This is a genomic window from Psychromonas sp. Urea-02u-13 (genome assembly GCF_002835995.1).
In the GTDB taxonomy this organism is placed as follows: Bacteria; Pseudomonadota; Gammaproteobacteria; order Enterobacterales; family Psychromonadaceae; genus Psychromonas.
Genome location: NZ_PJBZ01000039.1, coordinates 115,343 through 173,013 on the forward strand (window position 1 = coordinate 115,343; position 57,671 = coordinate 173,013).

Genomic DNA, 57,671 nt, shown 5'->3' on the forward strand with positions numbered 1-57,671 from the left:
CTGAGAATAATATTGCTGTTAAGAACAGCGGTAAGATTAAATTACATAACGCTAAGTTTGTAATTAACTCAGACAACAAAGTTGTTGTTACTTCTCGTTCAACTGAATTAACAATTATCGATGAACTTGGTCGTACTAAAGAGAACCATAAATTACCTTACGGTTCTGTTCTTGAGAAACAAGATGGTGCATCAATCGCAATTGGCGAAGTTATCGCTAACTGGGATCCGCATACACATCCAATCATCACGGAAGTAGCTGGTAAGATTGAATTCCTAGATTTCGTTGTAGGTATTACAATTACTAAACAAACTGATGAACTAACTGGTTTATCAAGTATTGTTATCATCGACCCTGCACAGCGTCCAACTGCTGGTAAAGAGATGCGTCCAACAGCTAAACTTGTTGATACTGATGGTAATGACCTGTTTATTCCTGGTACAACTGTTGCTGCACAATACACGCTTCCTGCTAACGCTATCGTTAGTCTAGAAGATGGCGCGCAAGTACAAGTTGGTGATGCGGTTGCCCGTATTCCACAGGAAAGCTCGAAAACACGTGATATTACCGGTGGTCTACCTCGTGTTGCGGATCTATTTGAAGCGCGTCTTCCTAAAGATGCTGCAATTCTAGCTGAAGTATCAGGTACATTAGCATTCGGTAAAGAGACTAAAGGTAAGATTCGTTTAGTTATCACACAACCAGATGGTACTGCATACGAAGAGATGATTCCTAAATGGCGTCACCTGAACATCTTCGAAGGTGAGAAGATTGAGAAAGGTGAGGTTATCTCGGATGGTCCTGAGTCTCCGCATGATATCTTACGTTTACGTGGTATTAGCCCAGTTGCTAACTACATCACAAACGAAGTACAAGAAGTTTACCGCTTACAAGGCGTAAAAATTAACGATAAACACATTGAAGTTATCGTTAACCAAATGCTACGTAAAGGTATGATCACTGATGCTGGTGATTCTAACTTCTTAGTTGGCGAGCAAGCTGAAGTTGTACGCGTTATCATTGATAACCGTCGCTTAGAAGCTGAAGGTAAAGCACCTGCGAAGTTTGATTACCAACTTCTAGGTATTACTAAAGCATCGCTTGCAACTGAATCGTTTATCTCAGCAGCCTCTTTCCAAGAAACTACGCGTGTTCTTACGGAAGCTGCTGTTGCTGGTAAATGTGACAAACTACACGGTCTTAAAGAGAACGTTATCGTTGGTCGCTTGATTCCTGCCGGTACTGGTTTTGCACATCATAGAGCACGTGCAGCAGAAAAAGCGAAAGCGCTTGAGCCTAAGCCAGCTGAACCTGTTGTAGATATTGATGCTGCTGAGCAAAACTTAGCAGACTTATTAAACGCAGTTGATTTCGGTGAATAAGAATCGGCTATAAAATTACTTACTCTTTTGAAATCAATTTAGAGTAAGTTAATTTGTAACGATTCAGGATCGGCTTCAAAGTTACTTGATCTTTTGTTTTCAAAATAACCAGTCTTTAAGGTTTTTTGAAAACAATCTAGAGAAAGTTATTTTGTAACGATTCAGGATCGGCTTCAAAGTTACTTGATCTTTTGTTTTCAAAATAACCAGTCTTTAAGGTTTTTTGAAAACAATCTAGAAAAAGTTATTTTGTAACGATTCCTAGCTTTAATCAAAACACACGTTTAACTAAAAAGGTGCTTCGGCACCTTTTTTATTACCTATAAAAAAGTAAGCGCGGTCTATATTTTAGTAAAAAGTGACTACTTTCCCTTTGAATTATAAGCGTAATGTATCAAAATCTATCTGCTAAAGATATTATCTATTCACCTGTGAGGCCTTTCCTATGAGCAATAAAAAAACAATCTCAACACCTAATGCACCATCAGCAATTGGACCGTATTCTCAAGCTAATCAAATCGGTAATTTAGTCTTTACTTCAGGACAGATTCCGTTAAACCCGGAAACAATGGAAGTAGTTGAAGGCGGAATTACTGAGCAAACAGAGCAAGTAATGAAAAACCTTTTTGCTGTTTTACATAAAGCTAAAGCATCGGCAGCAACGATTGTAAAAACCACTTGTTACATTAAAGATATGAATGACTTTGCTGCTTTTAATGCGGTTTATGGAAAATATTTCCCTGACTTTGCACCTGCGCGTTCATGTGTTGAAGTCGCACGTTTGCCAAAAGATGTATTAGTTGAAGTCGAAGCGATTGCTGTGACTGCATTACAAGAAAACGAATAACCATGCTGAATGGGTCTTTAAAATTTGCAGTTGTTGTCTCTGGCGCACCTTATGGTACGCAAGGGGCAAGCAGTGCTTACCAGTTTTGTGCTTCAGCCGTGCAAGCGGGACATAAAATAGTGGGTGTGTTTTTTTATCAAGAAGGGGTGCTCAATGCAAGTCTGCTTGTTAGCCCTGCGAGTGATGAAATAAATCTGCCTAGTTTATGGGCGCAGCTTGCGACAGCGCATCAATTTCCATTGGAGGTTTGTGTTTCAGCCTCATTGCGTCGTGGCATTGTTAATCAGGTGGAAGCAGAACAGCTGGCTCTTGCACAATTTAATTTAAAATCCCCTTTCGTATTAAGTGGGTTAGGTCAACTTGCGGAGTTAAGCGCGGGTGCAGATCGGTTGGTACAGTTCAAATGACAGAAAAAAAAATAGGTATTATTAATACGTGTTTACCACACGGTAGTGCGCAAGGGCGAGAATCTTTGGATCTCACATTAGCCCTATCTGCATTTAATGAATCACTCTCATTGTTTTTTATCGGCGATGGTGTGTATCAATTGTTAGCAGGGCATACACCCGATGAGTCATTACAAAAGCATTTTCAACCACTATTTAAAATGCTGGATCTTTATGATGTAGAGAATATCTACGTCTGTGAACAATCATTATTGCAACGTGTTATTAAACAAGAGCAATTATTAATTGATGTTACCTTGTTAAACCGCGCACAATTAAAATCTAAGCTTGCTTTGCAAGACCAACTATTAAGCTTCTAATATGTCGATATTACATACGGTAAATACCTCGCCTTTTCAAACGCATGCACTGCAGCAGTGTTTATCTTTACTGAATAGTGAGGATTGCCTGTTATTAATTGAAGATGCAGTAGTTGCAGCTCAAGCGCAGCATCCCTTATTCAAAGAGTTAAGTGAGCTGGCAGAGCAAGGCAGATTAAAGGTGCTCACTTCAGACCTTCAAGCACGTGGCATTGAGAATCGAATCGGTAATCAATGTGCTTATGCTGATTTTGTCACTTTAGTCACTGAGCATACGAGTCAAATGGCTTGGTAATAATTGAGCTACGAGTATTTAGCTTCTAGCTACGAAAACACACTTTGCCTTTCGTAGCTCGTCACTCGAAGTTAAATACTTGAAGGCTATAAGCCATAAGGCAACATACTGTTCCAGCATTCCAGCATTCCAGCATTCCAGCTTTCTATATTTCATTTAGCTTTCTAGCAATTAGTTTGCTAATAAGTGAGCTACGAAAACACACTTTGCCTTTCGTAGCTCGACGCTAAATATCTTGGTAAGTGTCGAGCTGTCAGCCATTAGCCATTAGCTGTCAGCTTTCAGTCAGTTCAAAACAGAGTCTATCCCTAATTGTTGTATCCAACCTATGAAACGCGTGTATTCTTTTCCTGACGCTATTTAATGTTTTAGCCCTGTATTTATCGCTAAATAACATTGTCACTATATCTGATTAAAGTGAATTATCTTGTGCTGATAGCTGACACCTGCCCTTTGCCCTGTATTTATCGCTAAATAACATTGTCACTATATCTGATTAAAGTGAATTATCTTGTGCTGACAGCTGATAGCTGACACCTACCCTTTGCCCTGTATTTATCACTAAATAACAGTGTCACTATATCTGATTAAAGTAAATTATCTGGTGCTGATAGCTAATAGCTGACACCTGCCCTTTGCTGTTCTTTCTGTGATCACAAACACAATTGCTTAATTATTGACTCCTATTTCTAAGCAGCGTAAACTCTTGCGACCCCAAATTATGGGGATTGATTTTTCAAACACAAACTAGGAGCTATTTAAAAATGGCAACAATTTCACAATTGGTACGCAAACCGCGTAAGGACAAAGTTCAAAAAACTAACGTTCCTGCGCTAGAAGCGTGTCCACAAAAACGTGGCGTATGTACTCGTGTATATACTACTACACCAAAAAAACCAAACTCGGCAATGCGTAAAGTTGCTCGTGTTCGTCTTACTAACGGTTTCGAAGTTACTTCGTACATCGGTGGTGAAGGCCATAACTTGCAAGAACATAGTGTAATCTTGATCCGCGGCGGTCGTGTAAAAGATTTACCGGGTGTTCGTTACCATACAGTTCGTGGTGCACTTGATACTTCAGGTGTTGCGGATCGTCGTAAAGGTCGTTCTAAATACGGTACTAAAAGACCTAAGTCTTAAGTTATCCCGTAAGTAAGGCCAAACAAACACTATTTTAATTTAATATGTTTTGGGTAATATCCTGAAGCGCACGGAGATAATAAGATGCCAAGAAGACGCGTCATAGCTACTCGTAAAGTACTACCAGATCCTAAGTTCGGATCAGAAGTTCTTACAAAATTCGTTAACGTTGTAATGGTTGACGGTAAAAAATCTATTGCAGAAAAAATTGTATACGGAGCTCTAGAATCAGCTTCTCAGAAATCTGAGAAAGCAGCTTTGGACCTTTTTGAAGTAGCTCTAGAAAACATCCGCCCAAGCGTAGAGGTTAAATCTCGCCGCGTTGGTGGTTCAACATACCAAGTTCCTGTAGAAGTTCGCCCTTCTCGTCGTAATGCTCTTGCAATGCGTTGGTTAGTTGAAGCTTCTCGTAAGCGTGGTGAAAAATCAATGGCATTACGTCTAGCTGGTGAGCTAGTTGATGCAGCAGATAACAAAGGTTCAGCGGTTAAGAAACGTGAAGACGTTCACCGCATGGCTGATGCTAACAAAGCATTCGCTCATTACCGTTGGTAGAATCTTAGCGCAAGCTTTTGCTTGCGTTTTTTGCTTTAAAAAAATTACTTTTAGTATTTAAAGGACATCAGATTGGCACGTACAACAGCTATTGAGCAATACCGAAATATCGGAATCGTTGCTCATGTCGATGCGGGAAAAACAACAACGACTGAACGTATTTTGTTCTACACTGGTCTATCTCACAAAATTGGTGAGGTGCATGACGGTGCAGCAACAATGGACTGGATGGAACAGGAACAGGAGCGTGGTATCACTATCACGTCTGCTGCGACGACTACATTCTGGTCTGGTATGGAAGGTCAGTTTGCTAAACACCGCATCAACATCATTGATACACCGGGACATGTAGACTTCACGATTGAAGTTGAACGTTCGTTACGTGTACTTGATGGTGCTGTTGTTGTATTTTGTGGTTCATCGGGTGTAGAGCCTCAATCAGAAACTGTTTGGCGTCAAGCGAACAAATACGGCGTTCCGCGCATTGTATTTGTAAACAAGATGGACAGAACAGGCGCTGATTTTGAAGCAGTTGTTGAGCAAATTCGTGAACGCTTAGGCGCAAATTGTGTACCCATTCATTTGAATGTTGGTGCAGAAGATGAGTTTAGCGGTGTAATTGACCTCATTAAGATGAAGTTAATTAATTGGTCTGAAGCCGACCAAGGTATGACGTTTGAATATCACGATATTCCTGCTGATTACTTGGAACGTGCTGAAGAGTTACATGAAGAGCTCGTTGAAACAGCTGCAGAAGCTAACGATGAATTGATGGAAAAGTACCTTGAAGAAGGTGAGCTTTCTATCGAAGAGATCAAACAGGGTTTACGTCAACGTACGTTAAACAATGAAATTGTATTAGCGACATGTGGTAGTGCTTTTAAAAATAAAGGCGTACAAGCAGTCCTTGATGCAGTGATTGATTTCTTGCCATCTCCTACGGAAGTCGCTGCTATTAAAGGCATCGACGAACGTGAAAATGAGATCGAATGTCCAGCTGACGATAACGCACCTTTTGCAGCGCTTGCATTTAAAATTGCAACTGACCCATTCGTGGGAACGTTGACGTTTATGCGCGTTTATTCTGGTGTTGTTAATTCAGGTGATCATGTTTATAACTCAGTAAAACAGAAACGTGAACGTTTTGGCCGTATCGTACAGATGCATGCCAATGACCGTAATGAGATCAAAGAGGTGCGCGCCGGCGATATCGCTGCTGCAATCGGCCTTAAAGATGTTACTACGGGTGATACGTTATGCCATGCTGATCATAAAGTGATCCTTGAGCGTATGGAATTTCCTGAACCGGTCATTCAGATTGCGGTTGAACCTCGAACGAAGGTCGACCAAGACAAACTGAGTATCGCGCTTGAGAAATTAGCCGCAGAAGATCCTTCATTCCGTGTTGAAACGAATGAAGATACTGGACAAATACTACTCTCTGGCATGGGTGAGCTTCACCTAGATATTATCGTAGATCGTATGCGCCGTGAGTTTAGTGTTAACTGTAACGTGGGTACACCACAAGTTGCATACCGTGAGACCATCCGTAAAACGGTTGAGATCGAAGGTAAATTTATTCGTCAAGGCGAAGGACCGAGCCAATATGGCCACGTCATTCTCAAACTTGAACCGCTTGAAGCGGGTGCGGGTTTTGAATTTGTTAATGAGATAACAGATAAATGTATTCCAAAAGAATACTTTCCTGCTATTAACAAAGGCTGTGAAGAGCAAATGAACCAAGGTGTGTTAGCCGGTTATCCAATGCTTGATATTCGTGCAACGCTGATTGGTGGTTCATACCACGAAACAGATTCGCAAGAAATGTCATTTAAAGTTGCAGCGATGTTAGGTTTCAGAGATGGTGCATTAAAAGCTGATGCAACAATACTTGAGCCAATGATGAAAGTTGAAATTACCACTCCAGATAACTGGATGGGTGATGTTGTGGGCGACATTAATCGTCGTCGCGGTATGATTGAAGGTATGGACGATGGCCCTGGTGGCGTTAAAATCGTGCATGCTAAAGCACCGCTTGCAGAAATGTTTGGTTATGCCACTGCATTACGCTCTGCAACGCAAGGACGAGCATCCTATTCTATGGAATTCCTGGAATATGGTGATGCGCCTAAAAAAATAGCTAACGCAATTATTGAAGCGAAATAAAAAATAAACTAAACTATCGCCTCTCCATGTGATCGCACGTGGATAGGTATTAACTGAATAAGAAGGTACACACTGTGTCTAAAGAAAAATTTGAACGTAATAAACCGCATGTAAACGTTGGTACAATTGGCCACGTCGATCACGGTAAAACAACTCTAACAGCTGCTATCACTAACGTTCTTGCGAAAGCAAACGGCGGCGAAGCTAAAGATTTTGCATCTATCGATAACGCTCCTGAAGAGCGCGAACGTGGTATCACTATCTCTACATCTCACGTTGAATATGACACTGAATCACGTCATTACGCACACGTAGATTGCCCAGGACATGCCGATTACGTTAAAAACATGATCACTGGTGCTGCACAAATGGATGGTGGTATTCTTGTTGTTGCTGCAACAGACGGCCCTATGCCACAAACTCGTGAGCACATCCTGCTTTCACGTCAAGTTGGTGTTCCACATTTAGTTGTTTTCATGAACAAATGTGACATGGTTGATGATGAAGAGCTTCTTGAGCTAGTAGAAATGGAAGTTCGTGAACTTCTTTCTGAATATGACTTCCCAGGTGATGACTTACCTGTAATTCAAGGTTCTGCTCTTAAAGCACTTGAAGGCGAACCAGAATGGGAAGCTAAGATTCTTGAACTTGCAGAAGCTCTAGATACTTACATTCCTCTTCCAGAACGTGATATCGACAAACCATTCATCCTACCAATTGAAGATGTTTTCTCAATTTCAGGTCGTGGTACTGTTGTAACTGGTCGTGTTGAACGTGGTATCGTTAAAGTTGGTGAAGAAGTTGAAATCATCGGCCTTAAAGACACTACTAAGACTACATGTACTGGTGTTGAAATGTTCCGTAAACTTCTTGACGAAGGTCGTGCTGGCGAAAACGTTGGTGTTCTTTTACGTGGTACTAAACGTGAAGAAATCGAACGTGGTCAAGTTCTAGCTAAGCCTGGTTCAATCACTCCTCATACTAAGTTTGAAGGTGAAGTGTACATCCTAAGTAAAGATGAGGGTGGTCGTCACACTCCTTTCTTTAAAGGTTACCGTCCACAGTTCTACTTCCGTACTACGGATATTACTGGTGCTGTTGAATTACCTGAAGGCGTAGAAATGGTTATGCCTGGTGATAACCTTAAATTCGTTGTTGACCTAATCGGTCCAATCGCAATGGATGAAGGTCTACGTTTTGCTATCCGTGAAGGTGGCCGTACTGTAGGTGCTGGTGTTGTTTCTAAAATCATCGAGTAATAATTACTCTTTAGTTTAGAACAATATTAGAAAGAGCGCTTAGGCGCTCTTTTTTTTGGTCTATAGAAAAGTAAAAGCTTCGAGAACATTAGCTTCGAGCTTCGAAAACAGGTTATGGATTGATAGCTTTGTTTTCGTAGCTATTAACTCGTTGCTCGTAGCTGTTGCAGGTGGCGCTATGCCATAAACAGGGTAGGTGCTGGTGTTGTTCCTAAAATCATCGAGTAATAATTACTCTTTAATTTAGAACAATATTAGAAAGAGCGCTTAGGCGCTCTTTTTTGGGTCTATAGAAAAGTAAAAGCTTCGAGAGTATTAGCTTCGAGCTTCGACAACAAGCTTTTCGTCGCTATTAGCTCGCTACTCGTAGCTTTAGTAACTTCGAGCTTCGACAACAAGCTTTTCGTCGCTATTAGCTCGCTACTCGTAGCTTTAGTAACTTCGAGCTTCGACAACAAGCTTTTCGTCGCTATTAGCTCGCTACTCGTAGCTTTAGTCGTTTGATTTCAGCTTATAATAACTCGCATCTGTAGGCAGTTGTTTACGTTCTTTACCTAATAGGTAATTCTCTTTGAACACTTCAAAAAGCAACGCGAGTTGCGCCGCGTTTTTTGTTTCCCCAATATATTCCAATGCCAGTGCGGCTACTTCTGCTGTCGCAAGTTGATTATCTTTTACGGCTTTTCGCACTAAATAGCGTGAGATGTTTTCAGGCGAAAAAGAAAGAACCGGTAGGCTGTCCAAATAAGGACTTTTACGGAACATTTTTTTTGCTTGTGCCCAACTACCATCTAATAAGATAAACAGTGGTTTTTTTCCTGAGATAGGATTATTGTCTTTGTTAATTAGACGTTCAGGTTCGCTATACTCAGCAGGAAATATCACCATAGGTTGCCACTGAGGATCATTTAATAAGGCGAGCATGTCGCTGTTTGGCTCAGTACGAGACCAAATATAAGCAAAGGTATCTGGCACTAAGTCAGCAATTAATCGCCCTGTATTACTTGGCTTCAAAATTTCATCATCATACATCAGCAGTAAAAACGCACTGTTAGTTTGAGCCGTTTTTTTAAGCGGGCAAATACAAAGGTAAGGTAATAACATGCAATTTACACAGCGTGTTATACGGCCTCCTCGCGCTAAAAATGGGCGTGTTGATTGGCTTAAACGTAAATCGTAAAGTTTATGTAGAGCATGGATTCGCATCGTATTATCATTTTTTAAAATTTAGTTATACAGGGTAAAGTAATGAAAAACTTATTACAGCAATATTTTGGATTCAGTGAGTTTCGCAAGGGCCAAGAGCCTGTTATTTCGGCTTTGTTAAATGGGCAGAGTGCCGCCGCTATCTTCCCCACGGGTTCAGGGAAATCACTGTGTTACCAATTACCGGCTTTACAGTTGCCTCACCTTACTTTGGTGGTTTCCCCATTACTTGCCTTGATTCAAGATCAACTCGATTTTTTACGTAAAAAAGGCATAGCAGCTGCCAGCATTCAATCGATGCAAAGCGCGGCAGAGTCTTCTGCTGTTTATAAAGCCGTTGCGGATGGTGAGATTAAAATATTATTCATCTCCGTTGAGCGACTGAATAGCGAACGTTTCCGTCAATTCTTAAAACAAGTCCCTATCTCTTTGCTAGTGGTGGATGAAGCGCATTGTATTTCTGAATGGGGACATAATTTCCGCCCCGATTACCTCAAACTCGCTTTTTATCGCCAAGAATTCAATATTCAACAAGTCTTATTATTAACAGCAACTGCGACCACTCAAGTGATCGAGGATATGGCCAGTAAATTTTCCATCGATAAACAGAACATTACAGTGACAGGCTCTTATCGTAGTAATCTTAACCTTTCGGTGGTTGGCACGACTGAAGCGAATAAGATGGGCCATTTAGTGCCCTGGCTTGAGCCTAAAAAGCAGTCTGCAGGCATTGTTTACGTTACCTTGCAACAAACGACAGAGCGCGTTGCAAAAGCGCTTACAAGTGCGGGTATTTACGCACAGGCATATCATGCAGGTATGCCTAGTGAGCAACGTACGGATATTCAACAGCGTTTTATGTCTGGTGAATTACAACTGATTGTCGCCACCATTGCCTTTGGTATGGGTATTGATAAAAGTGATATTCGTTTTGTAGTGCATTACGATTTGCCTAAATCGATAGAGAACTACGCGCAGGAGATTGGTCGCGCAGGGCGAGATGGTCAATCAGCTGAATGTTTAGTATTGGCCAATAAAGACAACCTTAATGTCTTAGAAAACTTTGTTTACAGTGATACCCCAGAGCCAAGTGCGATTGATTATATTATCAATGAAGTGGTCAACAGTGGTGGGAACTGGGAAGTCTTGATGAATAGTTTGTCTAGCCTGTCGAACATTCGTTTACTGGCGTTAAAAACCTTGTTGGTATATTTAGAATTAGAAGACGTGTTAAAGCCTGCTTACAGTTATTACGCGGAGTATAAATACAAATTATTAGTACCTGAAACTGAGCTGTTAGGGCGCTTTAAAGAAGAGCGTTACCATTTTGTACAAGCAGTTCTACAAAGTTCAGATAAAGCACGGACATGGGCCTCGGTAAACTTTGATAAATTACAAAACTTCTATCCGAGTGATCGTAGCCGTGTGGTGAGTGCCCTTGATTACTTGGATCAACAAGGGTTAATGGAGCTTCAAACCAAGCAGATGACTAATGTGTATAAAACCTTTCAGGAACGCATTTCGCCAGATTTAGCGGGAAAATTAGCACAACGCTTTAGTGATAAAGAGCAGAGTGAGATTACTCGTATTCATTTTTTATTAGACTTTTTTGCTAGCAAAAGCTGCCTTAACTGGCAATTGGCTTATTATTTTTCTGATGCCAATTTACAACAACCCTGCGGTCACTGCAGTGTTTGTGCTGGCGCGATCACCACTTTCCCTGAGCGAGAAGGGTTAATGCCATTAGTTGATTATGATTTTGTGCAATTAACAGGGCAAATATCAGACAAGCTAGGTAAGCATAAAAGTGATGCTCTACTGGCGCGTTTTTTATGTGGCTTAACCACACCAATATTTACACGTTTAAAGGTACGTCAATTACCCGGTTTTGCGACGTTAGAAAAGTATCGTTTTGGCGAGGTATTACATTGGGTCCAAGAAAACGGGACAAGCGTCAGCTAAACAATAAGAGGCTGATTTTTGCTCGCATATTGAGTTGCTTTGTTAGTGATAATTCCGCTGTGTTAAATGATGAAAAAATATTAATTTAGCGCAATGTAATCGTGAGATTTAGTCCATACTCTTAGCGAAAATAATTGAATAGGCAAAAATGATGAAAAAACGTATTTATATCGCTTACACGGGCGGTACTATCGGCATGAAACCTTCGGCATCGGGCTTTGTGCCTGTTGAAGGTTATTTAACTGAAACTATCGCTAATATGCCCGATTTTTATCATGATGATATGCCTGAGTTTGTGATTAACGAATATTCACCTTTGATTGATTCAGCTAATGTTTCGCCTGAAGTTTGGCAAACTATCGCGCATGATATAGAGGAAAACTACGACGCTTTTGATGGTTTCATCGTATTGCATGGCACAGATACTATGTCTTACACCGCCTCTGCGTTGTCTTTTGTTTTTGAAAATTTAACTAAGCCGATTATTATTACCGGCTCGCAGATTCCACTTTCTCAATTACGCACAGACGCACGTATTAATCTGCTCAATTCGCTTTATATTGCCGCGCATCATCCTATTAACGAAGTCTGCCTATTCTTTAATAATCAGTTATTCAGAGGGAATCGCACCACTAAGCAATATGCCGATGGGTTTGATGCCTTTGTATCACCTAATGTTGCGCCACTGTTAGAAGCGGGTATTGAGATTAAAAAACTCAGTAAATTACCTAATGTAATGCCTAAAGAAGCGCTAAAAGTGCATTCAATTAAAGTGCAATCGATCGCTATATTACATTTGTTTCCAGGGTTGAATTGGCTGGTATTAGATAACCTATTAAAAAGCCCATTACAGGCATTGGTAATATTGACCTATGGCGTGGGTAACGCACAGCAAGACGAACAATTATTGGATACGTTAAAACGTGCCAGTGAACGAGGCATTGTCATTGTTAACTGTAGTCAATGTTTAAAAGGGGCGGTTAATATGCAGGGTTATGCAACAGGACATGCATTGAGTGAAGCGGGTGTGATTAGTGGTGCGGATATGACCACAGAAACCGTGATAGCAAAATTGTATTATTTGTTGAGCCAATCGTTACCGTATAAAGAATTGGTGACGTTATTTCAACGTGATTTAAGAGGAGAGTTAGGCTAACTAACTCCCCCCATAATGTTGCTACTGATCTATGGTAGCAACTCTAACCAGCCTGGGCTGTTAAACCATTTGTTATGCAACTCTTTGAGCGCGCCTGATTTACTTAATTTGCGTAGTTGCGCAGATAAATGAGCCTCTAAAAGCGGTTCATCTTTCTTTATCGCAAGACCTATCTCTTCGACTGCTAAAGGCTTTTGTAATGTTGTTAGCTCCTTTGCAGTCTCACGAATAACAGCAAGTTCACATATCGCTAAATCCGCAACCAACGCATCTGCTTCACCCGAACGTAATGCCATTAACGCATCTTCGTAATGTTTAATGGTGGTTAATTTCGCTTTTTCTAAACGATTCTCCGCCAAGGTTTTACTGGTTGAGTTTTCAAGCGCCATTAAATGCACTTTTTCATGATTAAAACCGGTTGATGCTTTTATCTCTTTTAATCGTTTTTTAGTGATTAACAGTGACTTTCCAGAAAGCGCATAAGGTCCAACAAAGGTGATCTCTTTGCTACGTTCTTCAGTAAAAGCAAAACCTGAAATGATGATATCTATTTTTCTATCTTCTAATGCTTCCATGAGTTCAGAAAAAGGCATTAATTCAATACGTACTTCTGCACCCACTGATTTTGCAAGGGCAGTGGTGAGATCAACATCATAACCAATAACAGTTTCAAGATTTGAAACAAAGTTAAAAGGTGGTTGCTCGCCTGACATACCTACCAGTAATACGCCGTCTTTTTTAATTCGCTCAAAGGTACTATTTGTTGCGCTAACAACTTGGCTACAAAATAGCGACAATACTAAGCTAATAAACAGGGGCATGAAGGTGATTTTTTGCTGAAGTTTTAACATGGAATTCCTTTTGATGTTACAAACAAAAACCGAGGGTAATCGCGACATTCTAAAATGTCTATCAGCAGAGTAGATAAGTGGTAAGGGGATCATGTAGATTAAATTTAGTTGCTGAACCAATAGTTATTGTTGCTTTTATTTTGATGTTGTTGATGACTTGTTGATTATTCTCAATGTTATTGTTAAATCTAAGTAAAAGGGCTGTTATGAAATTTAAAGGTGCTGTAATAACCTCAATGTTATTCTTCTGTTCTTTAGCGAGTGCCGAGTGGGTTGATTTTGAAGATCTCGTGGTCGGCAAAGAATTTAATTATAAACCTTACTCATCACAGGAATTTGAATTTAAAGCGAGTCGTTATTTTAAAGGAGGATCACTCTTTTATTACGATTTCAAAATCGCAGCTAATTTGGGCGACAGCAATAATAATGAGAATTTCTTATCCATCGACTTTGGCAGTAATAGTTGTTTGCCGGGTATTGCCATAAAACATAAAGAAAAACAGGACTTCGATTTACACGCCTTTGATATCGGAAAATTTATGATCATGATGGTGAGTTTAGTATTTCATTATTAGCGCTAAACAGCGAAGGCGAGGTGATTAAGGAGGAGCAGTTTGTTATTTCCGAAGCGTTAACACGTATTGAATTAGGTGAGAAATTTCAAAATATGCATGAATTATTAATTAATGCTGTTTATGTTGATGATATTGATAACAGTGTTGCCCGTTTCGCCCTCGATAATATAGATCTTAGTGTGAGCGGTAGTCACCGAAAAGCCCCGATGGAAAGCCAATCTAAAAGTGCCAAAACAGCCATGCTGAACTGATTGTAGCTTTCCTGTTGTCCTCTTAGTCATTCCCAAGTTATGCCCTCCGTCATTCCCGAGTTGTTTTATCGGGAATCTTAGTTTGGTTAAGCGACATTATTTGTAGCCACGCAGAAAGCTGTTCGTCTGCGCTCATCACTCTCAAGTTATGCCCCCCGTCATTCTCGAGTTGTTTTATCGGGAATCTCAGTTCGGCTAAGCGCCATAATTTGTAGCCACGCAGAAAGTTGTTCGTCTGCGCTCATCCAGTCAGTGGTTTAACTTAGGTTTTGTAGTTTTCGCCTTTTGAGCGAGTTACTTTCCTTTAAACGGCGAAAGGAAAGTAACCAAAGGAAATGCCGCCCCTGCCATTTTTTAATCTCGCACGGTCTAGCAGATTTACACGCACCAGCTCAAACAGCACATCCTTGTGCTGACTGAGCTTACGACTGACGTCCTGTCAGTCATTGCTAAATCTGCCATACCTTAGCAAGAAAAATGGAAGGGGATCCGCGCAGCCACGTTATGCGGTGTCACCTCGTCATTCCCAAGTTATGCCACTCGTCATTCCCGAGTTGTTTTATCGGGAATCTCAGATCGGCTAAGCGCCATAATTTGTAGCCACGCAGAAAGCTGTTCGTCTGCGTTCATCCAGTCAGTGGTTTAACTTAGGTTTTGTAGTTTTCGCCTTTTGAGCGAGTTACTTTCCTTTAAACGGCGAAAGGAAAGTAACCAAAGGAAATGCCGCCCCTGCCATTTTTTAATCTCGCACGGTCTAGCAGATTTAAGCGCACCAGCTCAAACAGCACGTCCTTGTGCTGACTGAGCTTACGACTGACGTCCTGTCAGTCATTACTAAATCTGCCATACCTTAGCAAGAAAAATGGAAGGGGATCCGCGCAGCCATGTTGTGCAGTGTCCCCTCGTGATTCCTAGTTATGCCACCCGTCATTCCCGAGTTGTTTTATCGGGAATCTTATTTTATTTAAATTATAAATTTGCAGTTCGGCTAGCTCATTCCATTTGTTGTGTTGTTTACTAGGAAAAGGCAAAATCTCTGATCCTTTAGTTACGGATCTAATAATGCGGGAATTTTCAATCTATTGTCGTCAAAATAGCTATATCTGCTAATTAAATTTTTAAGTTCAGTATCTTCTTCTAATTCTGTGCTGATATAAAGCATTTCTAAATAACCTCCTGGGAAGGTGGATTTTAAAATACTTGCGTAACGAGCTTCATTTATCGATAGGAGGTCATGTTCAACGTTATAATGGCTATTTCTAATGAAGTTTAATACTTCCGATACAATAGAGGTACTTTCAATTAATGCTTCATAACACCTCTCGTTAGCCTTTAAGCGTTCTAAATTGTCTAATGTGTGCAATATATCTGGGGAGTTGTGGAATGAATAAGTACATAAAGTTCCAATATCAGAATCTCTTTGGTCTGTGCGACTTATTGTTAGATTTTGCAACCTGCGCTCGCTAACACTTAGCAAATTAAAAAAAGTACTTTCAAACTGTTGCTGTTTAACAATATCCCCCTGTTTTTGCATTAACTGGCTTTGTAATTTCATGCTCTCTTGACTAGCTTCTTGAGCTGTTGCGGAACGTTTTAACTCTTCTTTCGTAGCTTGTAACTCTTCTCGAGTTAATCTTAGCTCTTCAAGTTGAAGGTAGATTGTATATAACAAAGCAAGTAAGGCTAAAAATGCATATACAGGGCCCAGTGTGCCACCTACAAAACTGCCAATCGCTCCCCAATCGCCTTGTTCATTACTAACAGCACCATTGAAGTGAGAAAGAAACAAGTAATAGACGTATAAAAAAGGGGCTGTTGCTACAACAATAAATCCCACAATAACTCGTTTAAAATCAGATTTTTTTTTACTAGTATTTTCTTGCACTCATTGCCCTTAATTCCTATTATTTATGATCATAAAATATTGTACTAGAGGACATACACTAATCTACTCTGCATCATATAGTAAATACCGCACAAATAAAGTACAGCAGAACTTATGCGTGTCCTTGTTGGCTGGTAGGTTAAAAACAGTGCATGGGTTTACTGTTTGAATCGATGCGTTTAGAAGTGATAGATTGGACAAGATTAGAAAACGTCATGGGCGGATTTCTTTTGGTTCTGTTTTCTTTATCCGTTCAAAGAATCTTGCTACTTCACACTGCGAAACTGCGTTTCGGTTGTTCATCCACTACTCGCTCAAAAGGCGAAAACTGCATAATCCAATTTAATTATCCGACTGGATGAGTGAAGACGAGCTATTAATTATACCGTTCTAACCACAATGAGATTCCCGATAAAACAATTCGGGAATGACGGTGTGTGTTTTGATTTTACTGACGGTTGACGACTCTATCTGTGATGAGATTCCCGATAAAACAACTCGGGAATGACGGTTTGTGTTTGATTTTACTGACAGTGACAGATTCTATCCGTGCTGAGATTCCCGATAAAACAATTCGGGAATGACGGTTTGTGTTTGATTTTACTGACAGTTGACGACTCTATCCGTGCTGAGATTCCCGATAAAACAACTCGGGAATGACGGTTTGTGTTTGATTTTACTGACAGTTGACGATTCTATCTGTGCTGAGGTTCCCGATAAAACAACTCGGGAATGACAGTTTTTTGTTTTGATTTTACTGACAGTTGACAGTTCTATCTGTACTGAGATTCCCGATAAAACAATTCGGGAATGACGGTTTGTGTTTGATTTTACTGACAGCTGATAGCTAACAACCGATAGCTAACAGCTGAGTGCTCTTTTATCCCCAGAAACAAAAAAACCAGCACAAGGCTGGTTTTTTTAACGCTTAAATATTCCGATCTAAAACGGGATATCGTCATCAAAGTCCATTGATGGCTCGTTATATTGAGCTGGCGCTTGAGGAGCTTGCTGTTGCTGCTGTGGAGCAGGCGCTTGTTGTGGCGCAGGAGCTTGCTGTGGTGCAGGAGCTTGCTGTGGTGCTGCTTGGTATGCTGGAGCCTGTGGCGCCATTTGTGGTGCTGCTTGCTGTTGCGGAGCATTACCCCAAGACTGTTGTGCTTGTTGCTGTGGTGCTTGTTGTTGCTGCTGACCGCCACCTTGGAACTGCTGGTTTTGTCCGCCTTGGAACTGTTGTCCACCTTGACCGCTGTTATTTGAATCCATCATTTGTAATTCAGAAACGATGATATCTGTCGCGTATTTATCTTGGCCAGTGGTTTTATCCTGCCATTTACGTGTTTTCAATTTACCTTCAGCGTAAACTTTTGCGCCTTTTTTAAGGTATTGGCCACACATTTCGCCGAACTTGCCATATACCGTTAGGTTATGCCATTCAGTTTGATTTTCGTATTCGCCTGTTTGCTTGTTCTTCCAGCTCTCAGTGGTTGCGATTGAAAAATTTGCTACCGCATTACCATTTGGCATGTAACGCATCTCAGGATCTTTACCTAGGTTACCCACTAATACAACTTTGTTTACACTACGGTTAAACATCTTTTCTCTCCGCTTGAACTAAAATTTGTTTGGCTGCTTGTAGGGCAAATATTTTATTATTTACCTTAATATAAACAGTCTGCTCTTCAATAATTATTACAACTTCTAACACGCCATGCAAATCAATCAACTGCTCAGTTAACTGCGTTGCATGACGTTCATTTTTAATGGTTGCGGTTAATGTATGTGTGCGAATTTTACTTGGGTTTTGCATACCCCATGAGATAAAAAACCAAACTAACATTAAGCTCGCTAAAAATAGAAATAGGCCACTATTACCGAGTAGTTTATAGGAAACACCCCCTAAGATACCACCAAAAAATGCGCCTAAAAATTGATACGTGCTATAGATCCCCATTGCACTGCCTTTTGCGCCAGCAGGAGAAAGCATGGAAATAAATGCGGGTAGTGACGCCTCTAAAAAGTTAAAGGCAGTAAAGTATAATAATACACAGAAAAACATCATGGTAAGTGATTGTTCAGTAAGCGCCATCGCCACTAAGCTGCTTGCCATCAGTAAAATCGCAAACAGATAAAACTGTTTGTTTTTTTCTTTTTTGGCTGCCACGATGATCATCGGGATAATTAATATAAATGATATTAATAGTGCAGGAAGATAAAGGTGCCAATGGTTTTGTGGTGCAAGGTGCATGGATTGCAACTGTAACGGCAACGAGATAAACATGGCTGTTAATGCCATATGTAAAATGAAGATGCCTAAGTTCAAACGTAATAACTGTGGATTTTTTGCTAACTGACCAAGTAGCGCGGGTATGGCAACGGTTTCACCTCGTGGGGCTTTGGTTACAATATGTGGCACCATAAAGTGCACAATCGCGATGCCTGTCAAGGCGCCAAGGGCGGTGATTAAAAACAAGCCCTTCAAGCCGATGATAGGCGCAAGAACGGGGCCTGCGACCATTGATACCGCAAAGGCTAGGCCAATACTAATACCAATCATGCCCATTGCTTTAGGGCGTTGTTCTTCGCGGGTAACATCGGCAGCTAATGCAAGTACGGCACTGGCTATTGCCCCTGCGCCTTGTAATGCACGGCCTAATGTTACGCCATAAACACTTTCTGAATAAGCTGCGACTAAACTACCTAGCGCAAAAATAAACAGGCCAATGTAGATAATCGGACGACGACCATATTTATCAGAGAGCATACCGGCTGGAATCTGTAATAGTGCTTGTGTTAAGCCGTATGCACCAATCGCAAGGCCCACCCACATTGGTGAGTAGCCGACCAAGTCTTGCCCATAAATGGCAAATACCGGCATGATCATAAACAGACCAAGCATGCGTAAAGCAAAGACTAATGACAGTGATATTGCGGTGCGTTTTTCCAGTGGATTAAGGGAATCAACGTGCATAAATGTTCCAGGTCTGCAAAATAATTTGGGCGAAGATAGTAACACATACCCATGTTACCTCAAGGAGCTTTGTCAGGCGCGAGCTCGTAGAGCAGGTCAAGGCACAATATGAGGTAATTGTTATTCACTTTTTGAGTGTTGTAACGCGGGACTGTCATGGTTGCAGAATAAGGAGCTCGCGCCCCGAAGGGCAAGACAACTTGCACCAATCTACGTCGTTATAAAATTTCGATGTAGGCTAACTATACTTCAATTTTATGCCTAGTATTTCGGCACAATTTGTATTACTGACTTTGCACCTTGAAGTATCATGGGTATATTTAACACTATTACAAAAAATTCATTATACTGCGCTTATTATTTTTGTTTTGGGATCAACCTATGCTTAGCTATCGCCACTCTTTTCACGCAGGTAATTTTGCCGATGTATTAAAACACACGGTTTCTGTTTCTATTTTGAATCACATGCTTAAAAAAGATAAACCTTTTTGTTATTTAGATACCCATGCTGGTTGTGGCGCATATTCGCTTAGCTCTGAACAGGCATTAAAAACGAAAGAGTTTAACAACGGCATTACACGTTTATGGGGTCGTAAAGACTTACCTTTACCTGTGGCTAACTATGTTGAGCAGGTTGTTGAGTTTAACGCTCAATCTCAATTGAAACATTACCCAGGTTCGCCAAGCATCGCGCGTCAAATGTTACGTGAAGATGACCGTATGTTCTTGTTTGAGTTACACCCAAATGAATTTACTAGCATGCGTGAAAACTTTGCGGGTGATAGACAGATTAAAATGTCTAAGAGTGATGGCTTACAAGGTTTGGTTGCTAATCTACCGCCGAAAGAACGTCGTGGTTATATTTTAATTGATCCATCTTATGAGATTAAAACTGAATATACTGAAGTGATTGATACTTTAATCGATTCTGTAAAACGTTTCGCAACGGGTACCTATGCACTTTGGTACCCAGTTGTTAACCGTATCGCCATTAAAAAAATGGAACGTGCGTTGATGGATTCAGGTATTAAAAATATTCAATTATATGAATTAGGTATCGAAGCGGATTCGGGTGAAAGAGGCATGACATCAAGCGGTATGATTGTTATTAATCCGCCTTGGACATTAAGAAAAGATATGCAGGCTTCACTGCCATTTCTTGCTAAAAGCTTAGCAAAAGATGATAAAGGTTTTTATCGCATTGAAACGTTAGCTGGCGAATAGGATAACCACTATCCTATTCAATCAGCATTAAGTGAGCCTATCTAGGCTCAACTTAATGTTTGTCTTTATTACGCTGATAGCTGTTTGCAATTAAACCAATAACAGATTGTAAGACTAAGGTCAGCATCGCCATAAAGAAAAATAGTTGTATTAGTGTTTGCTGAGAAATGTCATCAACAAACACTGAAATGCTGACCGTTAATAACAGCAAATATAATAGGCTGATTAAATAACGTTTCATTGAGAATGCGTAAGTTGCTTTTTTATTTGTCATTTTCGGTGTTCTTTTTTTTGGTGTTTTTAAAGTTATATTTTTTAAAGTGTAAAATACTCTTCAATTTCGAATAACGATCATATTTGCTACGGTCTTTTTTAGACGCCTCGCCTGATTTTTCAATATCAATAATACCGGATCGATTAAGCGTTATTTTATAGCGTTCGAACTCTTCAATGTATTGCCCTTGATCAAGTGCAACCACAATATTAATTTGATAACGACGTTCAATCGAAGTGCTTTGAATCTTCTCTCGATTTGAATCCGGCGTATTTTGTTCATAAACCTTACCGGTACCACGCTCTAAGTAACGTGCAAAAGGGCGTAAGCTAAATAAAATGGTCTCATCTAAACTATCATAACCGGCTTGAAAGCCCTGTGTGTTTACCTTGGTCTCGATACGGTAGTGTAAAACCTCTGCGCTTTGTTTGTTTTGCGTATGACGTTGCGCGAGTAACTCGATAGCTTGAGGGGGTAATTTGGTCGACTTAATATAATCAAGCCACACGCGTTGGGTAGCTATCTCATTTTTGCTTGTGGAGTCTTTTAAGGTACGAGACCACTTGGGTTTACCTTTGCGAATCCAGCGCCAAAGCATATTTTTAAAGTCGTCTTTAAAAACTTCACGCACGCCATAAATAACCGCCAAGATAAAAATCATTAAGGCACTTAATTTACTAAAGGCACCCTGTGTTTTGATGATTAAAATCAGTACCACGCTCATGATCAACGCCGTTGCCACACCGGTGACCACTTTACGGGTGATGTTACCAAGTGCGTGTGTATCGCTTTTAAAGATCACCCCATATTCAATAAGGCGACGTAACAAGCGCATTTTATTCGATATTCGGTTCGCGTCACTGAGCGTTGCGCCGGTATTGTAAGCTTTCTTTTTGCGGTAACTGCTTTCCTCTTCGCAGATAGCCAGTAAGGCTAAACGTGTTTCGGAAAACTCTGAGTGGCGTGGTTTTTTAGCTAACATGCGCAGAATAGACTGCTCGGTATACCATGACAGGTAATTGTCTACATTTTCAAAGATAGCCAATAGCTTTGCATCGCTAGGTATATGAGAGCGATGCTTTTTCAGGATTGTTAAACATTGATCCGTAACATCAGTGGCTGCATGATAAAAATCACGCATGCCTTCGCTATCATCAATATTCAGTGTTTCTTCGGTATCGGTATCCAGTGCCACAATATATTGGTAAGCAAAAAGATTAAGGTTACTTTTGTATTCTTCGGGGGAGCGTTTCATACGGCTTGCAAAGCGGGTATGTAATAAAGGAAGGTGTAACCCTTCGGTAAAATAAGCACGTCGGCCTTTAATCGCCGCGTTGAAATATTCAGTTTCAGGTAGCGTATTTTTATTAATACCCATCTCTTTAGGCAGAGAAAAATAAAGATCCAGGCGCTTGGATTCACCACGCTTAACTTGGTGGGTCAGTTTTATTGCTAATTTTTCCTGCTGTTTAACTTTAAATTTACGCAATTTATCCCCCTTTTCTTTAGTATATAATTAACCGGTTGATTTGACAGCATAAAAGCGAGTGTTTTTTTACCTATAGAATACTGGCGGGCGCAGGCAAATTTTGTTAACTTAGTTCCTCTTTTTTTCTTGATTATTAAAGGCTTTTTCATGCAACTTTCACTTCTTACGCAAACACTTTTTGACCATCTTTATAACGACATTAGCCAGTTTCGTGAAACCTTTGATTTACCGTGTAATGATGCGGATTCATTAGATGAAAAAGCGGATCAATTACATAGCTCTTTAATTATTGAAGAACTGACAGAACTTGCTGAAGCGGATTGTAAAATAGAACAAGCTGATGCGATTGTAGATAGTGTTTATGTATTAATGGGCCGTTTAGTGCACCTTGGGCATAACAAAGTTGCGGATAATATCGCGATTAGTTATTTACTGGATCTTTTTTTAAATGTCGCGAAGCAGCGAGACATTAACTTTTTACCGTGTTGGAATGAAGTACACGCGAGTAATATGAGTAAGGTTTGTCGTAACCAAGCTGAATACCAAGAGACACAAGCATTTTACGCTAAACAAGGTGTAGAGCTTGTGGATAGTATTAAAGGCGACTTTGTTATTGCTAAGTGTGCTAAAGATGTACAGATGGAAGGAAAAATCGTACGTCAGGGTAAAGTATTAAAATCAGTGTATTACCGTCCTGCAGATTTAGCGCCTCTAGTATAAGGCCCAACAAAGCAAGACGACCACGAAGCCACTGCGTTACACAGAGAACACGAAGAAAAAGACTTTCAACCTTCTTTTCTCTTCGTGCCTTCGTGGTGAATTGCTCTTAAATTTATGCTTACTCGGGTAATGTAATCGGGCAACTAATTAAAAAGCCAGCCCCGCCTAGTTGTGAATCAAAATAGCTTAAGTTACCGCGTAATAAAAAGTGCACTAAATTAAACACCACATTTAAGCCTAAGCCTTTTCGACCCGATGAACGTAGGGTGGTCATAAAGGGGTTAAAGATGCGTTTTTTAATATCCTCTTGCACGCCTTGTCCATTGTCTTCAATGTAAATAAGCAGTTGTTGTTGGTCTATTTTTAAGGTCACTCGAACACGGTTATCTTCAGCGCAATTACTGTGTAGATAACTATTGAGTAATAACTCTTGGAAAATCTGCACAAATACATCTGACTGAATAATCACTTCGCTAATATCGGTATCAATATTGGTGTAAATATTCAGGTTCTTAGTATTCACTTCATAGGTTGATACACACAGTAGAATATTATTAAGCCACTTCTGTAAGTTAATTTTTTCGTCGGGAATAGATTCCACATCAAGTGTTGATAAACGTTTAAATTCAGAGATTAAAGAAGCGGTATTGTCTAAGTTTCGCTGTAATAATGTACCTGCGTCTTTGGCATTATTAATTAAATTGGTGAGTAGACTATTTTGGTTAGCAGATATTGTCTTTTCTATTTCCTCTATGACATAGAGAAAATGTGAGGAAGCAGTAATGGCACAGCCGAGTGGTGTATTCACCTCGTGGGCAATACCTATCACTAAGTCATTCATGGCCACGTAAGCTTGCGCATGGTGAAGTTCTGTTTGTGTGCTTTTTAATTGCTCTATGGTATTGGCTAATTCAGTATTGTTCGCCTTTAGACTAATAGTGCGTTGTTTTACTTTTAACTCTAAATTTTGATTGGCTATCTGCAGTTCATTTTGTGCTGCTAGCAATTCACTAGTACGTTTTTGTACTTTTAGTTCCAGTGTTTTATTGAGGTTTTCCACTTTTTCTTGGGCAAGGAAACGTAATCGATATTCACTAATAACGGATCCAAAGAGGCGTAAAATATGCGAGATATAGCGTTTGAAAGGTTGGTGATTTATCAGGTTGTCACAGGCCACCCAACCAATAAGCTGGTCGTTTTCCCATAACGCGATGGCGCCATTCCAGCCAAAACCAACAATAGAAGTGCCGCCTTTTTGATCTGCATCGAACTCATAGAGATCTTGGTCCTGCCAAATACACACTTTGCCCTGATTATTAATGATATTACGGAACTCTTCGACCACCGGTGATCTTAAACGATGCTCCGCATGTACATTGCCTTTTTCATCAGTCCCCCATGTTCCTTGGATCTCTTTGTGCTCTTCATCGATTAATAAAATACCGATGCGATCAATTTCTAATAACTCAATCGCACTCTCTACTGCAACACGATAAAGATCATCCACAGAACTTGCCTGAGACATTAATAAGGTAGCTTGATTGAGGTTATACAGCAGGCGATAGAAGCTTTTGATATCAGTAATATCATCAACCTCTTCAAAATCGGTGCTATCAAAAATACTGAGTGTAGGCATATTTTTTATTGTCTATTCTTCTCAAGTGGGGCTAAACCATAATTCCTTTCATTATTTATAGCTAGTCACATTGAGTAAAGATTGACGCTGATCTCACGGTCTTTATATCTCTTCTTTATGTTGATTGTTGCGTGCCTTATTGTTGATCTTTATGCTTGTTTATTGGTCGCTTTGTCGAAGGGTTTGGTCTTTTATGGGGGAAATTAAATTCGCTAATGCGAAAGGGGCGCTGTAAATTCTGGGGCTGGTTTTTTAATAAACTAACTGAGATAGGGCTAGCAATCGTATGTTTGCTAGCCCTTATCGCTATTTGATAACCTGTTAAATGTTCGCTTCTTTGAGTTGATAAAGCATTGCGAGTGCTTGTTTAGGGCTTAACTCATCAGGGTCAATGCCTTCGAGCATTGTTAATGCAGGGTTAATTTCTGGCTCAACAATTGGCGTGTTAAGTTGCAACGTTTGATTGGCCATTTTATGTTCTGAACCACGCTCTAATTGCTGTAATTTATGTTTTGCATTTTTAACCACTTCACTGGGTACACCTGCTAATGAAGCCACTTGCAAACCATAACTTTTATTGGCTGCGCCTTCCTGTACGGCGTGTAAAAAGGCAATACTATCCCCATGTTCTACGGCATCAAGATGCACATTAACCAATTCTGGAATCGTTTCTGGCAGTGACGTTAATTCAAAATAATGGGTGGCAAAAAGAGTGTAAGCCTGAATCTTTTTAGCCAGTTCTTCGGCACAGGCCCAAGCAAGTGACAAGCCATCAAACGTACTGGTACCACGGCCTATTTCATCCATTAATACCAAACTGTTCTGTGTTGCATTATGTAGAATATTCGCGGTTTCAGTCATTTCTACCATAAAGGTAGATCGCCCACTGGCAAGATCATCCGAGGCACCAATACGTGTAAAGATACGATCAACAGGGCCTATTTTTGCACTTTGTGCAGGAATGAAACTACCGATATGTGCCATCAATACCATTAAGGCAACTTGGCGCATATAGGTGGATTTACCACCCATATTCGGGCCGGTAATAATAAGCATTCTACGCTGGTCATTCAGTGAGACGGGGTTCGCAATGAAAGGTGTTTTATTCACTTGCTCAACAACAGGATGACGGCCTTCTTCAATGATAATGCCACGTTCACTCTGTAAAACAGGGCGCACATAATTCAGCGTTAATGCACGCTCTGCTAGTGTATTAAGTACGTCTAATTCCGCTAGAGATTGCGCTGTAAATTGTAGTTTTTGTAAATAAGGCATTAACTGTTCAATCAATGCTTCATAGAGTTTTTTCTCAAGCGCCAGTGCTTTTCCTTGGCTAGAAAGTACTTTATCTTCGTGCTCTTTAAGCTCTGCAATAATGTAACGCTCTGTATTTTTCAGTGTTTGGCGGCGTACATAATGCGCAGGTACTTGGTCGGCTGCACTACGGCTAGTTTCAATATAATAACCATGCACACGGTTGTAACCGACTTTCAGCGTGACAATACCCGTTGCTTCACGTTCACGTAACTCTAGTTTTTCAAGGTAATCGGTCGCCCCTTTGGCAAGGTTACGCCATTGGTCTAACTCGGCGTTATAACCGGCTTTAATCACGCCACCATCACGAATGATGACTGGCGGGTTATCAATCACCGCGGTTTCTAATAACGCTAATAATTCAGGATAATTACCCATCTCTTTACTGAGTTGGCTGACTAGCTCATTAGGTAATTCACTAATCAGGTTTTGTAATTCAGGTAACAATGAAAAGGCAGTGCGTAAACGCGTTAAATCACGAGGGCGCGCTGAACGTAGGGCTAATCGCGCAATCACACGTTCAATATCGCCAATCTGTTTAAGCGGCTCAGCCAGTGGACCATTAAGATCTAAATCAATTAAGGTTTGGATCATGGTTTGGCGGTAATTAAGAATATTGACGTTACGAATTGGCTGATGAATCCAGCGCTTTAATAAACGGCTACCCATTGGTGTGACGGTAAAATCTAACACTTCAGCGAGGGTATTATCAAAACCACCCGATAGATTTTGTGTTAATTCTAAATTTTTACGTGTGGCAGCATCCAAAATAACGCTATCGATGTTTTGCTCTAAACGAATCGATTGCAGATGTGGCAGGCTAGTACGTTGGGTATCTTTAATGTATTGCAATAATGCACCGGCAGCACAGAGTGCCACTTCAGCTTGCTCGACACCAAAACCAACCAGATCTTTTGTACCAAATTGCTGATTAAGCGTATTACGTGCCGTGCTTAATTCAAATTCCCACTCTGGACGGCGGCGAATCGTTTGTAGGTGCTCAATTAAGTTTATATGCTCAAAGGTATCAGGATAAAGTAGCTCTGCCGGATTTAAGCGTTGTAATTCCGCTTGCAGTGTTTCTTCATGTTGAAACTGATTGATAATAAAACGGCCACTACCAATATCCAGTGACGCGATGCCAAAGCTATCTTGCGCTTGGTAAACGGCACATAACAGGTTATCGTGTCGATCATCAAGTAATGCTTCATCAGTAATTGTGCCGGGGGTAATAATACGCACAATCTTTCGTTCAACAGGGCCTTTACTGGTCGCTGGGTCGCCAATTTGCTCAACAATCGCAACGGACTCTCCCAGTGCAATCAGCTTCGCTAAATAGCCTTCGATACTATGATAAGGCACACCCGCCATTGGAATTGCGTTGCCGCCTGTTTTGCCACGTTGGGTTAAGGAAATGCCCAGTAATTGTGAAGCCTTACGTGCGTCATCAAAAAACAGCTCATAAAAATCGCCCATGCGGTACAGCATTATAGTGTCGGGAATTTCGCTTTTGATGGTCAGATACTGTTGCATCATTGGCGTATGTTGTTTTAATTGTTCTGCAGTTGGTTTCATAATATACCTGTGTGATCTCTAGGTGTTTTGTCTGACGTTAGTTTGCACGCTTGCAATCGCTAACTGAATCATTTTTTGATGGTTGTTTATTAGCAGAGTAAGGCTGCTAATCTGCTTTTTACATGGCCTAAATACAAGTCTTTAAGCAATGCACATAAAATCTCAATGTAGAATAACGAGACTATAACTTTATACTCATGCTACTTCAAGATGCAAAGTCAGCAAGGAAAATTGTGCCAAGATACTAGGCATAAAATTGAAGCCTAGTCATTCTAAGTCGATATTTTATAACGACGTAGATGGGTGCAAGTTACCTTGCCCTACGGGGCGCAAGCTCGCTTATTATTCAACCATGCCAGCCCAGTGTTACAACAAGCGAAAAGTGAATAACAATAAGGGATTAACGTCTTTTTTTAATCCCACCGTTAGAAGGTTTACGTAGTTAACCGTTCGATAGGTTACCTCATGTTGTGCCTTGCTCTGGTTATCGAGCTTGTGCCTGACAAAGCATCTTGAGGTAGTATGGGTATATGTCTAGCATCTCGCACTATTTGCCTTGCTGACTTTGTTTGTTGCTATACACTTAAATCATTATCGTTGAGCTTGTGGAGAAACTTATGTTTACTGAAAAAACAGTACAAGAATTAGCGCAATTATTAGGTGATAAATTAACTCAAGCAGGATTAATCGCTGCTACTGCAGAGTCTTGCACGGGTGGTGGTGTTGCTTATGCGATCACAGAAATTGCAGGCAGTTCTTTGTGGTTCGATCGTAGTTTTGTGACTTATAGTAATGATGCAAAAATGCAGATGTTATCGGTTGATAAGGCACGTATTGATAAATTTGGCGCGGTCTCAGAGCAAGTTGTTGAGCAGATGGCGAGCCATGCGGTTAAATATTCAGAAGCCGATATTAGTGTCGCAATCAGTGGTATTGCCGGACCTGGTGGTGGCAGTGCTGAGAAACCTGTAGGTACCGTCTGTTTTTCTTGGTATAACGCTCACGGTAAGAGTAAAACTGAAACCTATATTTTTGTCGGTGATCGTCGCGAAGTACGCTGTCAGGCTATTCGTTTGGCATTAACTGGGTTAATCGAGATCATTGAGTAAAAACTGAAATAATTTTTATAGTTAGTCTTAGCAACACATAAATTTAAATAACATTAAATATAACTTGATACTGTATAAATCAGCAGTATACTGTTTGCATACACAGTTAAATGAAATAATTAATTATCTGGAGATAATATGAGTCAGGATAAGAATAAAGATAAAGCATTAGCAGCGGCACTTGGTCAAATTGAAAAACAGTTTGGTAAAGGCTCTATTATGCGTTTGGGTGATGGCTCCGCTTCAATGGAGATTGAATCTGTATCTACTGGCTCATTGGGTCTGGATGTTGCTCTCGGTATAGGTGGTTTACCATACGGTCGTGTTGTAGAGATCTACGGTCCAGAAAGTTCAGGTAAAACAACATTAACATTACAAGTCATTGCAGAAGCACAAAAACAGGGTAAAACCTGTGCCTTTATTGATGCTGAGCATGCTCTTGATCCTATCTATGCTAAAAAACTTGGTGTAAATATTGATGATCTACTTATCTCTCAGCCTGATACGGGTGAGCAAGCGTTAGAGATTTGTGACATGTTAGTACGCTCTGGCGCCGTTGGTGTTGTGATTATCGATTCTGTTGCTGCATTAACACCAAAAGCGGAAATTGAAGGCGATATGGGGGATTCTCATATGGGTCTACAAGCACGTTTAATGTCACAAGCACTACGTAAATTGACTGGTAACATCAAACAAACTAATACCATGGTTATCTTTATCAACCAAATCAGAATGAAAATTGGTGTTATGTTTGGTAACCCAGAAACAACAACCGGTGGTAATGCACTTAAATTCTACGCGTCAGTACGTTTAGATATTCGTCGTATCGGTGCTGTGAAAAATGGTGATGAGATTGTTGGTAATGAAACGCGCGTAAAAGTAGTGAAAAACAAAGTTTCTCCTCCTTTCAAACAAGCTGAATTCCAAATTCTATACGGTGAAGGAATCAACTCACATGGTGAGATGATTGACCTAGGCGTTAAGCATGAATTAGTTGAAAAAGCGGGTTCTTGGTATTCTTATAACGGTGCTAAAATCGGTCAAGGTAAAACTAATTCATGTAAATATTTTGCTGAGCATCCAGAACAAGCTGCTGAGTTAGATAAAAAACTACGTGATATTCTGTTAACAAAACCAGAAGAAGAAGCGCCAAAAGATAAAGCCGCAAAAGAAATTACTGAAGAATCGTAATAACAGTATTTTCTGAGTGCTAACAATAGTGCACTCAAGAATGACTAACCAAAAGGCGTGAATATTCACGCCTTTTTGCTTTCTGTAACAGCTATCAGCTAACAGCTAACAGCTAACAGTTAATCTCCTATCTCAAAGCATCTAATGATCTTCTATAAATACTGATTAATATCCAGATCATCTATTTGATCTTCCATTAAATAAGCTTTTGCGTATTGCATGTATACACCCGAGGTTAAAAACAACTTAAACAGTTCGCCATCAATATGATCGTCTTTGACCATAAAGCTCATTATTTTTATCGATTGGCTTAATGTTTTTCGTTCTTTATAGGGTCTATCTGATGCGGTCAGTGCTTCAAAAATATCTGCAATAACCATAATTCTGGCGGTGGTAGGCAACTCCCCTGCATTAACTTTACGTGGATAACCTGTGCCATCCATTTTTTCATGGTGTCCGCCAGCAATGATAGGCACTTGTTGTAGGTGATCAGGGAAGGGTAGTTTTGATAACATCACTATGGTGTGCACCATGTGGCCATTAATAATAAATCGGTCTTCATCGGTTAACGTACCGCGCTTAACAGAGAGGTTATAAAGCTCACCACGGTTAAAGCGATATTCAGGAGTCTGCATATCAAAGTTCCATTGATTACCCGCTTCAGTTAGCTCCGCATGTTCCCTTTCTATTAAATGCTCTACTTTGTCTACGAGTAAGTGTTCCTGTGTTGGTAAAGTGCATTCAGCTATTTTAGCTGTTTGATGAGGGGCAATGCCTATTTTATTACTGAGTGTTCGAGTCCAAGTACGTTTTGCGATCTCTTGTAGGCGTTCAATCTTGTCATCAGACATAAACTCACCACCGATATTACATTCAGCGACAAACTCAAATTCTTCATCGAGCTGTTTGAGTAATTGATCTCGCTGCGATGTCAGTTGCTGTTTATCACCTTGTTCTGCGAGTCCTTGCCAGTAATTTTTATGTGCTTCATTTTTTAATAATTCGAAACGCATTCTGACTTCGTTAAGACGATCATAGATAGTTTCAAGTTTAGTGGCTTTATCAACGACATATTCTGGTGTGACAATTTTTCCACAGTCGTGCAACCAAGCTGCAATATGTAACTCTTCCCATTGATCTTCAGACAACTCAAAGTTTTTATAGTTACCTTGCTGATCATCACAAGCTGCTTTACTGAGCATTTTAGTCAGTTCAGGCACTCGCGCACAATGCCCGCCAGTGTAAGGGGATTTACTATCGATCGCGCCTGCAATTAGCAGAATGAAGCTTTCTAATAACTGTTTTTGTTCAGATAATAATTGTTGGCTTTGGATGGATAAAGCTGAGAAGCTTGCGATTGCTTGTGCGTATTGTAATTTACCTTCATTGAGTGGTGCTTGCTGTGATTCTAAAACGGCAATAACCCCTAAATTTTGACCATCACGGTTTTTCATTGGCACTAATTTCCAGTGCTGTGTTGCTGCCATTTTGGGGTGGTGACTAATAATCTCATTAAGCTCAGCGGGCAAGATTTGGTTATGTATACCTCTCTCTAACTCAGTGCATGAGAAGGTTGATTTTGACAGTTGTAATTGTAACTGTTCATTTTCCGCGTTATCGAGTGCAATTAAATGACAGTGCTTTATGGCACACTTATTTCTCTCATTGAGGAGAATAATCGTGCCTTGGCTATTAGGGATGTTATTACATTCCAAGCTGATTTTAGTGAGTAATTGCTGATAACTTTGTTTGCTTACTAATGACGCCGATAGGTCCTGGAAATGTGAAATGGTTTCTTTCATGCTATTAGTCACAGCAATCAGGTCTGCAATCTCTTTAATCGGTGTTTTGCTGTTAATGCTCTGGCTAAAATCGAAATCTTTTATCTTCTCTAATTCTTTGGTTAAACCACTGATTGGCGCTGTTAATAAACGTGCAAAATACCAAGCGATAGGCAGGGTTGTTAAAATTATTAGCAAAGTAATCAGCATGCTTTTATAACGTAATTTGTAAGCGTCTGATAATAGCTCTTTGGTTTTAACAACTTGAAATAAGAGTAAGTTACCTTTTGCTGAAACTGCAGAGACTTTACCTAACCAATCTTCGCCATTAAAAGAAAATAAGATACTGCCTTTTTGTCCTTTGTAATGCTCAAACATGTGCGCTAATACAGGTAACTCTAGTGATTCAACAGATTTAAATTTATTGAACTTGCCGTTTTTAGATAATAATTTTTCAGTGTCTTGATAGGCAATCACTTGCCCGGCTTGATCAACGACAATACGTTGACTACTTGGGTAAGCCTTAAATTCTTGCAGTAATTTGGATAAATTACTGAGCGTATAATCGGCACCAATGACTGCGCCATTATCTTTATCTTCAACAGCGAGAGTTACACCAAACTCTTGGCTGGCATGAAAGAGGTAGGCTTCGGTGATGATATATTTCTCGCTGTTTTTTGCTGTTTGATACCAAGGACGCTGGCTTATTTGAAGATTATAATCAGAATCAGCCACTATCTTAAGTAACTGACTTTGTTGATCGTAAAAGCGATGTTTAGTTTCCCCCGATTGACGCAGCGTTAACATAAAATAACTATTTTCTGGTGCGCTGTATTGCTTTAAAACTGTGCTAGAAGGTGTTTTTTTATAGAGGAAGAAGTCGTCATTTGGGTAGGCCACAAAAAGTGCAGAAAGGCTGGGGGTATTCTTGAGCATTTCAGACAAGACCGGTAATACATTTATTTTCTTTTGTGCGCTAGTGAGTTGGGTTATGTGTGAGGCTTTAAGTATTTTGAGCATAGTATGTATGTGGTCGCTTTCCCTATTTATTCTGGTGACCACTTTGACGCTTGATTTAGTAAATAATGATTTCCCATCATTAAGCATACTTTGGCTAAGTTGAGAATAGCTATACCAGCCGAGGGAGATACCTGAAATGATAATTAAAATAGTAAATAATATAATGATATGAATCTGTAGGCTGAATTTTTTTCTAGACAAAGAAAAGTGCATAATAACCCCTAATGATAACTTTATATTGGTATTGTCTATTTTAAGTCACACTCTGATTTTTGCGTATAAAAAAACCGCAACAAGTGCGGTTTTTTGTTATCAATTTGATTGTTGTGATTTAGCGCGTGCCAAATACTACAATTGTTTTACCGTGTGCTGAAATAAGACCTTGTTCTTCAAGCATCTTAAGAATACGACCCACAGTTTCACGTGAACAACCAACGATCTGACCAATTTCTTGACGTGTAATTTTAATCTGCATACCGTCTGGATGAGTCATCGCATCAGGCTGTTTAGCTAGATCTAATAATGTGTTTGCAATACGACCTGTTACATCTAAGAATGCTAAGTTACCCACTTTCTGACTAGTAATCTGTAGACGATTAGCCATTTGGTTAGAAAGACGCATTAAGATTTCAGGGTTTACTGTGATTAACTGTTGGAATTTCTTGTATGAAATCTCAGCTACTTCACATGGTGATTTTGCTTTAACAGAAGCACTACGGATAGGCTCATCAGCTTTATCAAATAAGCCTAATTCACCTAAAAAGTCGCCTTGATTCAGGTAAGACAAGATCATCTCTTTACCTTCTTCATCTTTAATAACAACAGCAACAGAACCTTTCACGATGAAGTATAAAGTATCTGCTTTTTCGCCCGCATGGATCAACATACTTTTTGCCGGATACTTATGCGTATGACAATGTGATAAAAACCATTCTAATGTTGGATCTGTTTGTGGTTTAGTGATGATCATGGTACTTCCTTAATCTGTGTTGAATAGCTAAAAGGCTATCTCTCGTTGTTATTTTTGCAACAGGAGCTAAATGACTTTGCTGCTATTAATAAGTTCCCCAATTGTATCTCTTTTTACGTGTTGCCGATAACATTAATGGGTCGATGTTTTATTAGAAATTAGATCTTTGTCAAAAAGCAACAAAATTTAGCAGACGAAATGATTATTTTAATCTAAATCTATTATATTTTAATGAAGCTAGTATCAACGGATTGTGTGAATACTGAACAGCTATTGCATTGTTTGTGCATTAAACTGCTCTTTGGCGATAAGCGTAACGCTTTCTGAAAGCTCGGAGTAGAGGATCAGTACTGCACCACTTTCTATTTGTAGACGTACTTTTTGGCTTTTTTCATTCAATGAGATTTCTGCTTCACCATAGTCCGTTCCTTCACGTAATATAAAAGATTCGATTAAGTTATGCAGTGTTTCGTTATCAAGTGATTGGTATGGAATAAGCATGGTATTTAAGGCTTTTTAAATAGAGAAAGAAGATGAGTTTATTGGATGAATTATTAAAAAACAATGAGAAGTGGGCAATTGAGATCAGTAAGGAAGATCCTGAGTTCTTTGCGCGCTTGGCGAACCAACAATTACCTGAATATTTGTGGATAGGTTGTTCAGATAGTCGTGTACCTGAAAATCAACTTTTAGGTCTGTTACCCGGTGATGTTTTTGTGCATCGTAATATTGCTAACTTAGTGGTTCACACTGATTTGAATTGTATGTCTGTGATTAAATATGCGGTCGATGTTTTAAAAGTAAAACATATTATTGTGACCGGCCATTATGACTGTGGCGGTATTAAAGCTGCGATGCAGAAACAGTCTTTTGACCTAATTGATGGTTGGTTACGTAATATTAAAGACGTTTATGTGCAATATTAAAGATGTTTATGTGCAATATAGTGATCGCTTTACCGATGAGATGAGTGAACAGCAACGTTTGAACTATTTAACTGAGCTTAATGTTATCGAACAGGCTAAAAATGTCTGTCATACCACTTGTGTACAAAAAGCGTGGGCGAATGGCCAAGCATTAACAGTGCATGGGTTAATCTATTCAGTGAAAGATGGTTTGTTAAAAGATCTGAAAATTAGCTTCGATAGTTTAGACAATATTAATGCGCTGTATCATATTCGTTAAGGCTATTTTTAATATTACTGTTTCATTAAAAATGAAGAGGTTACAATAAATTAGAATTTTTTATTTTTAACCAAAGGAGTTGTTATGAAGAAATTATTGATCGCATCACTTATTCTGGCTTTGCCAAGTTTTGCATTTGCAGCAGGAGATGCGGTTGCTGGTAAAGCAAAAGCTGCAGTGTGTGCTGCTTGTCATGGTGCAGATGGGATTTCAGCAGTACCTATTTACCCGAATCTAAAAGGGCAAAAAGAAGCTTACTTAGTCTCGTCATTAAAAGCGTATAAGTCTGGGCAACGTAAAGGTGGTATGTCTGCGATTATGACGCCACAAGCAACCGCGCTTTCTGATCAAAATATGGCTAATATCGCTGCATATTATGCATCATTGAAGTAACTAAAAAAATAAGCTAAAAAAAAGACCTCATTGAGGTCTTTTTTTTTAGCTGTTAGCTGATTCTTATAGATCGTCAGCGTTAGCCGCTAGGTATTTTGCAACACCTTCTGGAGAAGCGTCCATACCAGCTTTGTCTTTAGCCCATTGTGCAGGACAAACTTCACCGTGCTCTTCGTGGAATTGAAGTGCATCAACCATACGTAACATTTCATCTACGTTACGGCCTAGTGGAAGATCGTTAACTACTTGATGACGAACAACGCCGTTTTTGTCGATTAAGAAAGAACCACGTAATGCAACGCCAGCTTCTTCAAATTCAACGCCGTATGCTTGACAAATTGTGTGCTTAACATCAGCAACTAGTGGGTATTGAACTGCGCCAATGCCACCGTCGTTGATTGCAGTGTTACGCCATGCGTTATGAGAGAATTGTGAATCGATTGAAACACCAATTACTTCAACACCACGTGCTTGGAATTCACCAAAACGTTTATCGAATGCGATTAATTCAGAAGGACATACAAAAGTGAAATCAAGCGGGTAGAAAAAGATAACTGCTTCTTTACCTTTAGTGAATTCAGAAAAGTTAAAGTTATCTACGATTTCGCCATTGCCTAGTACTGCTGCAGATGTAAAATCAGGTGCTTGTTTTGTTACTAATACCATGAGTATTTCCTCTTAATAAAGAATAGTTTAACAATAGTTGGTTAAATCTAAATTATGCTTATTTATGTCCGACAGCATGCGGGAAATTATAGTCAGAATCGAATTGTTTATACCGATTAGATCCATAGTTTTTATCTATTGATAAGAGAGGAATACAAGGAAAGTCGATTAAACTATCATGCTTTCTTAAATAATAATGAAATGACTAATTAAAATTAAAAATACAACCACGAAGTCGCTGCGCTACACAGAGAACACGAAGAAAAAGGGATGAGTGTTATAACCTTCATCCCATGCCTTCGTGGTTAATTATTTTAAATTATGGGTTACGGCCAAATTTAGAAAAATCTGGTTTACGTTTTTCATTGAATGCGTTACGACCTTCTTGGCCTTCTTCACTCATATAAAAAAGCATGGTTGCGTTGCCGGCTAATTCTTGTAAACCTGCCTGACCATCACAATCTGCGTTTAATGCCGCTTTTAAGCAGCGTAATGCCATTGGGCTGTTTTGTAGAATTTCACGACACCATTTAACGGTTTCTTTTTCAAGATCTGCTAAAGGCACCACTGTATTGACAAGACCCATATCAACGGCTTCTTGTGCATCATACATACGGCATAAGAACCAAATTTCACGTGCTTTCTTCTGGCCGACTATACGTGCCATATAACTCGCACCCCAGCCACCATCAAAAGATCCCACTTTAGGACCGGTTTGGCCAAACTGCGCGTTGTCTGCTGCTATGGTTAAGTCACACATCATATGTAAAACATGACCGCCACCCACCGCATAACCTGCCACCATTGCAATGACTGGTTTCGGGCAAGTACGGATTTGGCGTTGAAAATCTAAGACATTAAGATGATGGCCACCACCAAACTCATCTTTATAACCTGAATCGCCACGAATACTCTGATCACCACCCGAACAGAAGGCGAGATCTCCTTCACCGGTTAATATAATCACGCCAATGCTTTCGTCATAACGGGCATCGTTCATGGCTTGCATCATCTCATTCACCGTTTGCGGGCGAAATGCATTACGAACCTGTGGGCGGTTAATGGTGATTTTGGCAATATCATCGGCTTTTAGATAAGTGATATCGGTAAATTCTAATTTACTGTTTAACCAAGTAATCGGGGCGTAAAAATCAGTCATAAATAATCAACTCTATTGTCTTTATGAAGCCGTCATTAAGGTTCAAACCTCGACGATGGCACTATTTTAAGTTTTGTAATATATATTGGGCAAATTGTAGCGCATCGTGTTGATGGGTATTATGCCCAGCAAGGTCAAATTTAACGATGTTAATGTGTTTAAAGCCCTCTAATTGTGCTGAGAAGGCTTTGAATTTTTTATCTTTACCACCAAAACAATAATGCACCGCAAGTTTTGTTTGTTGTAAATAAGGCAGGGCATCTATTTGTTTACCCAAGCTGGTCGCTAATAACATGTTGGCTAATGGCACACCAAAATTATCTTCACGCTTGCTGATAATCATCTCTTTTTTTCTATCACTAAGATCGCTAAATATCGATTGGTCATACCATTCGTATAATGTTTCTACGATGCTTTCAGTCGCAAATTTCTTCGCCCAGCTATGGTCTTGCATAAAGCGACGTTCTTTAGTGTCTTGATCTGTTAAACCGGTATGGCTTGATTCAAGTAACAAGGCAGTTAAGCGGGTATCGTTTTGAGTACGCGCGTAATCCAATGCAATGCGTCCACCAAGCGAATAACCAATCAGTGTGTAGCTATTAACTTCAAGGTCATCAAGGGCATTCTTGATTAATTGATGGCAATGATTAAAACCATCTTTTAATGAACCTGCTGTCGCAACTGAAGCGCCGTGTCCAGGAAGATCAATGGTGACACAATGAAAATGCTCTTTGAGCAAATCGATAGTTTCATGCCAATCACTGCTACTGCCTAAAAATCCGTGTAAAAAGACTAAAGTAGGTTTACTGCGACAACCCTGTTGATGTTTATATAGTGGCATATTGAATCTGCTCTTTTAATTGTTGCAATTGAGTCGCGCTTTGCTGATTTTCAAGCGTCACCTCAATGAGTGAGTGTTTGCCCTGTAAGCATTGATTATAAGACGCTTCAAAATCAATAAGTTGATTTGGATTGTAATAATCAATACAAAATTGCTCACAGCTTGCTTTAAAGTTAAGGCCATGGGGTAGTTGATAAAAAATTTCTTTTTGTAGTTCGGGTACGGGTAACTGATTGAAGATTGAACCTCCATCATTATTAATCACAATAATAATGAAGTGACTGTGAAGCTGTTTAATCATTGCTAATGAATTCAAATCATATAAAAAAGAATTATCACCAATGAGTAGGGTGGTTATTTTTTGATTGTGTTTGGCAACGCCAATCGCGGTTGCTAACAAGCCATCAATGCCGCTCGCGCCTCTATTCGTATAAATAGGACACTTATTTTTAAGCATAAACATATCGGCCAAACGGATCGGCATGCTATTACCTATAAATAGTTGGCTAGTGCTAGGTAATTGTTTATCTAGCTGCTCAACCACTTTCATTTCACTATAAGGTTGAATGCTCAAGAAGGGCTGGATGACCTGATGTGCAATTTGCTGATGGCATTGCTGTAGAGCATTATGCCAATCGTTATTCGTGTCAGAAGGTTCAATGATTTGCGCATCAATCCACTGCGTCGCATCGCAACTAAAACGTTTGTCGACTTGATGATGCGGGTCTATACGTGTTTCGCCGGGAGCAACTTGCTGTAATTTACCTTTAAAGTTATTGATAAAGGTCGCTAAACGTTTACTGATTAACTGCTCGCCAAACTGAATAACAATATCAGCCTGCTGTAACAAAGCATTAAAGTTATCGTTAATAAGTAATAAGTCGTAATAAGGCAGATTGTTAGTCGCACTGCATTGTGAAGACTGAATATCACTAAAGAGCAATATATTGTTCTTTTCACAGAATTGGCTCACTGCCGTTTCCTGTTTCTGATCGGCTATTTTAGCCATGATGACCAGTACTTTTTTTCCCGTTAACGGATTCGATTTAGGTAATGTTAGGGTTTTGTTTCTGACAAACTGAGTAAAAGGTCGGTTATTTGATGGCCATTCTTTCAAGCTAGTTAAATAGCCTTGATAATTTGTCATCTCTGCCGTTGGATAGAGAGGCTCAGCAAAGGCGATATTAAAATGGATAGGGCCAGGTTGGTTTTGTTGTTTATTAAGGCCGTGATCAATGGTTGTTAATAGGTAGTTTGCTTTTATGTCAGTGCTAGGTTGTACTATTTGAGCAAAAAAAACAGGATAACGTGCAAAAATATGTTGCTGCTCAATCGCTTGGTTTGCGTCACAATCAATTAATGAGGCGGGTCTGTCGGCAGAGATAACAATTAAAGGCAGACCACTCTGTTTAGCTTCAATCACCGCGGGGTATAAGTTAGCCACTGCAGTACCTGAGGTGGTGATGATAACCACGGGTTTTTGACTTGCTTGGCTCAGGCCTAATGCTAAAAATCCGAGCCCGCGTTCATCAAAGTGTATATGTGTTTTTGCGCAGGGGTGATTGGCAACCGCAAGTGTTAAGGGGGTTGAGCGTGAGCCTGGCGCAATGCAAAAATCGCTAATACCATGGCGTATTAACTCTTCAACAAAAAGTGAAGCCCATAACAAATTGATATTGCTTGCGTTAGCTGAAAATACGTCACTTACTTTCATTATTTATCTTCTGTTTGAGTGAGGATATCTAAGACTGTGTGTATTTTATTATCCAGTTCTTGCCATTCTTGATCGGCAATAGATCCTGTCACAATACCTGCACCAGCAAATAGTTTTATTTTATTAGCACTGATTAACGCACTGCGAATCGCCACGCTAAAATCACTTTTATGCTGGCTAATATAACCAACCGCACCCGCATACCAACCACGACAATAGGGTTCTTTATCATTAATAAATTGTAATGCGGGTAATTTAGGGGTTCCACCGACAGCCGGTGTGGGATGCAACTTATAAAGTAATTCAGCATCTTTAGTGGTTGTGAGTAGCTCTGCTTTAATGGGCACACAAAGGTGCTGCACATTATGTAATTGCATTACATGGGGTTGTTCGCAATGAACTTGTGCTTTTAAACTCATCAAATTGGCGATGATAAACTCTTGTACTAAGTAGTTTTCACGATCAATTTTTTTATCCGTGAGCAGGCTTTGTAATAATATATTATCTTCTCGGTCATTACGGCCTCGGTTGACCGTTCCTGCTAATGCTTCTGTATGTAGTGTTCTGCCTGTACGGCTAAATAATCGCTCAGGGGAACAACCGATAAACACATCGTCTTTATTAAACTGAAAACTGAAATGGAAGCTGGCTGGATTAGCTTTTTCCCATTGGCAAAGTAAATCACAATGATCAATCGTTTCTGAACAAATGAGTTCCGTTTGGCGAGATAAGACCACCTTAGGCAGCAGCGCTTTATATTCTATACATAAGTCAACGAGCCCTGACCACTGCTGTTTACCCGGTAGATCACTGCGAGAAATTTGCAGTGTATTCATTTTTTGTAAAGTAACGGGAGAACGCAATTTGTGGACCAGGGCGAGTGTGTCTTCGATACAAAAATTACCATCAAAATGACAGGTCAAGGTGAGGCTATTATTTTCTTCGATAAACTCTAACGCAGGGCGAATAAAGCGTGTTGCGGGGAAACCTGGCCATTGATCCCCTTGCTGTTGGAATGCGAGACCCCCGTAATATCGTGCCTCATTACAAACATGCGGAATCGCCAGTTTGTCATCTATCGCGCCAAAACAAACAATACGTTGTTGTAACTCTTTATCTTGCCAATAAATAGCAGGGAAAATATCTATTTGTGCTTTTAATAAGGTTAACAACATGACAGGTTCAAGTGAGATGCTCAGATTTTTTTTCGGGAAATCGCCTTGCGCATTTTGAAACGCGAGTAATTGTTTACAAATTTCTTCAATCATTGATAAAAACCACGCTTTTCTGGTATCTATATTTATAGGGGATATTTTGCTAATGTAGCGTGAAAATAACCCTGCCACAATATAGATGTTGGAATATTAGATGAAGAACCTTCCTGTTTGGCTAAGCGCCCTACGTTTACGCACCTTACCACTTGCAGCCGCTTCCATTATTGTGGGTGCAGGTATCGCCGTACATCACCAGGTTTTTGACCTGTCTATCTTTTTACTGTCGCTGACGACCGCTTTGTTATTACAAATTCTTTCTAATCTAGCGAATGATTATGGCGATGCACTTAGTGGCGCGGATGATGAAAACCGAGTTGGTCCAATACGCGCCATGCAGACAGGCTTAATCACTGCGAAGGCGATGAAAAATGCCATTATAATAACCATTGCTTTGACGCTGGTCAGTGGATTGAGTTTATTATTGCTGGCATTAAATGATGACCTATTTAGTTGGTTAGTTTTCTTAGGTTTAGGTGTGCTCGCTATTATCGCCGCTATTACTTATACCCTCGGAAAGTTGCCCTATGGCTACCGTGCTTTGGGTGATGTTGCAGTATTTTTGTTTTTTGGTTTATTAGGCGTGATTGGTAGCTTTTATCTCTACGCATTAAGTTTTGATTGGTTATTAGTCTTACCTGCATCCAGTATTGGTTTGTTATCGGCTGCGGTTTTAAACATCAATAATATCCGTGATATCGAAAATGACCGTAAACACAATAAAACTACCTTAGTGGTGTTACTTGGCCGAGCCGCTGCTTTTAAATATCATTTGTGTTTAATCTCATTAGCGCCACTGCTTGCAGGTTATTACTTGTTTAACCTTGAAAGCACGCAAACTTGGCAATATCTGTTTTTACTCGCGATGAGCCCATTGATTAAAAGTTGTAATGCATTAAATAGTGCCATTCATGAAAACCCATCATCGGGTGATCAATTTAATGAACAGTTAAAAAATACTGCGATTGGCACTTTCGTTTTTGCGATGTTATTTGCACTGGTTTTAATTACTTAATAAAAAATCGTCTGCCCAAGACGACACTTTTAATGAGATCTTCTCTAATAATTTGCTGTTTTTACCTATTTCAAGTGAAATTACGGTGAAAAAAACAACATATTTTCAGTTTTTTGCAATTTCTGTGTTCTGTTTAACAGTAACGTTAGGTATAATGCGCGCGGAATATTGACCACAATTTTATTACTAATACAGAGTATAAAAAATGACAGATTTAAGTAAATACAGAAATATCGGTATTTTCGCGCACGTTGATGCGGGTAAAACTACTACTACAGAGCGTATCCTAAAACTTACTGGCCAGATCCACAAAACTGGTGAAGTACATGACGGCGAATCTACAACTGACTTCATGGAACAGGAAGCTGAGCGCGGTATTACTATCCAGTCTGCTGCTGTAACTTGTTTCTGGGACGATCACCGTTTTAACGTTATCGATACTCCTGGACACGTTGACTTCACTGTTGAAGTATACCGTTCTCTTAAAGTACTTGATGGTGGTATTGGTGTATTCTGTGGTTCTGGTGGTGTTGAACCACAATCAGAAACTAACTGGCGTTACGCGAATGACTCACGAGTAGCTCGTATTATCTTCGTAAACAAATTAGACCGTATGGGTGCTGATTTTTACCGCGTTGTTAAGCAAACTCAAGACGTTCTTGGTGCTAACCCACTAGTAATGGTTCTACCAATCGGTATCGAAGATGATTTCGTTGGTGTTGTTGACCTGCTTACTCGTAAAGCATTCATCTGGGATGACTCTGGTCTTCCAGAAAACTTCAAAGTTGAAGATGTTCCTGCGGACATGGTTGACAAAGTTGAAGAATACCGTGAAATGTTGCTTGAAGAAGCACTAGGTCAAGATGATGAGCTTCTTGAAGCATATCTTGAAGGCGAAGAGCCATCTTTAGCAGACATTAAACGTTGTATCCGTATGGGTACTCGTACAATGGACTTCTTCCCAACTTACTGTGGTTCTGCATTCAAGAACAAAGGTGTTCAAAACATTCTTGACGCTGTTGTTGATTACCTACCTTGTCCAACAGATGTTGATCCACAACCGCTTACAGATGACGAAGGCGAGCCAAACGGCGAATACGCAATCGTTTCTACTGAAGAATCTTTCAAAGCACTAGCATTCAAAATCACTGATGACCGTTTTGGTTCATTAACTTTCGTACGTATCTACTCAGGTACGTTGAAGAAAGGCGATACAATCATGAACGCTGCAACAGGTAAAACTGAGCGTGTTGGTCGTATGTGTGAAATGCAAGCAGATGATCGTAACGAACTTCAATCAGCGCAAGCGGGTGATATCATCGCTATCGTTGGTATGAAGACTAACGTTCAAACTGGTCACACATTATGTGATCCAAAGAACCCAATCGTTCTAGAAGCAATGGTATTCCCTAACCCAGTAATCTCTATCTCTGTTACACCAAAAGATAAAGGTTCTACTGAGAAAATGGGTATTGCTATCGGTAAAATGGTTGCAGAAGATCCTACGTTTAAAGTTGAAACTGATATCGATTCAGGCGAAACAATCTTGTCTGGTATGGGTGAGCTTCACTTAGACATTAAAGTAGATATTCTTAAGCGTACATATGGCGTTGAGCTATTAGTTGGCGAACCTCAAGTTGCTTACCGTGAAACTATCACGCAAGAAACTGAAGATTCTTACACGCATAAGAAACAATCTGGTGGTTCTGGTCAATTCGGTAAGATCGATTACCGTATCAAGCCTGGCGAACCTGGTTCTGGCTTTACGTTCAAATCTATCGTTACTGGTGGTAATGTACCAAAAGAATTCTTCCCAGCGATTGAGAAAGGCTTCAAAGGCATGATGGATACTGGTGTTTTAGCTGGTTTCCCTGTACTTGACGTTGAAATTGAACTTTACGATGGTGGTTTCCACGCCGTGGATTCATCTGCAGTAGCATTTGAATTAGCAGCACGTGGTGCATTCCGTCAGTCTATCCCTAAAGCGGGCGCACAACTTCTTGAGCCAATCATGTCTGTAGACGTGTTTACTCCTGATGACCATGTTGGTGATGTAATCGGTGACCTTAGTCGTCGTCGTGGTATGATCGCTGGTCAAGAGCCTGGTGCTTCTGGTGTTCGTATTAAAGCTGACGTACCTCTTTCAGAAATGTTTGGTTACATCGGTTCACTACGTACAATGACTTCAGGCCGTGGTCAGTTCTCTATGGAGTTCAAAAACTACATGCCTACTCCTTCTTCTGTAGCTGAAGCAGTTATTGCTAAAGTTAAAGAAGAAAAAGAAGCGGCTAAAAAGAAATAATATTTCTTAATTAGCTCGTTCTTATAAAACCCTAATAGTGAAAACTGTTAGGGTTTTTTTGTATCTGTAATAAAGCTGTCGGCCGTTAGCTATCAGCTGTTAGTTAAAATCTATCAGAAAGCTGTTAGCGATCAGTTGTCAGCTGTCAGTTAAAACCTATCAGAAAGCTGTTAGCGATCAGTTGTCAGCTGTCAGTTAAAACCTATCAGAAAGCTGTTAGCGATCAGTTGTCAGCTGTCAGTTAAAACCTAAAACCTAAAACCTAAAACCTAAAACACTAAACCTACCGCTAACCACTGCTTTTGAACTTACTGATAGCTGACCGCTGAAGGCTAATAGCTTGTCCCACTGCTTTTGAACTTACTGATAGCTGACCGCTGAAGGCTAATTTCTTGTCCCACTGCTTTTGAACTTACTGATAGCTGACCGCTGAAGGCTAATAGCTTGTCCCACTGCTTTTGAACTTACTGATAGCTGACCGCTGACCGCTGAAGGCTAATTGCTTGTCCCACTGCTTTTGAACTTACTGATAGCTGACCGCTAATAGCTTATCCCACTGCTTTTGAACTTACTGATAGCTGACCGCTAATTGCTTGTCCCACTGCTTTTGAACTTACTGATAGCTGACAGCTGAAGACTAACAGCTTGGTTTCCTGATGATTTAGTGAGTTTTATTTAATTAAGCGAGTTGTTGCTGTACTGGTAAACTCGCTTTTTTATTTTATCGCTGGATTTATCATCAAATATTTCATTTTACTGCTTTTATTACCGCTTTCTGTTTTTGCCAATCAAGGTAACGAAACAAACAACTCTTTTAGCAAAGCAAAAAAAATGCTTGAAAGGGATGTTTATAAAACTGACCAAGAGCGTAAAACAATTTATTGCGAAGCGGATTTTGATGCTAAAAAGAAGGTGACTTTCCCGAGCGGTTTTAGCACGACAAAATATATAAAACGTGCAAAAAAAGTGGAATGGGAACATGTCGTTCCTGCGGAAAACTTTGGGCGTAATTTTAAAGCATGGCGTGAGGGTGATGACAGTTGTATTAATAGTAAGGGTAAAACCTTTAAAGGAAGACGCTGCGCGGAAAAGACCAATCAGCAATATCGTTTGATGCAATCAGACATGTATAACCTTTACCCTGCAATTGGCGCGGTTAATGCGAGCCGTAGTAACTATAACTTTGTTTTGTTAAATACAGAGAAAAGTAGTTTTGGTAGCTGTGCAATGAAAATTGTCAAAGGTAAAGCAGAGCCACCTAAAAATGCACGTGGCATGATTGCCCGTAGTTACCTGTATATGCACCAAACATACGACAGATATACGATGAGCCGCCAACAACTACAGCTGATGAATGCGTGGCATAAGCAACAACCTGTTACTCAGTGGGAATGTTTACGTGGACAACGTATTGCAGAAAAACAAGGTAATGAAAGTGAAATTTTAGAGAAAAGTTGCGCCCTAGCTGGGTTTTAGATAAGGCGCTGTAAAGGTGTTCAGGTAAGGATTATCTCGCGTACAAAGCGACTACCAAAATAAGCAAGAGTGAGCAGTGAAGAGCCCACGATGGTGATATAAACGGTTAAACGGCCACGCCATCCTTGCTTATAATGGCCCCACAGTAGTACCCCATAAATTACCCATGCAATCATCGACAATATCGCTTTATGCGCTTTGCCCTGTGCAAACATATCTTCTAAAAAGATAAAACCTGTCAACAATGTACAACTTAATAAAATAAAGCCGATAAAAATAAACTGAAAAAGGCTTTTTTCAAGGGTCATTATTGGCGGCATATTAATTTTAGTCAGTGGTAATTTATGATTTTTTAGACGGTGATCTAAATAAGCAAGCTGTAGTGCAAATAAGCTCGCAATAGTCATGGTTGAATAAGCGAGTAGTGCAATAATAATGTGTGAACCGACTGCTGGGTGTGTTTCTAAATGCGTGACAAAGTGGCTTGGCAAATAAGTAACAGCGATAAAATTAATAACAGTGAAACCATAAACAACGGGTAACAATACGCCGGTATTTAAACGTTTGCTGGCGGCTGTACTGAGTAACGAGATAATAAAGGTGACTAATGAGACCACATTTAAGATTTGTAAGTCTTGTCCACCAAGCATAAATACGTGCTGGTATAACCAAGTCGCATGCGTCGACAGCGCTATCACGATAGGAATCAAAAAAGTGCTTGAAAGTGGCTTCTGGGATGAAAGTAGTTGCTTGCTAGCAACAACTGCCGCGACAAGGTAAAAAATTCCACTTATTAATGCTAAATAGTCCATATCAATCCATTTTCGTATTTACTTAAGTTAGCAATTATATGCAAATTTTAGCGGATGAGAAGTTAATACTACTTTGAAAGGCAATGTTGCGTATAATATCTACCATTCTATTTTAATTTCTAGTAACGAGAGCGAAGCATGTTTGAGAATTTAACCGACCGATTGTCGAAAACCCTAAAAACGATCAGTGGTAAAGGCCGCTTAACAGAAGACAATATCAAGGGTACGTTACGTGAAGTACGTATGGCGCTATTAGAAGCCGATGTTGCCTTACCTGTTGTTCGCGACTTTATTCAGGCGGTTAAAAAGCGTGCTGTCGGTCGTGAAGTGACCAAAACACTAAACCCAGGCCAAGCGTTTCTTAAGATCGTTCAAAGCGAACTTGAATCTGCTATGGGTGATGTTAATGAATCGCTAAACCTAGCGATGCAACCACCGGCTGTTTTATTAATGGCAGGTTTACAAGGTGCGGGTAAAACCACCTCTGTTGCTAAATTGGCCTTGTTATTAAAAAACAAAGAAAAAAAATCAGTCTTAGTCGTAAGTGCGGATATTTACCGTCCTGCTGCTATCAAGCAGTTAGAAACATTAGCAGCTGAAGTTGGCGTAGAGTTCTTCCCAAGTGATATCACGCAAAAGCCGATTGATATCGCTAATGCGGCCATTGACCACGCTAAAAAGAAATTTATTGATGTCGTGATTGTCGATACGGCCGGTCGTTTACATGTTGATACTGACATGATGAACGAGATTAAAGATCTTCACGCTGCGATTACACCTATCGAAACACTGTTTGTTGTTGATGCAATGACAGGTCAAGATGCGGCGAATACTGCAAAGGCCTTTAATGAAGCGTTACCATTAACAGGTATTATCTTAACCAAAGCCGATGGTGATGCACGTGGTGGTGCTGCGCTTTCTATTCGTCATATCACCGGTAAGCCGATTAAATTTATCGGTATGGGTGAGAAAATTGATGCATTAGAATCATTCCACCCTGACAGAATCGCGTCACGTATTTTAGGCATGGGTGATGTTTTAACCCTTATCGAAGATCTTGAGCAAAAAGTAGATAAAGTAAAAGCGGATAAACTCGCTAAAAAAATCACTAAAGGTAAAGGTTTTGATTTAGAAGATTTCCGTGACCAACTTGTGCAAATGAAAGGCATGGGTGGCATGGCAGGCATGATGGACAAGCTACCTGGAATGGGTCAAGTTCCTGATGCAATGAAAGATCAAGTGAATGATAAAGCGACTAATCAAATGGAAGCCATCATCAATTCAATGACTAAGAAAGAACGTGCAAAACCTGAAATCATTAAAGGTGGCCGTAAGCGCCGTATTGCAGCTGGCTCTGGTACTCAGATTCAAGATGTGAATAAATTGCTTAAGCAGTTCACTCAGATGCAAAAAATGATGAAGAAGATGTCTGGTAAAGGCGGTATGCGTAAAATGATGTCTGGTATGCAAGGCATGATGGGTGGCGCTGGCGGTATGGGCGGCGCAATGGGAATGCCTCCTGGTCTAGGTGGTTTCCGTAAGAAGTAATTATCTAGCCATTTACGGCAATAGCAGGTAAATAATCAGTTTTAATAAAAAGCCAAATCTTCGGATTTGGCTTTTTTGTGCCTATAGTGTTTTTTTTGCTGTTTATTTTTTATTCGAAAATGTGATTTTGATTGTTATTTTCGTGCAAAAGAGTATGATTCGGCAGCTTTCTACAAAAGCAGGCGGTCAGCATTAGCTGGCCAATTATACGTTTAACAATATATAGAGGACGATATGGTAACTATTCGTTTAGCTCGCGGCGGCCAAAAAAAGCGCCCATTCTACCAAGTAGTAGTAACAGATAGCCGTAACGCACGTGACGGCCGTTTCCTTGAAAAAGTTGGTTTCTTTAACCCAACAGCACAAGGTAATGCAGAAAAATTACGTTTAGACACAGATCGCATTGACCACTGGCTTGGCCTTGGTGCACAGCTTAGTGATCGTGTAGCTAAATTAGTAAAAGACAACGCAGTAGCTGCATAATTGCAGTTAGGTGAGGAGATTCAGGTGAGCAACATAGCAGAGCCAATTGTAATCGGAAAATTTGGTGCCGTTCACGGCATTAAAGGCTGGTTAAAAATTCACTCCTACACCGATGATGCTGAAAGTATTTTTCAATACAAGCCATTGTTGATGAAGTATCAGGGGCGAATCCAAGACGTGAATATCACTGAATGGAAAACTCATGGTAATACCTTCGTTGCAAAAATAGATGCATTTGATGTTCGCGAAGAAGCACAAGCCCTTGTTGGTGTTGAACTTCTTGTAAACGCAGGTGAGTTTCCTGAATTGGAAAATGATTTCTATTGGCGTGATTTGATCGGGTGTCAGGTAAATACTGACCAAGGTTATCATTTAGGTGTTGTCACCGAAATGATGGAAACAGGCTCTAAAGATGTGCTTGTGGTTAAAGCCAACTCGAATGATGCTTTTGGGCAGAAAGAGCGGTTAATTCCGTTCATTAAAGAGCAAGTCGTATCTCACGTAGATATTGCTGGCAAACTAATTACAGTTAATTGGGAACCTGATTTCTGATTACCCTAGGAGAAAAGCGATGTGGATTGGGGTTGTAAGCCTCTTCCCGGACATGTTTCGGGCCATTAGCGAGAACGGGGTAACAGGTCGAGCGATTAAAAATAATCTGCTTTCAATCCAAAGTTGGAATCCTCGTGATTTCACTGCGGATAAACATAGAACGGTCGATGATCGTCCCTATGGCGGTGGTCCTGGTATGTTGATGATGGTGCAACCTTTACGGGATGCTATCAACGCAGCAAAACAGGCAGCTAAAGAAGCAGGGCACGAGGCAAAGGTAATTTATCTTTCTCCTCAAGGCAGACGTTTAGACCATGCAGGCGCACAGCAATTAGCATCAGAGTCACAAGCTTTGATTTTAGTAGCAGGGCGTTATGAAGGCATAGACGAACGCATAATTGAAAGCTTAGTCGACGAAGAGTGGTCGGTAGGTGATTATGTGTTAAGTGGCGGTGAGCTACCAGCCATGATTTTAATTGATGCTATGGTGCGTTTCGTACCCGGTGTTTTAGGTCATGTGTTATCAGCTGAGCAAGACTCCTTCGCGGATGGATTGCTTGATTGTCCTCACTACACGCGCCCAGAGGTATTAGATGGAGAGTCTGTACCGAGTGTATTATTAAGTGGTGATCATGAAAAGATTCGTCTTTGGCGACTTGAACAATCATTACTGCGCACGAAACAAAGAAGACCCGATTTATTAAATGATCTAGCTCTGACTGACGAGCAAGCAAAACTGCTTGCTGCTCTGGAAAAGTGACTCCCACTGACCAGCGATGTTATTAGCTAACTAGATATAAAAGGTATTAAAATGAGCAATATTATACAAGCAATTAACGATGAACAGTTACGTACAGATATCCCAGCGTTCGCGCAAGGTGATACTGTTATTGTACGTGTTCGCGTAAAAGAAGGTGAAAAAGAGCGTCTTCAAGCATTTGAAGGTGTTGTTATCGCTAAGCGTAACCGTGGTTTACACTCAAACTTCACTGTTCGTAAAATGTCGAATGCTGAAGGTGTTGAGCGTGTATTCCAAACACATAGCCCACTTGTAGGAAGCGTTGAAGTTAAACGTCGTGGTGTGGTTCGCCAAGCTAAACTTTACTACTTACGTGAACTTACTGGTAAGGCTGCTCGTATTAAAGAGAAGCTTGGTAAAAAGAAATAGTCTTTTTATCTAATTGTAAGTAATACCAACTCAGTTGGTATGATAGAGCACTCTTCGGAGTGCTTTTTTTTGCTTAATTTTTGGAGTTAACAGTGCAGTATATAAAACGTTATCTATTAATCTGTATTGCCTTTATTTGTATTTTATTAGGTGTGATTGGCATCGTACTGCCTTTATTACCCACTACTCCTTTCTTTATATTAGCGCTGGCGTGTTTTGCGCGTAGTTCTAAGCGCTTTCACGATATATTATTAACAACCCCTTATATTGGCCCTTTACTCGCTGATTGGGAGTCTGATAAGAGAATAGAGAAAAAACGAAAAAAGCAGATCATATTATTGGTCGTTGGAAGTTTTGCTATTTCCGTTTTTGTCTTAGGGGATCGAATGTATTTACAGTTAATGTTAATCGCTATTATGTTTGTTTTATTATTCTTTATTAATCGAATTGATGAGAAATAAGCGCAGAACGTTCATTTTCAATATACGCATTAAACACCGGTAGGGTGATGATAAAACGGGTAAATTCATTTATTTTCGATTCAACCTCAATGCTTCCTGCGTGCCGCTTTATAATTTGTGAGCAAATAGTTAAACCAATGCCTAAGCCAAAGTTACCTTCACGTTTACTGGTGTAATTAAGCTCAAATATCTTCTCTAAGACGTTTTTTGTCATACCTTCTCCATTATCCTCAATGATCACTTGCACCTTAGGTGAGTGTTCATAGGGTAAATAAACGGTCGATATAGTTAACTTGCCTTGGCCCTTCGTTGCATCAATGGCATTGGCGATGATATTTGTCCAAACCTGTTCAAGTTCGATGGGGTGGCACTCTATCTGTGGCAGTTGTTGGTATTCTTTAATCACTTGGTAATTTTTAAGCTTATTTTCAAAAATAACCAGTGTCTCTTCTAAGCCCTCATGAATATTAGTCGCGCTGAAAGTCGCACTATCTTGCCCAGCATAATGTTTTAGGCTTTTGACTAAGTTCGCAATACGAGTTGCGCATACATTACTATTGCGCAAAATAGTGCCAGCCTGATGATATTGACTTAACAGGGTAACTGTCTGCGAAAAGTCGTGACCTATTTGTAATGGAATATCCTCTTTATCAAGTTGCATATTAACCAATTTTTTGGCGATATTTTTGTCACCGACTAAGGGTAATAAGTGTTTAATGCGGTTTCTTGCCTCAGAGGTTGATATTGGCGTAACAGTTAATCCTCGTTGTAAGGTTTGTTGCGCCAGCTGAGAAAATTCACTTTTATTATCATGCCCGAGCAAAGTTGTTATTAAACTAATAAGCGTATCTGAGCCACGTAGAATAGCTGCAACTGGGTTATTGAGTTCATGTGCGACTCCTGCGACAAGTTGCCCTAAAACCGCCATTTTTTCACTCTCAATTAGATGTTGATGGGCTACATCTAATGACTTTAAGGTATCTTGTAGCGCAAGCTCTGTCGATATACTGTGCTGTAAGCGACGATTGAAATTACGTAATAATAGGTTGGTAAATGGCGCTAACAAAGCGCTGTGTGAGTGCATTATTTGCGAGAAAATCGCATTATCAACTTTTAAAACCTCGGTATCTACCAGCGCGATGCCAGTACTGAATGCCACTTCTTCGGTTAAAAAGGACATTCCTCCTACCATACTACCTGCTTGCATTATGGTGATGTCTTGCGTTTCTCCCTGTGCATTGCGTTTTTTAAGCAGAACTTCTCCTTTGGTAATAAACCATAAAAAACGATTTTTTTGCCCTTCTCGAGTGAGAATATGATTCGCATGATAACGACGACGTACATTATGTTCGTCATTGTTTTCTAGTATTTTATACAAAGATTGAATAACCAAATTAGAAAGTTCTGTATCGCTATAAAGTGAATAATCAAGAAACCTGTCCTGAAATCCAGTGGGCTTGAGTAATCTTGTTTCGTTGAAGGGGGCTGATTGAGCGTGTTCTGCTAATGGTTTTTGTTGATGATGGGTAATTCGATAGTTACTCATTTGTGTTTCTATTAACTGTGTTAGTGACTTTTTTTGATAGGGTAGGGGGAAGAAATAATCAATGTTACCTTGGTTAATACAGTTCATTAATTGTTGCGTGCTAGGGTCCTGTGCGTAAACTATTTTTCGAATGATTTGGCATTGAGAATGTGTAAATAAAGACAGCGCATCACCATCAGATAAATATTGAGCGCATAAGATAAGTGCAAAAGTATCACTATTTTGTACGATAAGTTGACGTGCTTCATAGAGCGTTGTTGCTTCAACAAGCTGCAGTGTTGCGCTTAAGGGAAGCAGATCTTGCTTGATTTGTGCAAGACGCTGTAAATCACTGTCCACGCATAACATGGTTAGCATCATTCATACTCCAATAGGCAGAAAAGTGAGTATAGCAAGTCGCTATTTTGTGTAACCTCTTGTCTTCATTTCTTATGATTTTTATCAATGAGGTGCATCGTTAAATAATAAAAATGTGATAACCTTAGCAGTCAGCAATATTTAACAATAAAAGAGATAATATGAAAACAACATTACCTGAATATGAAAAAGCACAAGTATTAGTTATTGGCGATGTTATGTTAGATCGGTACTGGCATGGTCCAACGGGACGTATCTCTCCAGAAGCCCCGGTGCCTATTGTTAAAGTTGAACAAATTGAAGATCGCCCTGGTGGCGCAGCCAATGTTGCTTTAAATGTTGCTGCTTTAGGTGCTAAAGCGCATTTAATTGGCTTAGTGGGTAATGATGAACCTGCACGCACGTTAGCAAAAGGCCTTGAATCGGTACATGTAACGACTGATTTTGTTGTTGTAGAAGATTTTCCAACAATCACTAAATTACGTGTGTTAAGTCGTCATCAACAGCTTTTACGTTTGGACTTTGAAGAAAGCTTCCATGATGTTGATAGCGCCCCTATTCTAGAAAAAATGCAAGCAGGTTTGGTCACTGAAAACAGCGTTGTTATTCTTTCTGATTATAATAAAGGCTCGCTTTCTGATGTACAGAAAATGATTCAGCTAGCTAAAAAACAAAATGTGAAAGTATTAATTGATCCAAAAGGATCTGACTTTGAAAAATATCGTGGTGCAACATTGTTAACACCAAATCTTTCAGAGTTCGAAGCGGTTGTTGGCCATTGTAAGACAGATCAGCAATTGGTTGAGCGTGCTTTAAAGCTAGTTAAAAAGTTTGATCTACAAGCTATATTAGTAACACGTAGCGAGCACGGTATGACATTAGTACGTGAAGGCGCTGAAGCTTTTCACTTACCGACTCAAGCACAAGAAGTTTATGATGTAACGGGCGCCGGAGACACTGTGATCTCTGTGTTAGCAACCTCATTGGCTGCTGGCAGTTCTTTTGAAGATGCCTGTACGTTAGCAAACGCTGCCGCTGGTGTTGTTGTTGGAAAAATTGGTACTTCAACGGTTAATACCATTGAACTGGCTAATGCAGTTTATAGCCAACAAGAGATTGGTTTTGGTGCGTTAACTGAAGAGCAGTTAAAAGTAGCAGTGCAGCTAGCACAGCATCGTGGTGAAAAAGTGGTGATGACTAATGGCTGTTTTGATATTTTGCATGCTGGACATGTTTCATACCTTAATACTGCGCGTGAACAGGGTGAACGTTTAATTGTTGCCGTAAATAGTGATGCTTCAGTACGTGGCTTAAAAGGCGCTGGTCGCCCTGTAAATCCTGTTGATCGCCGCATGGCGGTACTTGCTGGATTAGGCGCAGTTGATTGGGTGATTGAGTTTACTGAAGATACCCCTCAGCGCTTAATCGCTAATATTTTACCTGATATGTTAGTAAAAGGTGGCGATTACAAAGTTGAAGAGATTGCCGGTGGCGCCGAAGTTATCGCGAATGGTGGTGAAGTACGTGTTCTTCAGTTTGAAGAAGGCTGCTCTACAACTGAAATTATTAAAACGATTCGTAACGAACATTAATCATTGAATCTGAGTTAAGTAGACGTGAAAAAGGGGCGATAATTTGCCCCTTATTTTATGCTGTTAATTAATGACTAACAGTTAGAAACAAAGCTCCAAACCTGCCATTGACCACTGTTTGTTGAAGGGGATTGACCTTTCGTCCACCAGTTCGCACGATAAGTTTTTCCATCGATAGTGCTTGTATCACCCGTGTTGTACATTTTTCCTGAATCCCACGCGCCATTACAAGAACCTGTTGGTGGAACAGTCACTGTTGTTGGTGTTGTACTGTAACTTGCAGTCAGTTGTACGTTAGCAAAATCAGCATAACCCTGAAGCATTATATGATAAGTGCCCATTGCATTTTCAATTGGGCAACTTTCACTATTCCCATCTTTATAAGGACGACAATCATAGCTAGTTGCTGATGGTTTACTGCCTTTCTTCACGTAGAGATCTGCATCACCACTACCACCTTGAATGTTTACCGTTAAGCGGCTGCTTGCTGGTACTTTGATGGTGTAGAAAACTTGTTCTGCTTTGCTACCTTTGCTTGAAACTGTTTTGCCATTGACTAAAACATCATCAATCGGATCTGGTTTTGGTGGTGTTGTACCAGTGGGTGTGCCGTAAACCTGTTGCAGTGCTGTAATATCAAGGTCAGTCAGTTTTGAACGTTGACCAAGTGCTGAACTTGGAACACTAGGGTTGTTCGAGGTGATGGTTGCTTGGCCATTAATACTGAATGCACGAGAGCTATAATGCATGATAGATTTAACATCGTAAGGACCGACAGAGGCAGTTACGCTTGCGCCTTTATTGAAGTTACTTTCCTTGCCCTCCTCGATATTTTTCCAATGAATATTCACATGCTGATCGCGATCGGCGCGTGATTGTTCATGATAAAAACCTAATGCATGTAAAAACTCATGAGCAACAATACCTGTTGTGCCACAACCTGGACCGATTGAAACAGGCTGTTTTGAACCTATACGACCGACGTGTGAATAACAGCCATCACCACGTATAATTTCAATGTAACCCACTTCGCTACTGCGCTCTACGAACGTTACTTTTGCTGCTTTTTCAAGCCATTTCATGGCATTTAAAATGGTCGTTCTATCGTTGCTTGGTACATTAGATTTGAATGTGTAAGGTACGACACCATTTGGCCAAGTCGTTTTACCACCCCATGATGCTTTTGCTGAAAAGTCATCATTAGAAAAATCACTAATGACAAAAGAAGGTACACCTTCTGTTTGCATCTCTTGGTGATCACCAAGAATAATATCACCCTCATAAACAGCGACTTCCTGGCCGTCTAATGACTTTAATTGGTAATCAACTAATTCGTTCTCGCCTAATACCGTTGCTTGCTCCGTGCTTACGCTTTGGTATTGAGTATTAATTTACTCTTCTGTTGTTGCATTTACAGCAAACGGTAATAAACCGAGTGCTAACACTATTTTATTTAATTTGTATTTCATATCTTATCCTTAAGAGATTTAATTGTAACTTCCATTGTCAATTAATCGTAACTGACAAGTGATTCTCTCAGGTGATTGAAAATTAAAAGTTGAAGTAGATCAAAAAAATAGCCGTAAATTCAATATGTTTTAATATATTTTTAACAAAATAGTAACAACAATGAGGTAGATAAAAAATAGACAAAAAAATAGCTAACACCAAAAAAGGAGTTAGCTATTGATTTTAACTTTAAAGATTAAGTTAGTTTTTTATTTCTTTTCTACTGGATCAGCCTTCGGATCTTGCTCGATAAGGCCTGAAGATACATCCATAATATCCTGTTCAGACAATGTGCCTGCTGAATACTTAAGTTGTAACATGTTAATAATGTAATCGTAACGTGCGTTAGCAAGTTGGTTTTCAGATGCATACAAACTACGTGTCGCATCTAATACATCAACGATAGTACGTGTACCTACTTCAAAGCCTGCTTCTGTTGCTTCAAGTGCACTGTTCGATGAAGTCACTGTTTGCTCATAAGCGGTAATCGAGCTAAGTGATGCGCGAACATTGTTATAACCACTGTTGATTTGTGCTTCAGTACTACGGAATGTTTGTACTAGATCTTCACTGGCCATTACATAACCGTATTGTGCTTGTTTAACACGTGATGTGATTGCACCACCGGTATAAATTGGCACATTTAATTGAATGCCAATCGTACCATTACTCATATCAGTATCACGAGCATCTATATCGTAATCACTGTTGTTGTAACCAATGCCTGCAGTAAAATCAAGCGTTGGTGAATGGCCTGTCTCTGCTAAATCGATTTGCATTTTAGCCAGCTCTTTAGAGATACGTTTACCGTGTAATTGTAAGTTGTGCTCTAGTGCTTTATTACGCCAAAACTTTACATCACCATCAATTTCTTGTGGGTCAAAAGTATCAGTATTAAGGTAAGAAATATTTAATACATCTTCACCCGTTAACTCACGTAAAACGTAGTAGCTATTAGCCAAAGAGTTTTCTGCAGAGATAAGATCTGCATTTGTTCGGTCATATTCAGCTTGTGCTTCATGTACGTCTGTAATGGCAATTAAACCTACATCAAAACGTTGTTTAGTTTGTTCAAGCTGACGTTCAACTGCACGTTTATTGGCTTTAACTGATTTTACTGCTTCATCGGCACGTAAAACATCAAAGTAAGCTTTTGAAGCGCGGAACAATAGGTCTTGTGCTGCATAACCGTAAATAGTGGCGTATTGAGTCGCTTGCTTTTCAGCTAAATCAACCTGTTGCCAATATGCACCATTGTATAACGATTGTGTTAACGAAAGGTTAGCGCCGTAGTTTGAGTTTGTTGAGTCATTGCCGTTATCATCTTCACTTGTCTGTGTATAACCAGCATTTAAGCCAAAACCAACTTGTGGTAACAAAGCCGCGTCAGCTTCATTGATTTTTTCATAATAAAAGTCGTATTGTGCTTTGCTTTTAAGAATAATGGGATCTTTAATTTTTGCTGTTTGATAAACTTGCAATAAAGAATCAGCAATTGCGCTTGAATTAAAAGTAGTTAAAGCAACAATTGAAGCGATGGAGAGTCGTTTAAACATTACAAAGTTTCCTATTAGGCATGCATTATTATGGTTTAAGCAGGCTACCATAATTTTGTGAAAGTGTATTATAAAAAATCAAATGGATATCTATAAACAGAGAGGTTAGCAGATAATGAACGAACATTCACTTTTGGGGCAAGCAGAACCCGTTAGTTATGGAAAAGAAGACTTAACGATTTTAAATAAGCAGCCTTTATATAAAGGTTTTTTCCAGTGTAATAAATATACCCTAAAGCATAAATTATTCGCAGGTGGTTGGAGCCCTGAAATTCAACGAGAAATTTTTGAACGCGGACACGCAGCCGCCGTCCTACCCTACGATATCAATAACGATACTGTGGTGTTAATCGAGCAGTTTCGCTTTGGCGCAATAGAAACTGATCAGTCTCCTTGGTTATTTGAACTTGTCGCGGGCATTATTGAAGCGGGAGAAGTTTCTGTTGAGGTGGTTAAACGAGAAGCGTTAGAAGAAGCTGGTTTAACACTGAAATCT

Annotated in this window: 50 protein-coding genes and 1 pseudogene (2 of these 51 running past the window's edge); 30 read left to right on the forward strand and 21 right to left on the reverse strand. The window is 39.9% G+C overall.

All coding sequences use genetic code 11. The annotated features are described in order from the left end of the window. The 9 genes from rpoC to tuf form a co-directional block, all read left to right on the forward strand. Positions 1-1,382: the 3' portion of a DNA-directed RNA polymerase subunit beta' gene (gene rpoC, locus CXF74_RS02750; protein ID WP_101080868.1), read on the forward strand. It extends 2,839 nt beyond the left edge of the window; only the last 1,382 of its 4,221 coding nucleotides appear in the window; its start codon lies off the left edge, out of view; the stop codon is at positions 1,380-1,382. 445 nt (positions 1,383-1,827) lie between these two features. Next, positions 1,828-2,229 carry a RidA family protein gene (locus tag CXF74_RS02755; RefSeq protein WP_101080869.1) on the forward strand — a complete coding sequence of 134 codons (402 nt, stop codon included), beginning with the start codon at positions 1,828-1,830 and terminating at the stop codon, positions 2,227-2,229. Positions 2,230-2,231: 2 nt separating this feature from the next. Then, positions 2,232-2,636, forward strand: a complete 405-nt coding sequence (gene tusD, locus CXF74_RS02760; protein WP_101080870.1) for a sulfurtransferase complex subunit TusD — start codon at positions 2,232-2,234, stop codon at positions 2,634-2,636. Beyond that, positions 2,633-2,995 carry a sulfurtransferase complex subunit TusC gene (gene tusC, locus CXF74_RS02765; RefSeq protein WP_101080871.1) on the forward strand — a complete coding sequence of 121 codons (363 nt, stop codon included), beginning with the start codon at positions 2,633-2,635 and terminating at the stop codon, positions 2,993-2,995. Before tusD ends, tusC begins: the two co-directional genes overlap by 4 nt. A gap of 1 nt (position 2,996) precedes the next feature. Then, complete coding sequence (gene tusB, locus CXF74_RS02770) at positions 2,997-3,290, forward strand: sulfurtransferase complex subunit TusB (RefSeq protein WP_101080872.1); 294 nt, start codon at positions 2,997-2,999, stop codon at positions 3,288-3,290. Between the two features lie 764 nt (positions 3,291-4,054). Beyond that, positions 4,055-4,429, forward strand: a complete 375-nt coding sequence (gene rpsL, locus CXF74_RS02775) for a 30S ribosomal protein S12 (protein WP_101080873.1) — start codon at positions 4,055-4,057, stop codon at positions 4,427-4,429. 84 nt (positions 4,430-4,513) lie between these two features. Then, positions 4,514-4,984, forward strand: coding sequence for a 30S ribosomal protein S7 (gene rpsG, locus CXF74_RS02780; RefSeq protein ID WP_101080874.1), 471 nt, complete (start codon positions 4,514-4,516; stop codon positions 4,982-4,984). Positions 4,985-5,056: 72 nt separating this feature from the next. Further along, positions 5,057-7,150, forward strand: a complete 2,094-nt coding sequence (gene fusA, locus CXF74_RS02785) for an elongation factor G (protein ID WP_101080875.1) — start codon at positions 5,057-5,059, stop codon at positions 7,148-7,150. A gap of 74 nt (positions 7,151-7,224) precedes the next feature. Then, positions 7,225-8,409 (forward strand): elongation factor Tu, encoded by a 1,185-nt coding sequence (gene tuf, locus CXF74_RS02790; RefSeq protein ID WP_101080876.1) that lies wholly within the window; start codon positions 7,225-7,227, stop codon positions 8,407-8,409. A 492-nt stretch (positions 8,410-8,901) separates the two neighbouring features. Here tuf and CXF74_RS02795 read toward each other — a convergent pair whose 3' ends face one another. Then, the gene (locus tag CXF74_RS02795; protein ID WP_101080877.1) at positions 8,902-9,615 is read right to left on the reverse strand and encodes a tRNA-uridine aminocarboxypropyltransferase; all 714 of its coding nucleotides are present in this window, start codon (positions 9,613-9,615) and stop codon (positions 8,902-8,904) included. A gap of 42 nt (positions 9,616-9,657) precedes the next feature. Between CXF74_RS02795 and CXF74_RS02800 the strand changes: the two genes are divergently transcribed. Then, positions 9,658-11,577 carry a RecQ family ATP-dependent DNA helicase gene (locus tag CXF74_RS02800; RefSeq protein ID WP_101080878.1) on the forward strand — a complete coding sequence of 640 codons (1,920 nt, stop codon included), beginning with the start codon at positions 9,658-9,660 and terminating at the stop codon, positions 11,575-11,577. A 148-nt stretch (positions 11,578-11,725) separates the two neighbouring features. Continuing rightward, positions 11,726-12,733 (forward strand): asparaginase, encoded by a 1,008-nt coding sequence (gene ansA / locus CXF74_RS02805; RefSeq protein ID WP_101080879.1) that lies wholly within the window; start codon positions 11,726-11,728, stop codon positions 12,731-12,733. A 29-nt stretch (positions 12,734-12,762) separates the two neighbouring features. Here ansA and CXF74_RS02810 read toward each other — a convergent pair whose 3' ends face one another. Beyond that, a complete protein-coding gene (locus tag CXF74_RS02810) occupies positions 12,763-13,584 on the reverse strand; it encodes a substrate-binding periplasmic protein (protein ID WP_157822316.1) in 822 nt (273 codons plus the stop codon). 206 nt (positions 13,585-13,790) lie between these two features. Here CXF74_RS02810 and CXF74_RS02815 point away from each other — a divergent pair, with 206 nt between their 5' ends. Both CXF74_RS02815 and CXF74_RS02820 read left to right on the forward strand, forming a co-directional pair. Continuing rightward, positions 13,791-14,159, forward strand: coding sequence for a hypothetical protein (locus CXF74_RS02815; protein ID WP_101080881.1), 369 nt, complete (start codon positions 13,791-13,793; stop codon positions 14,157-14,159). Between the two features lie 20 nt (positions 14,160-14,179). Continuing rightward, positions 14,180-14,410 (forward strand): hypothetical protein, encoded by a 231-nt coding sequence (locus CXF74_RS02820; protein ID WP_101080882.1) that lies wholly within the window; start codon positions 14,180-14,182, stop codon positions 14,408-14,410. Between the two features lie 1,048 nt (positions 14,411-15,458). Here CXF74_RS02820 and CXF74_RS02825 read toward each other — a convergent pair. The 3 genes from CXF74_RS02825 to CXF74_RS02835 form a co-directional block, all read right to left on the reverse strand. Beyond that, positions 15,459-16,295: a hypothetical protein gene (locus CXF74_RS02825; RefSeq protein ID WP_101080883.1), complete on the reverse strand. Its 837-nt coding sequence runs from the start codon at positions 16,293-16,295 to the stop codon at positions 15,459-15,461. Positions 16,296-17,237: 942 nt separating this feature from the next. Further along, positions 17,238-17,891, reverse strand: coding sequence for a single-stranded DNA-binding protein (ssb, locus tag CXF74_RS02830; RefSeq protein ID WP_101080884.1), 654 nt, complete (start codon positions 17,889-17,891; stop codon positions 17,238-17,240). After that, positions 17,884-19,266, reverse strand: a complete 1,383-nt coding sequence (locus CXF74_RS02835) for an MFS transporter (RefSeq protein WP_101080885.1) — start codon at positions 19,264-19,266, stop codon at positions 17,884-17,886. Before CXF74_RS02835 ends, ssb begins: the two co-directional genes overlap by 8 nt. A 381-nt stretch (positions 19,267-19,647) precedes the next feature. Here CXF74_RS02835 and CXF74_RS02840 point away from each other — a divergent pair, with 381 nt between their 5' ends. Next, positions 19,648-20,490 (forward strand): 23S rRNA (adenine(2030)-N(6))-methyltransferase RlmJ, encoded by an 843-nt coding sequence (locus tag CXF74_RS02840; RefSeq protein WP_101080886.1) that lies wholly within the window; start codon positions 19,648-19,650, stop codon positions 20,488-20,490. A gap of 52 nt (positions 20,491-20,542) precedes the next feature. On the opposite strand, the gene CXF74_RS02845 is transcribed toward CXF74_RS02840, so the two are convergent. Then, entirely contained in the window at positions 20,543-20,764 is a 222-nt protein-coding gene (locus tag CXF74_RS02845; RefSeq protein ID WP_101080887.1) for a hypothetical protein, read from the reverse strand. Continuing rightward, positions 20,754-22,253 (reverse strand): hypothetical protein, encoded by a 1,500-nt coding sequence (locus CXF74_RS02850; protein WP_101080888.1) that lies wholly within the window; start codon positions 22,251-22,253, stop codon positions 20,754-20,756. The genes CXF74_RS02845 and CXF74_RS02850 overlap by 11 nt, the downstream gene beginning before the upstream one ends. Before the next feature lie 147 nt (positions 22,254-22,400). Here CXF74_RS02850 and CXF74_RS02855 point away from each other — a divergent pair, with 147 nt between their 5' ends. Then, positions 22,401-22,973, forward strand: coding sequence for a nucleoside triphosphate pyrophosphohydrolase family protein (locus tag CXF74_RS02855; RefSeq protein ID WP_101080889.1), 573 nt, complete (start codon positions 22,401-22,403; stop codon positions 22,971-22,973). 118 nt (positions 22,974-23,091) lie between these two features. Here CXF74_RS02855 and CXF74_RS02860 read toward each other — a convergent pair whose 3' ends face one another. Beyond that, entirely contained in the window at positions 23,092-24,609 is a 1,518-nt protein-coding gene (locus tag CXF74_RS02860; protein ID WP_101080890.1) for a sensor histidine kinase, read from the reverse strand. Between the two features lie 321 nt (positions 24,610-24,930). After that, positions 24,931-27,498 carry a DNA mismatch repair protein MutS gene (gene mutS, locus CXF74_RS02865; protein ID WP_101080891.1) on the reverse strand — a complete coding sequence of 856 codons (2,568 nt, stop codon included), beginning with the start codon at positions 27,496-27,498 and terminating at the stop codon, positions 24,931-24,933. Positions 27,499-28,115: 617 nt separating this feature from the next. Here mutS and CXF74_RS02870 point away from each other — a divergent pair. Next, positions 28,116-28,607 carry a CinA family protein gene (locus CXF74_RS02870; RefSeq protein WP_101080892.1) on the forward strand — a complete coding sequence of 164 codons (492 nt, stop codon included), beginning with the start codon at positions 28,116-28,118 and terminating at the stop codon, positions 28,605-28,607. Between the two features lie 138 nt (positions 28,608-28,745). Further along, positions 28,746-29,798 carry a recombinase RecA gene (gene recA, locus CXF74_RS02875; protein ID WP_101080893.1) on the forward strand — a complete coding sequence of 351 codons (1,053 nt, stop codon included), beginning with the start codon at positions 28,746-28,748 and terminating at the stop codon, positions 29,796-29,798. Between the two features lie 152 nt (positions 29,799-29,950). Here the strand turns inward: recA and CXF74_RS02880 are convergent, their stop codons facing one another. From CXF74_RS02880 to CXF74_RS02890, 3 genes are all read right to left on the reverse strand, one after another. Continuing rightward, positions 29,951-32,812, reverse strand: coding sequence for an HD domain-containing phosphohydrolase (locus CXF74_RS02880; RefSeq protein WP_101080894.1), 2,862 nt, complete (start codon positions 32,810-32,812; stop codon positions 29,951-29,953). A gap of 118 nt (positions 32,813-32,930) precedes the next feature. Further along, on the reverse strand, positions 32,931-33,569 hold the full coding sequence (gene crp, locus CXF74_RS02885) for a cAMP-activated global transcriptional regulator CRP (RefSeq protein ID WP_101080895.1): 639 nt from the start codon (positions 33,567-33,569) through the stop codon (positions 32,931-32,933). A 270-nt stretch (positions 33,570-33,839) separates the two neighbouring features. Further along, complete coding sequence (locus tag CXF74_RS02890) at positions 33,840-34,070, reverse strand: YheU family protein (RefSeq protein WP_101080896.1); 231 nt, start codon at positions 34,068-34,070, stop codon at positions 33,840-33,842. A 32-nt stretch (positions 34,071-34,102) separates the two neighbouring features. Between CXF74_RS02890 and can the strand changes: the two are divergent. After that, positions 34,103-34,754, forward strand: a pseudogene (gene can / locus CXF74_RS23060) (carbonate dehydratase). A gap of 84 nt (positions 34,755-34,838) precedes the next feature. Next, positions 34,839-35,147: a c-type cytochrome gene (locus CXF74_RS02900; protein WP_101080897.1), complete on the forward strand. Its 309-nt coding sequence runs from the start codon at positions 34,839-34,841 to the stop codon at positions 35,145-35,147. Positions 35,148-35,210: 63 nt separating this feature from the next. On the opposite strand, the gene CXF74_RS02905 is transcribed toward CXF74_RS02900, so the two are convergent. From CXF74_RS02905 to CXF74_RS02925, 5 genes are all read right to left on the reverse strand, one after another. Next, positions 35,211-35,813 (reverse strand): peroxiredoxin C, encoded by a 603-nt coding sequence (locus tag CXF74_RS02905; protein ID WP_101080898.1) that lies wholly within the window; start codon positions 35,811-35,813, stop codon positions 35,211-35,213. Between the two features lie 319 nt (positions 35,814-36,132). Then, the gene (gene menB / locus CXF74_RS02910) at positions 36,133-36,972 is read right to left on the reverse strand and encodes a 1,4-dihydroxy-2-naphthoyl-CoA synthase (RefSeq protein ID WP_101080899.1); all 840 of its coding nucleotides are present in this window, start codon (positions 36,970-36,972) and stop codon (positions 36,133-36,135) included. 61 nt (positions 36,973-37,033) lie between these two features. Continuing rightward, positions 37,034-37,813 (reverse strand): 2-succinyl-6-hydroxy-2,4-cyclohexadiene-1-carboxylate synthase, encoded by a 780-nt coding sequence (gene menH / locus CXF74_RS02915; protein ID WP_101080900.1) that lies wholly within the window; start codon positions 37,811-37,813, stop codon positions 37,034-37,036. Beyond that, positions 37,800-39,527 carry a 2-succinyl-5-enolpyruvyl-6-hydroxy-3-cyclohexene-1-carboxylic-acid synthase gene (menD, locus tag CXF74_RS02920; protein ID WP_101080901.1) on the reverse strand — a complete coding sequence of 576 codons (1,728 nt, stop codon included), beginning with the start codon at positions 39,525-39,527 and terminating at the stop codon, positions 37,800-37,802. The genes menH and menD overlap by 14 nt, the downstream gene beginning before the upstream one ends. Next, positions 39,527-40,795: an isochorismate synthase gene (locus tag CXF74_RS02925; RefSeq protein ID WP_198552759.1), complete on the reverse strand. Its 1,269-nt coding sequence runs from the start codon at positions 40,793-40,795 to the stop codon at positions 39,527-39,529. Before CXF74_RS02925 ends, menD begins: the two co-directional genes overlap by 1 nt. Positions 40,796-40,895: 100 nt before the next feature. Between CXF74_RS02925 and menA the strand changes: the two genes are divergently transcribed. From menA to CXF74_RS02940, 3 genes are all read left to right on the forward strand, one after another. Then, positions 40,896-41,813, forward strand: a complete 918-nt coding sequence (menA, locus tag CXF74_RS02930) for a 1,4-dihydroxy-2-naphthoate octaprenyltransferase (protein WP_101080902.1) — start codon at positions 40,896-40,898, stop codon at positions 41,811-41,813. Between the two features lie 205 nt (positions 41,814-42,018). Then, positions 42,019-44,115 (forward strand): elongation factor G, encoded by a 2,097-nt coding sequence (gene fusA / locus CXF74_RS02935; protein ID WP_101080903.1) that lies wholly within the window; start codon positions 42,019-42,021, stop codon positions 44,113-44,115. Between the two features lie 831 nt (positions 44,116-44,946). Further along, on the forward strand, positions 44,947-45,591 hold the full coding sequence (locus tag CXF74_RS02940; protein ID WP_101080904.1) for an endonuclease: 645 nt from the start codon (positions 44,947-44,949) through the stop codon (positions 45,589-45,591). A gap of 20 nt (positions 45,592-45,611) precedes the next feature. Here the strand turns inward: CXF74_RS02940 and CXF74_RS02945 are convergent, their stop codons facing one another. Further along, positions 45,612-46,403, reverse strand: a complete 792-nt coding sequence (locus CXF74_RS02945) for a cytochrome C assembly family protein (protein WP_101080905.1) — start codon at positions 46,401-46,403, stop codon at positions 45,612-45,614. A gap of 138 nt (positions 46,404-46,541) precedes the next feature. Between CXF74_RS02945 and ffh the strand changes: the two genes are divergently transcribed. From ffh to CXF74_RS02975, 6 genes are all read left to right on the forward strand, one after another. After that, positions 46,542-47,951 (forward strand): signal recognition particle protein, encoded by a 1,410-nt coding sequence (gene ffh, locus CXF74_RS02950; protein ID WP_101080906.1) that lies wholly within the window; start codon positions 46,542-46,544, stop codon positions 47,949-47,951. A 234-nt stretch (positions 47,952-48,185) separates the two neighbouring features. Next, positions 48,186-48,434, forward strand: coding sequence for a 30S ribosomal protein S16 (rpsP, locus tag CXF74_RS02955; RefSeq protein ID WP_101080907.1), 249 nt, complete (start codon positions 48,186-48,188; stop codon positions 48,432-48,434). Between the two features lie 24 nt (positions 48,435-48,458). Continuing rightward, entirely contained in the window at positions 48,459-48,986 is a 528-nt protein-coding gene (rimM, locus tag CXF74_RS02960) for a ribosome maturation factor RimM (protein ID WP_101080908.1), read from the forward strand. A 19-nt stretch (positions 48,987-49,005) separates the two neighbouring features. Further along, positions 49,006-49,746, forward strand: a complete 741-nt coding sequence (gene trmD / locus CXF74_RS02965) for a tRNA (guanosine(37)-N1)-methyltransferase TrmD (RefSeq protein WP_101080909.1) — start codon at positions 49,006-49,008, stop codon at positions 49,744-49,746. Positions 49,747-49,797: 51 nt separating this feature from the next. Then, positions 49,798-50,154, forward strand: a complete 357-nt coding sequence (gene rplS / locus CXF74_RS02970) for a 50S ribosomal protein L19 (RefSeq protein ID WP_101080910.1) — start codon at positions 49,798-49,800, stop codon at positions 50,152-50,154. 92 nt (positions 50,155-50,246) lie between these two features. Then, the gene (locus tag CXF74_RS02975; RefSeq protein ID WP_101080911.1) at positions 50,247-50,615 is read left to right on the forward strand and encodes a YbaN family protein; all 369 of its coding nucleotides are present in this window, start codon (positions 50,247-50,249) and stop codon (positions 50,613-50,615) included. On the opposite strand, the gene CXF74_RS02980 is transcribed toward CXF74_RS02975, so the two are convergent. Further along, positions 50,593-52,521, reverse strand: a complete 1,929-nt coding sequence (locus CXF74_RS02980; protein ID WP_232772418.1) for an ATP-binding protein — start codon at positions 52,519-52,521, stop codon at positions 50,593-50,595. The genes CXF74_RS02975 and CXF74_RS02980 overlap by 23 nt on opposite strands. A gap of 158 nt (positions 52,522-52,679) precedes the next feature. Here CXF74_RS02980 and hldE point away from each other — a divergent pair, with 158 nt between their 5' ends. After that, the gene (gene hldE, locus CXF74_RS02985) at positions 52,680-54,110 is read left to right on the forward strand and encodes a bifunctional D-glycero-beta-D-manno-heptose-7-phosphate kinase/D-glycero-beta-D-manno-heptose 1-phosphate adenylyltransferase HldE (RefSeq protein ID WP_101080912.1); all 1,431 of its coding nucleotides are present in this window, start codon (positions 52,680-52,682) and stop codon (positions 54,108-54,110) included. Between the two features lie 74 nt (positions 54,111-54,184). On the opposite strand, the gene CXF74_RS02990 is transcribed toward hldE, so the two are convergent. Both CXF74_RS02990 and tolC read right to left on the reverse strand, forming a co-directional pair. Further along, on the reverse strand, positions 54,185-55,357 hold the full coding sequence (locus CXF74_RS02990) for a M12 family metallopeptidase (RefSeq protein WP_101080913.1): 1,173 nt from the start codon (positions 55,355-55,357) through the stop codon (positions 54,185-54,187). Positions 55,358-55,828: 471 nt separating this feature from the next. Beyond that, the gene (gene tolC, locus CXF74_RS02995; RefSeq protein ID WP_157822317.1) at positions 55,829-57,175 is read right to left on the reverse strand and encodes an outer membrane channel protein TolC; all 1,347 of its coding nucleotides are present in this window, start codon (positions 57,173-57,175) and stop codon (positions 55,829-55,831) included. A 115-nt stretch (positions 57,176-57,290) separates the two neighbouring features. Between tolC and nudF the strand changes: the two genes are divergently transcribed. Beyond that, positions 57,291-57,671, forward strand: the 5' portion of a protein-coding gene (gene nudF, locus CXF74_RS03000; RefSeq protein ID WP_101080915.1) for an ADP-ribose diphosphatase. The gene runs 255 nt beyond the window's last position; 381 of the gene's 636 nt are visible here — the first part of the coding sequence; it begins with the start codon at positions 57,291-57,293; its stop codon lies beyond the right edge, outside the window.

Bases quoted from the DNA above. Each gene is read 5' to 3' on its own strand.
- CXF74_RS02755 (WP_101080869.1), top strand. From the start codon at position 1,828: ATGAGCAATAAAAAAACAATCTCAACACCTAATGCACCATCAGCAATT.
- tusD (WP_101080870.1), top strand. From the start codon at position 2,232: ATGCTGAATGGGTCTTTAAAATTTGCAGTTGTTGTCTCTGGCGCACCT.
- tusC (WP_101080871.1), top strand. From the start codon at position 2,633: ATGACAGAAAAAAAAATAGGTATTATTAATACGTGTTTACCACACGGT.
- tusB (WP_101080872.1), top strand. From the start codon at position 2,997: ATGTCGATATTACATACGGTAAATACCTCGCCTTTTCAAACGCATGCA.
- rpsL (WP_101080873.1), top strand. From the start codon at position 4,055: ATGGCAACAATTTCACAATTGGTACGCAAACCGCGTAAGGACAAAGTT.
- rpsG (WP_101080874.1), top strand. From the start codon at position 4,514: ATGCCAAGAAGACGCGTCATAGCTACTCGTAAAGTACTACCAGATCCT.
- CXF74_RS02795 (WP_101080877.1), bottom strand. From the start codon at position 9,615: ATGCGAATCCATGCTCTACATAAACTTTACGATTTACGTTTAAGCCAA.
- CXF74_RS02800 (WP_101080878.1), top strand. From the start codon at position 9,658: ATGAAAAACTTATTACAGCAATATTTTGGATTCAGTGAGTTTCGCAAG.
- ansA (WP_101080879.1), top strand. From the start codon at position 11,726: ATGATGAAAAAACGTATTTATATCGCTTACACGGGCGGTACTATCGGC.
- CXF74_RS02810 (WP_157822316.1), bottom strand. From the start codon at position 13,584: ATGTTAAAACTTCAGCAAAAAATCACCTTCATGCCCCTGTTTATTAGC.
- CXF74_RS02815 (WP_101080881.1), top strand. From the start codon at position 13,791: ATGAAATTTAAAGGTGCTGTAATAACCTCAATGTTATTCTTCTGTTCT.
- ssb (WP_101080884.1), bottom strand. From the start codon at position 17,891: ATGTTTAACCGTAGTGTAAACAAAGTTGTATTAGTGGGTAACCTAGGT.
- CXF74_RS02835 (WP_101080885.1), bottom strand. From the start codon at position 19,266: ATGCACGTTGATTCCCTTAATCCACTGGAAAAACGCACCGCAATATCA.
- CXF74_RS02840 (WP_101080886.1), top strand. From the start codon at position 19,648: ATGCTTAGCTATCGCCACTCTTTTCACGCAGGTAATTTTGCCGATGTA.
- CXF74_RS02845 (WP_101080887.1), bottom strand. From the start codon at position 20,764: ATGACAAATAAAAAAGCAACTTACGCATTCTCAATGAAACGTTATTTA.
- CXF74_RS02855 (WP_101080889.1), top strand. From the start codon at position 22,401: ATGCAACTTTCACTTCTTACGCAAACACTTTTTGACCATCTTTATAAC.
- CXF74_RS02860 (WP_101080890.1), bottom strand. From the start codon at position 24,609: ATGCCTACACTCAGTATTTTTGATAGCACCGATTTTGAAGAGGTTGAT.
- mutS (WP_101080891.1), bottom strand. From the start codon at position 27,498: ATGAAACCAACTGCAGAACAATTAAAACAACATACGCCAATGATGCAA.
- CXF74_RS02870 (WP_101080892.1), top strand. From the start codon at position 28,116: ATGTTTACTGAAAAAACAGTACAAGAATTAGCGCAATTATTAGGTGAT.
- recA (WP_101080893.1), top strand. From the start codon at position 28,746: ATGAGTCAGGATAAGAATAAAGATAAAGCATTAGCAGCGGCACTTGGT.
- CXF74_RS02880 (WP_101080894.1), bottom strand. From the start codon at position 32,812: ATGCACTTTTCTTTGTCTAGAAAAAAATTCAGCCTACAGATTCATATC.
- crp (WP_101080895.1), bottom strand. From the start codon at position 33,569: ATGATCATCACTAAACCACAAACAGATCCAACATTAGAATGGTTTTTA.
- CXF74_RS02890 (WP_101080896.1), bottom strand. From the start codon at position 34,070: ATGCTTATTCCATACCAATCACTTGATAACGAAACACTGCATAACTTA.
- CXF74_RS02900 (WP_101080897.1), top strand. From the start codon at position 34,839: ATGAAGAAATTATTGATCGCATCACTTATTCTGGCTTTGCCAAGTTTT.
- CXF74_RS02905 (WP_101080898.1), bottom strand. From the start codon at position 35,813: ATGGTATTAGTAACAAAACAAGCACCTGATTTTACATCTGCAGCAGTA.
- menB (WP_101080899.1), bottom strand. From the start codon at position 36,972: ATGACTGATTTTTACGCCCCGATTACTTGGTTAAACAGTAAATTAGAA.
- menH (WP_101080900.1), bottom strand. From the start codon at position 37,813: ATGCCACTATATAAACATCAACAGGGTTGTCGCAGTAAACCTACTTTA.
- menD (WP_101080901.1), bottom strand. From the start codon at position 39,527: ATGAAAGTAAGTGACGTATTTTCAGCTAACGCAAGCAATATCAATTTG.
- CXF74_RS02925 (WP_198552759.1), bottom strand. From the start codon at position 40,795: ATGATTGAAGAAATTTGTAAACAATTACTCGCGTTTCAAAATGCGCAA.
- menA (WP_101080902.1), top strand. From the start codon at position 40,896: ATGAAGAACCTTCCTGTTTGGCTAAGCGCCCTACGTTTACGCACCTTA.
- fusA (WP_101080903.1), top strand. From the start codon at position 42,019: ATGACAGATTTAAGTAAATACAGAAATATCGGTATTTTCGCGCACGTT.
- CXF74_RS02940 (WP_101080904.1), top strand. From the start codon at position 44,947: ATGCTTGAAAGGGATGTTTATAAAACTGACCAAGAGCGTAAAACAATT.
- CXF74_RS02945 (WP_101080905.1), bottom strand. From the start codon at position 46,403: ATGGACTATTTAGCATTAATAAGTGGAATTTTTTACCTTGTCGCGGCA.
- ffh (WP_101080906.1), top strand. From the start codon at position 46,542: ATGTTTGAGAATTTAACCGACCGATTGTCGAAAACCCTAAAAACGATC.
- rpsP (WP_101080907.1), top strand. From the start codon at position 48,186: ATGGTAACTATTCGTTTAGCTCGCGGCGGCCAAAAAAAGCGCCCATTC.
- trmD (WP_101080909.1), top strand. From the start codon at position 49,006: ATGTGGATTGGGGTTGTAAGCCTCTTCCCGGACATGTTTCGGGCCATT.
- rplS (WP_101080910.1), top strand. From the start codon at position 49,798: ATGAGCAATATTATACAAGCAATTAACGATGAACAGTTACGTACAGAT.
- CXF74_RS02980 (WP_232772418.1), bottom strand. From the start codon at position 52,521: ATGATGCTAACCATGTTATGCGTGGACAGTGATTTACAGCGTCTTGCA.
- hldE (WP_101080912.1), top strand. From the start codon at position 52,680: ATGAAAACAACATTACCTGAATATGAAAAAGCACAAGTATTAGTTATT.
- CXF74_RS02990 (WP_101080913.1), bottom strand. From the start codon at position 55,357: ATGCAAACAGAAGGTGTACCTTCTTTTGTCATTAGTGATTTTTCTAAT.
- tolC (WP_157822317.1), bottom strand. From the start codon at position 57,175: ATGTTTAAACGACTCTCCATCGCTTCAATTGTTGCTTTAACTACTTTT.